40 protein-coding genes are annotated in these 46,752 nt (G+C 64.8%); 13 read left to right on the top strand and 27 right to left on the bottom strand.

What is annotated here, in order from left to right; genetic code table 11:
• The 6 genes from AC6LKD_RS21830 to flhD all read right to left on the bottom strand — a co-directional run.
• On the bottom strand, positions 1–789 hold a 789-nt coding region (locus AC6LKD_RS21830; protein ID WP_498117427.1), incomplete at its 3' end, for an Hpt domain-containing protein.
• A 29-nt stretch (positions 790–818) separates the two neighbouring features.
• On the bottom strand, positions 819–1,199 hold the full coding sequence (locus AC6LKD_RS21825; RefSeq protein WP_013393373.1) for a response regulator: 381 nt from the start codon (positions 1,197–1,199) through the stop codon (positions 819–821).
• 2 nt (positions 1,200–1,201) lie between these two features.
• On the bottom strand, positions 1,202–2,194 hold the full coding sequence (motB, locus tag AC6LKD_RS21820) for a flagellar motor protein MotB (RefSeq protein ID WP_013393372.1): 993 nt from the start codon (positions 2,192–2,194) through the stop codon (positions 1,202–1,204).
• An 11-nt stretch (positions 2,195–2,205) separates the two neighbouring features.
• Positions 2,206–3,081 carry a flagellar motor stator protein MotA gene (gene motA / locus AC6LKD_RS21815; RefSeq protein WP_013393371.1) on the bottom strand — a complete coding sequence of 292 codons (876 nt, stop codon included), beginning with the start codon at positions 3,079–3,081 and terminating at the stop codon, positions 2,206–2,208.
• Positions 3,082–3,199: 118 nt separating this feature from the next.
• Positions 3,200–3,781: a flagellar transcriptional regulator FlhC gene (flhC, locus tag AC6LKD_RS21810; RefSeq protein ID WP_013393370.1), complete on the bottom strand. Its 582-nt coding sequence runs from the start codon at positions 3,779–3,781 to the stop codon at positions 3,200–3,202.
• 32 nt (positions 3,782–3,813) lie between these two features.
• The gene (flhD, locus tag AC6LKD_RS21805) at positions 3,814–4,137 is read right to left on the bottom strand and encodes a flagellar transcriptional regulator FlhD (RefSeq protein WP_013393369.1); all 324 of its coding nucleotides are present in this window, start codon (positions 4,135–4,137) and stop codon (positions 3,814–3,816) included.
• A gap of 427 nt (positions 4,138–4,564) precedes the next feature.
• On the opposite strand from flhD, the gene AC6LKD_RS21800 reads away from it, so the two are divergent.
• Together AC6LKD_RS21800 and AC6LKD_RS21795 are read left to right on the top strand one after the other, a co-directional pair.
• A complete protein-coding gene (locus tag AC6LKD_RS21800) occupies positions 4,565–5,320 on the top strand; it encodes an RNA polymerase sigma factor FliA (RefSeq protein ID WP_498117425.1) in 756 nt (251 codons plus the stop codon).
• Positions 5,321–5,735: 415 nt separating this feature from the next.
• Complete coding sequence (locus AC6LKD_RS21795) at positions 5,736–6,932, top strand: FliC/FljB family flagellin (protein ID WP_313388164.1); 1,197 nt, start codon at positions 5,736–5,738, stop codon at positions 6,930–6,932.
• A 223-nt stretch (positions 6,933–7,155) separates the two neighbouring features.
• On the opposite strand, the gene AC6LKD_RS21790 is transcribed toward AC6LKD_RS21795, so the two are convergent.
• From AC6LKD_RS21790 to AC6LKD_RS21755, 8 genes are read right to left on the bottom strand one after another with little or no spacing between them, the layout of a single operon-like run.
• A complete protein-coding gene (locus AC6LKD_RS21790) occupies positions 7,156–8,703 on the bottom strand; it encodes an alpha/beta fold hydrolase (protein WP_498117424.1) in 1,548 nt (515 codons plus the stop codon).
• A gap of 18 nt (positions 8,704–8,721) precedes the next feature.
• Positions 8,722–9,222, bottom strand: a complete 501-nt coding sequence (locus tag AC6LKD_RS21785) for an acyltransferase (RefSeq protein WP_492275653.1) — start codon at positions 9,220–9,222, stop codon at positions 8,722–8,724.
• Positions 9,219–10,127, bottom strand: coding sequence for an NAD-dependent epimerase/dehydratase family protein (locus AC6LKD_RS21780; RefSeq protein WP_492275652.1), 909 nt, complete (start codon positions 10,125–10,127; stop codon positions 9,219–9,221). The genes AC6LKD_RS21785 and AC6LKD_RS21780 overlap by 4 nt, the downstream gene beginning before the upstream one ends.
• A complete protein-coding gene (locus AC6LKD_RS21775) occupies positions 10,124–10,693 on the bottom strand; it encodes a dTDP-4-dehydrorhamnose 3,5-epimerase family protein (RefSeq protein ID WP_498117422.1) in 570 nt (189 codons plus the stop codon). The genes AC6LKD_RS21780 and AC6LKD_RS21775 overlap by 4 nt, the downstream gene beginning before the upstream one ends.
• 1 nt (position 10,694) lies before the next feature.
• On the bottom strand, positions 10,695–12,011 hold the full coding sequence (rfbH, locus tag AC6LKD_RS21770) for a lipopolysaccharide biosynthesis protein RfbH (RefSeq protein ID WP_498117421.1): 1,317 nt from the start codon (positions 12,009–12,011) through the stop codon (positions 10,695–10,697).
• 47 nt (positions 12,012–12,058) lie between these two features.
• Positions 12,059–13,120, bottom strand: coding sequence for a CDP-glucose 4,6-dehydratase (gene rfbG, locus AC6LKD_RS21765; protein ID WP_498117420.1), 1,062 nt, complete (start codon positions 13,118–13,120; stop codon positions 12,059–12,061).
• Positions 13,117–13,887, bottom strand: coding sequence for a glucose-1-phosphate cytidylyltransferase (rfbF, locus tag AC6LKD_RS21760; protein ID WP_492275648.1), 771 nt, complete (start codon positions 13,885–13,887; stop codon positions 13,117–13,119). Before rfbF ends, rfbG begins: the two co-directional genes overlap by 4 nt.
• The gene (locus tag AC6LKD_RS21755) at positions 13,884–17,318 is read right to left on the bottom strand and encodes an O-linked N-acetylglucosamine transferase family protein (RefSeq protein WP_498117419.1); all 3,435 of its coding nucleotides are present in this window, start codon (positions 17,316–17,318) and stop codon (positions 13,884–13,886) included. The genes rfbF and AC6LKD_RS21755 overlap by 4 nt, the downstream gene beginning before the upstream one ends.
• A 286-nt stretch (positions 17,319–17,604) precedes the next feature.
• On the opposite strand from AC6LKD_RS21755, the gene AC6LKD_RS21750 reads away from it, so the two are divergent.
• The 4 genes from AC6LKD_RS21750 to AC6LKD_RS21735 all read left to right on the top strand — a co-directional run bounded on the left by AC6LKD_RS21750 (position 17,605) and on the right by AC6LKD_RS21735 (position 19,751).
• Positions 17,605–18,459: a hypothetical protein gene (locus tag AC6LKD_RS21750; RefSeq protein ID WP_492275646.1), complete on the top strand. Its 855-nt coding sequence runs from the start codon at positions 17,605–17,607 to the stop codon at positions 18,457–18,459.
• A gap of 320 nt (positions 18,460–18,779) precedes the next feature.
• Positions 18,780–19,139, top strand: coding sequence for a type II toxin-antitoxin system RelE/ParE family toxin (locus AC6LKD_RS21745; RefSeq protein ID WP_492275645.1), 360 nt, complete (start codon positions 18,780–18,782; stop codon positions 19,137–19,139).
• Positions 19,136–19,456: a helix-turn-helix domain-containing protein gene (locus tag AC6LKD_RS21740; RefSeq protein ID WP_492275644.1), complete on the top strand. Its 321-nt coding sequence runs from the start codon at positions 19,136–19,138 to the stop codon at positions 19,454–19,456. The genes AC6LKD_RS21745 and AC6LKD_RS21740 overlap by 4 nt, the downstream gene beginning before the upstream one ends.
• A 100-nt stretch (positions 19,457–19,556) precedes the next feature.
• Positions 19,557–19,751, top strand: coding sequence for a YjfB family protein (locus AC6LKD_RS21735; protein ID WP_492275643.1), 195 nt, complete (start codon positions 19,557–19,559; stop codon positions 19,749–19,751).
• A 94-nt stretch (positions 19,752–19,845) separates the two neighbouring features.
• Here the strand turns inward: AC6LKD_RS21735 and lpdA are convergent, their stop codons facing one another.
• Genes lpdA through aceE form a run of 3 tightly spaced genes read right to left on the bottom strand, consistent with a single transcriptional unit; the run spans position 19,846 to position 26,019 of the window.
• On the bottom strand, positions 19,846–21,633 hold the full coding sequence (lpdA, locus tag AC6LKD_RS21730) for a dihydrolipoyl dehydrogenase (RefSeq protein WP_492275642.1): 1,788 nt from the start codon (positions 21,631–21,633) through the stop codon (positions 19,846–19,848).
• Positions 21,634–21,645: 12 nt separating this feature from the next.
• Positions 21,646–23,298 (bottom strand): dihydrolipoyllysine-residue acetyltransferase, encoded by a 1,653-nt coding sequence (gene aceF / locus AC6LKD_RS21725; RefSeq protein ID WP_498117418.1) that lies wholly within the window; start codon positions 23,296–23,298, stop codon positions 21,646–21,648.
• 12 nt (positions 23,299–23,310) lie between these two features.
• Positions 23,311–26,019, bottom strand: coding sequence for a pyruvate dehydrogenase (acetyl-transferring), homodimeric type (gene aceE / locus AC6LKD_RS21720; protein ID WP_207472510.1), 2,709 nt, complete (start codon positions 26,017–26,019; stop codon positions 23,311–23,313).
• A gap of 350 nt (positions 26,020–26,369) precedes the next feature.
• Here aceE and AC6LKD_RS21715 point away from each other — a divergent pair, with 350 nt between their 5' ends.
• From AC6LKD_RS21715 to AC6LKD_RS21700, 4 genes are all read left to right on the top strand, one after another.
• On the top strand, positions 26,370–28,124 hold the full coding sequence (locus AC6LKD_RS21715) for a PAS domain-containing sensor histidine kinase (RefSeq protein WP_013393358.1): 1,755 nt from the start codon (positions 26,370–26,372) through the stop codon (positions 28,122–28,124).
• Positions 28,121–28,747: a response regulator transcription factor gene (locus AC6LKD_RS21710; RefSeq protein ID WP_013393357.1), complete on the top strand. Its 627-nt coding sequence runs from the start codon at positions 28,121–28,123 to the stop codon at positions 28,745–28,747. The genes AC6LKD_RS21715 and AC6LKD_RS21710 overlap by 4 nt, the downstream gene beginning before the upstream one ends.
• Positions 28,744–29,595: a bifunctional methylenetetrahydrofolate dehydrogenase/methenyltetrahydrofolate cyclohydrolase FolD gene (folD, locus tag AC6LKD_RS21705; RefSeq protein ID WP_118933566.1), complete on the top strand. Its 852-nt coding sequence runs from the start codon at positions 28,744–28,746 to the stop codon at positions 29,593–29,595. The genes AC6LKD_RS21710 and folD overlap by 4 nt, the downstream gene beginning before the upstream one ends.
• Before the next feature lie 172 nt (positions 29,596–29,767).
• Positions 29,768–31,834 carry a M3 family metallopeptidase gene (locus AC6LKD_RS21700; RefSeq protein ID WP_498117417.1) on the top strand — a complete coding sequence of 689 codons (2,067 nt, stop codon included), beginning with the start codon at positions 29,768–29,770 and terminating at the stop codon, positions 31,832–31,834.
• 53 nt (positions 31,835–31,887) lie between these two features.
• Here the strand turns inward: AC6LKD_RS21700 and AC6LKD_RS21695 are convergent, their stop codons facing one another.
• Positions 31,888–32,643 carry a class I SAM-dependent methyltransferase gene (locus AC6LKD_RS21695; RefSeq protein ID WP_498117415.1) on the bottom strand — a complete coding sequence of 252 codons (756 nt, stop codon included), beginning with the start codon at positions 32,641–32,643 and terminating at the stop codon, positions 31,888–31,890.
• Positions 32,644–32,890: 247 nt separating this feature from the next.
• Between AC6LKD_RS21695 and AC6LKD_RS21690 the strand changes: the two genes are divergently transcribed.
• Positions 32,891–33,505 carry an SCO family protein gene (locus AC6LKD_RS21690; RefSeq protein WP_013393353.1) on the top strand — a complete coding sequence of 205 codons (615 nt, stop codon included), beginning with the start codon at positions 32,891–32,893 and terminating at the stop codon, positions 33,503–33,505.
• Positions 33,506–33,638: 133 nt separating this feature from the next.
• Positions 33,639–33,890 carry a GlsB/YeaQ/YmgE family stress response membrane protein gene (locus AC6LKD_RS21685; RefSeq protein WP_013393352.1) on the top strand — a complete coding sequence of 84 codons (252 nt, stop codon included), beginning with the start codon at positions 33,639–33,641 and terminating at the stop codon, positions 33,888–33,890.
• A 70-nt stretch (positions 33,891–33,960) separates the two neighbouring features.
• Here AC6LKD_RS21685 and adeC read toward each other — a convergent pair whose 3' ends face one another.
• Genes adeC through AC6LKD_RS21670 form a run of 3 tightly spaced genes read right to left on the bottom strand, consistent with a single transcriptional unit; the run spans position 33,961 to position 39,804 of the window.
• Positions 33,961–35,427 carry an AdeC/AdeK/OprM family multidrug efflux complex outer membrane factor gene (adeC, locus tag AC6LKD_RS21680; protein ID WP_013393351.1) on the bottom strand — a complete coding sequence of 489 codons (1,467 nt, stop codon included), beginning with the start codon at positions 35,425–35,427 and terminating at the stop codon, positions 33,961–33,963.
• Positions 35,424–38,606 (bottom strand): efflux RND transporter permease subunit, encoded by a 3,183-nt coding sequence (locus AC6LKD_RS21675; RefSeq protein ID WP_492275635.1) that lies wholly within the window; start codon positions 38,604–38,606, stop codon positions 35,424–35,426. Before AC6LKD_RS21675 ends, adeC begins: the two co-directional genes overlap by 4 nt.
• A gap of 13 nt (positions 38,607–38,619) precedes the next feature.
• A complete protein-coding gene (locus AC6LKD_RS21670) occupies positions 38,620–39,804 on the bottom strand; it encodes an efflux RND transporter periplasmic adaptor subunit (protein WP_498117428.1) in 1,185 nt (394 codons plus the stop codon).
• Positions 39,805–40,076: 272 nt separating this feature from the next.
• Here AC6LKD_RS21670 and AC6LKD_RS21665 point away from each other — a divergent pair, with 272 nt between their 5' ends.
• Positions 40,077–40,982, top strand: coding sequence for a LysR family transcriptional regulator (locus AC6LKD_RS21665; protein WP_041655497.1), 906 nt, complete (start codon positions 40,077–40,079; stop codon positions 40,980–40,982).
• 67 nt (positions 40,983–41,049) lie between these two features.
• Here the strand turns inward: AC6LKD_RS21665 and AC6LKD_RS21660 are convergent, their stop codons facing one another.
• From AC6LKD_RS21660 to AC6LKD_RS21635, 6 genes are all read right to left on the bottom strand, one after another.
• Positions 41,050–41,781, bottom strand: a complete 732-nt coding sequence (locus AC6LKD_RS21660) for a pseudouridine synthase (protein ID WP_013393347.1) — start codon at positions 41,779–41,781, stop codon at positions 41,050–41,052.
• 37 nt (positions 41,782–41,818) lie between these two features.
• Entirely contained in the window at positions 41,819–43,318 is a 1,500-nt protein-coding gene (locus AC6LKD_RS21655; RefSeq protein ID WP_498117414.1) for a M81 family metallopeptidase, read from the bottom strand.
• 42 nt (positions 43,319–43,360) lie between these two features.
• Entirely contained in the window at positions 43,361–43,987 is a 627-nt protein-coding gene (locus tag AC6LKD_RS21650; RefSeq protein WP_498117413.1) for an ANTAR domain-containing response regulator, read from the bottom strand.
• A gap of 2 nt (positions 43,988–43,989) precedes the next feature.
• The gene (locus tag AC6LKD_RS21645) at positions 43,990–45,153 is read right to left on the bottom strand and encodes a transporter substrate-binding domain-containing protein (RefSeq protein WP_013393344.1); all 1,164 of its coding nucleotides are present in this window, start codon (positions 45,151–45,153) and stop codon (positions 43,990–43,992) included.
• A 61-nt stretch (positions 45,154–45,214) separates the two neighbouring features.
• Positions 45,215–45,931: an ABC transporter ATP-binding protein gene (locus AC6LKD_RS21640; protein ID WP_492275633.1), complete on the bottom strand. Its 717-nt coding sequence runs from the start codon at positions 45,929–45,931 to the stop codon at positions 45,215–45,217.
• Positions 45,928–46,752: ATP-binding cassette domain-containing protein (locus tag AC6LKD_RS21635; protein WP_498117412.1), on the bottom strand; the 825-nt coding region annotated here is incomplete at its 5' end. The genes AC6LKD_RS21635 and AC6LKD_RS21640, both read right to left, overlap by 4 nt.

Below are 46,752 nucleotides of genomic sequence, written 5' to 3'. Positions count from 1 at the left end.
AGCGGGAGCTGCGGCAGCCTGGGTCGCGCCCGCCGGAGCGGCTTCGCGGCTGATTTCCAGCTGGTCGCCGTCAACAATGAAGCAGCAGACGGCCTCGATATCGTCCGGCGTGCAGGTGCTGTCCATCCACACGGTCAGGGCGCCGTCGGCGCGTTCGCTGGCCTTGACGCTGCCCAGGTTGCCCATTTCCTCGAGCAGGGAAGCAGCGTCCTTGTCCGAAACCTTGGTGATTCGCACACGCAGAGGCAGGCTGCCGGCTTCCGCAGCCGGCGCTTGCGCTGCCGGCTGGGGGGCTGGCGCCGGAGCGGCGGCCACCGGTGCGGGGGCCGGAGCCGGAGCTGCCGCCGCTGCGGGGACCGCGGCCGGTGCAGAGGCCGCAGCGGGATCCTTATGCTCCAGCGCAAGCTGCCTCAGTACAGCGCAGATACGCTCAAACACGGCTTCATCGGGCTCTTCGGAGGCCCGATAGGCATCCAGTTGGCTTTTGAGCACGTCTTTCGTTTCCAAGAAAATATCGATCATGTCCGTGCGCAGCGCCATTTCGCCGCGACGGATCGCGTCCAGAAGGTTTTCCAGCAAATGGGTCGTGCCCGCCAGCTGCGTAAAACAGCCGAACGTCGCCGCCCCGCCCTTGATCGAGTGGGCCGCGCGGAAAATCGCGTTGAGCTGCTCGATGTCGGGCGCGCCCACATCGAGCTCGAGCAGCAGCTGCTCCATCTGCGCAAGCAGCTCGTCAGCCTCGTCGAAAAAGGTCTCGTAAAACTGACTGAGGTCCAAACCAGAACTCATGACCCGTACGCCTTCAAAAATGAACCTGCTTACGCGCCGGCCTGCTCGTCGAGCAGTTCAGACGCCAATTCCACCAGCACATCCGGGTCGACCGGCTTGGAAAGCCAGCCACAGACCCCCAGATCCCGGGCGGCCATCTTGCTGTCCACATCGTCCTCGGTGGTCAATACCAGCACCGGCACATCCAGGTACTGGTCTTCCTGGCGCAAACCCTGAATCAACTCCAGGCCGCCCATGACCGGCATGTTCCAGTCGCTGACCACCAGGTCGACCGGGTGGCGCTTGGCCATTTCCAGGGCCTCCTGGCCGTTGCCGGCCGTCAAGACCTGCCATCCCGCGCCCGTCAACGTCGCCTGGACGATCATCCGCATCGTCGCCGAATCGTCCGCCACAAGAATCGTTGCCGCCATTGCTATCGAACCCCTTCCGCGGGCGGGTTGCTCTCCGCCTCGCCTGGTTTGGTTGCCGTCGTGGCCTGGGCCGCGGCTTGCGCCGCCTCCACTGCCGTTCCCACCTCGCGGGCATCCTTGGCGCTGACGTCCGCGGCTGCGGCGTTCTCGTTTTCGATGCGCCGCTGGGTGCTCTGGTTGAGCACCACTAGGCTGATACGTCTATTAACGGCCGCATACGGGTCATCTTTAACCAGGCTCATGCTGGACGACAGCCCCTGGATGCGCAGGACCTTGCTTTCGTTCATGCCGCCGGCCACCAATTCCTGGCGCGACGCATTGGCGCGGTCGGCCGACAGCTCCCAGTTGCTGTAGGCCCGCTCCCCGCGCGCATACTGAGATGCGTCGGTGTGGCCGGAAATGCTGACCTTGTTGGGCAATTCGTTCAGGACCGGACCCAGTTCTCGCAGGATGTCGCGCATATAGGGCTGCACATCCGCGCGGCCAGTGGCGAACATCGGACGGTTCTGGTTGTCGATGATCTGGATGCGCAGGCCTTCGGTCGTCAAGTCGATCAGCAGCTGCGGCCTGAAGCTCTTCAGGACCGGGCTGGTCTCGATGACGTTCTCGAGCCGCTTTTTCAGGTTTTCCAGGCGATGCTGCTCGCGGCGCTCGGCGTCGCCCATGGGCTGGGCCTCGACACGGTTGCCCTGCGCGCGGCGCACATCGCCTTCGCTGCGCAGGGGGTCGCTACCGCCGCCCGGCACCGCGCTGGTCTCGGCCGAGCTACTGGGGCCGCCCGCGATGGCGACGCGCAGCGGCATGCGGAAGTACTCGGCGATGCCCTTGAGCTCTTCGCGCGGCACAATGCTGATCAGCCACATCACCAGGAAGAACGCCATCATCGCCGTGATGAAATCGGCGTAGGCGATCTTCCAGCTACCGCCGTGGTGCCCGCCGCCATGCCCGCCCTTCTTGCGGCGGATCACCACGCGGTGATTGTTTACCGTGCTCATGGCCCGCTCCGTCAGGCCTTGCCGGTGGCGGTGGACTTGGCTTGCCGGACGTGTTCTTCCAGTTCACCGAAGGTCGGGCGCACGGCCGAGAATAGCACCTTGCGGCCGAATTCCACCGCCAGTTGCGGCGGATAGCCGTTCATGCTGGCCAGCAGCGTGGTCTTGATGCATTCCAGCACCTTGGTCGCTTCGTCGCTGCGGCGGTCGATGCGCGAGGCCAGCGGGCCCACGAAGCCGTAAGCCAGCAGAATACCCAGGAAGGTGCCCACCATGGCCTTGGAGATCAGGTCGCCCAGAATCGCCGGAGGCTGGTCCACGGCGGCCAGCGCCTTGATCACGCCCAGCACTGCCGCCACGATGCCGAAGGCCGGCAGGCCGTCGGCCATCTGTTGTAAGGCGCGCACGGGGACTTCGCGCTCGTGGCGGTAGGTCTCGATTTCCTCGTCCATGAGCGTCTCGATTTCGAAGGAGCTCATGTTGCCGCTGATCATGATGCGCAGGTAGTCCGTGATGAACTCCATGAGCTTGGCGTCTTTGGCGATGCGGGGATATTCGCTGAAGATCGGACTGGATTCCGGGTCTTCGATATGCGATTCGATGGCCATGAGCCCCTCGCGGCGCGCCTTGTTCAGCAGTACGTACAGAAGCGCCATCAGCTCCATGTAGACGTCCTTGCCATAGCGCGAGCTTTTCAGCGAGTCGGGTAGCGCGGCCTTGACCAGCATCAGCGACTTTTTGCTGTTGCTGGCGAGGAAAGCCCCGAAAGCCGCCCCGAAGATCAGCGTGAGTTCAAACGGCTGGTACAGCGCGCCCAAATGGCCGCCCAGCGCTATGAAGCTGCCGACGACCGACACGGCCACCACGAGAAAACCGATAACAATCAACACATCAGGCCCCTGCCAACGAAGTCTAAAACCGGCGTCAATGATCCCCTGTTCCCCTCGACCCAAAAAGGCGGGTTACGGGGGGTTTTCCAGGGCTTTTGATGTATTTGGATGCCGCCGGTCAGAGCCGGGCGGTATTCGCAACAGGCGCGGGGCGGGTGCCGGCGCGCGCCTTGGCCGCGGCGCGCGTCTTGCCAGCGCGGGGGGGCGGCCGGCAGATCGCGCACACGAAATCCGACTGGGGATCGTGGGCGTGGGCAATGAAATGCCCACCGCATTGGCGGCAGGCGGACATTTGCAGCATGCCGCTATCGAAAAAGCGCACCAGCATCCAGGCGCGCGTGAAGCTCAGGACGGGCTCTGCGCCTTCAGCGGCATCCGTGCCGGCGTTTTCGAGATAGAGACGATAGGCGTCGATGGTGGCGCGTATGCCCTTGCTGCTGGTGCGCGCATTCAGGAACGAATACACGTTGTAGAAGAGCGAGGAATGGATGTTCGGCAGCCAGGTCATGAACCAGTCAACCGAAAAGGGCAGCATGCCCTTGGGTGGCGAGCAGCCGCGGATTTCGCGGTACAGGCGCGCCAGGCGGTCATGGCTGAGGCTGGTTTCAGCCTCCAGCACCTGCAGCCGGGCTCCCAAAGTGATCATGGAGCTGGCAAGCAGAATGTCATCCGCTTCCTGCGAAACGCTCTTGGTGGCCATTACACGTGTTTCCGGAGGGAATGATCAGGCCGTCAGGCCAATTCTTCGACAGGCTGCTTGGCCAGCAGGATGGTTGCATGCGCTTGCTGCAGCGCACCACCCAGAACGTCATGGGTCAGGGCGGACAGCAGGCTGTAGTCATCGAAGCGGAAGCGGCACAGCAGCGAGCTGGAGCTTGCGAGCTTGACCAACTGCGCCGGCGAAAGGCGCATGAGGATGTCAGCAACCTCGTTGCTGAATCCCAGGCGGAACATCGACGCCGCGTAGTCGTCGCGCAGCATGCGCTGCGCCAGTAACAAATAAGACAGATTCACTTCGCGAATGTCTGTCAGCAATGAATTTTCGACTTGTTGCACGCCCAACTCCCTATTCCCTATCCCGCCGATGGGGGCTCATGTAAGCAAAAGCACCGGAATCCCGTTGCCTTCACGTCCGATACACCTTGCATTGATGCGAAATGTATCATTTGTTCGCAATTTAAGTAAAATTTACCACAGCTGATGTCATTTTCTATGACTTATATGACAAAACTTTGTTGATGTTGCGCAACTTACCTTTTCCGATACACCTTGACATATAAGTTTCGGACAAATTTACGTCAATTTGCCAAATAAGCATTCAAAACATTGCGTACTTTGAGGAATGAAACGGTGTTGTTTGCCGACAATGGCACCTTGCAGATCATTAAATCCACCTAGCTTTAGCTCAGCCGCGCGTTTGTCGACAATGTCGCAAATTGACAACAGCTTACGCGCCACGATGGACCCGCCCGACATTCCCGCAATGCCTCACGCAGATGACAGCCTGGTCGAATATGCCCCGCTAGTGCGGAAGCTGGCCCTGCAATTGCTCGCCCGGCTACCCGCCAGCGTAGAACTCGACGACCTGATACAAGCCGGCATGATTGGCCTGCTCGACGCCGTGCGCCGTTATCAGGAAACGGCTGACGCCCAGTTCGAGACCTATGCCACCACCCGCATCCGCGGCGCGATGCTGGACGAACTGCGCGGCCAGGACTGGCTGCCCCGTAGCGTCCGCGCCAAGGCGCGCAAGATCGAACAGGCCATCCAGCAGCTCGAACAGCGTTTGATGCGCGCGCCAAGCGAAGCCGAAATCGCGCAACAACTCGAGATGCCGCTGGGCGACTACCAATCGCTGCTGCACGACGCCCAGGGCGTTCAGATCGTGCACTACGAGGACTTCGCCACCGAACCCGACTCGGCCAGCGGCCAATCCGACTGGGCTGCCACCCTGAACCACGGCGCGGCGGGCGGCAATCCGCTGGATTCGCTCCTGGCAGGCGACTTCCGGCAGGCGCTGGTCCACGCCATCGACACCCTCCCCGAGCGTGAAAAACTGCTGTTGTCGCTTTGCTACGAACAGGGGCTGAACCTGAAGGAAATTGGCGCGATCCTCAATGTGACCGAGGCGCGGGTATGCCAGTTGCGGTCGCAGGCGACCGCGCGGATCCGGGTGAAGCTGAAGGAACAGGCTTGGCAGGAACTGCCCCAGGATGGGCAGATCGCCCAGGTGATCTAGGATCTGAATCAGCACCCCGCAGGAACGAGCCCAGGAGGGCAAAGGCTGTCGGCAACACGGACGCGTATCGCGTCCGTTTTCATTGCTGCCGTCTGGTCACCAGCGCTACCGGCACATCCGCTCCGGGCTTCTTTCCTGTAAGAGGTTGCCACGGCGCCCATCTCTACACAGAGACAACACGGCTTGTGTAGCGCCTGCCCGATACAGTGCGTCACGGCACCGGACACGCCCTCCTCCGGTGAATCCAAGAAAAATGTCGACTTTCGCGAAATAGCGCTAAAGATTGATTTTGGACTGCCGTAATCCTGGCAACGGAGAGATTCCTAGACACAAAGTCGACGAACTTTCCCGTTAACACCAGTGGGCGGCGTCGCTGCCCGGTTTGAAGAAGCCTTTCTCTCTTGGGAGCACCAACATGGCTGCCGTTATCAATACCAACTACCTCTCGATGGTTGCTCAAAACAACCTGAACAAGTCGCAATCGGCACTGGGCAGCGCCATCGAGCGCCTGTCCTCCGGCCTGCGCATCAACAGCGCCAAGGACGACGCCGCTGGCCAAGCCATCGCCAACCGCTTCACCGCGAACATCAAGGGCCTGACCCAAGCCGCCCGCAACGCCAACGACGGCATCTCGATCGCTCAAACGACCGAAGGCGCGCTGAACGAAATCAACAACAACCTGCAGCGCGTGCGTCAGCTGTCGGTTCAAGCCACCAGCGGCACGAACTCGCCGACCGACCTGGACTCGATCCAAGCTGAAATCAAGCAGCGCCTGGACGAAATCGACCGCGTGTCGGCCCAAACCCAGTTCAACGGCGTGAACGTCCTGGCCAAGGACAACAAGCTGACGATCCAAGTTGGCGCCAACGACGGCGAAACCATCACGATCGACCTGAAGGAAGTCACCGCCAAGACCCTGGGTCTGGACGGCTTCAACGTCTCCGGCCCGCGTGGCACTCTGACCAATCTGAGCGGTACGGAATACAAGGCCGCTTACGGCTCGACCACCTCCGTCACCAGCAACACCGTTGCCGAAGGTACCTCCGGTGATCTGGCCGGTCGTCTGGGTGTCGCCAACTCGAGCGTTTCCGTTGGCACGCAAGCTCAAGCTGACGACAATGGCAACTGGTTCGTCAAGGTCGACATCACTGCCGCTGACGCTACCGAATCCGGCAACCTGAAGGCCAAGGGCTTCGACGTCGCTTCGGGCGCTTCCGGCAGCTACTACATCGCCGTGAACCCGAAGGATGCCGACACCACGACGGCCCCGACCACTACCGCCAAGTTCACGCTGAAGACCGATTCGATCCCGCTGACCAGCCTGAACAAGGGCGCAACGGCCAACCCGCTGGCCGGTCTGGACAAGGCTCTGCAGAACATCGACTCGCAGCGCAGCTCGCTGGGTGCGATTCAGAACCGCTTCGAATCGACCGTTGCCAACCTGAACAACACGATCAACAACCTGTCCGCCGCTCGTTCGCGCATCGAAGATGCCGACTACGCCACGGAAGTGTCGAACATGACCAAGGCTCAGATCCTGCAACAGGCTGGCACCTCGGTTCTGGCCCAGGCCAACCAAGTGCCGCAAACGGTTCTGTCGCTGCTGCGTTAATTCCAGCGGACAGTCCTGCGGGGCAGCAGGGGAAGGCAAGTTGCTTCCCTTGTTCGCACCGAAGCAGTACCAAAAACCAGCCTCCGGGCTGGTTTTTTTATGGCGGGCGGCCCTCTTCCCTCGTGACGCAGAGACAAAAAAATGGGCGGAATCCAATTCCGCCCATTCTCGTTTCTTGCTTCATTCAGCGCCGCATCGCGCAGAGCTGGGTCTATCTCATCCTTCAGGCCACAACCGTTTCTGCAGACCGCACCAGCGCCGCCACGGCGGCCGGATTGTCATTGATGAGATCGTGGCCGCCTTTCACCCGCTCGATGCGGCAACCCAGGCCGCGCAGTTGCGCCAGATCCGCCTCGTCCAGGCAGCACGGCACGGGCGGCATCTTGCGTTGCGGCAGCGTCGGCACGTCGCCGCTCACCACCAGCACCGGCACGGCGATGCCATCCAACAAATGCCAGTACTCGCGTTCCACGGCAGCCGTGGGCGTCACGCCATAAATCTCCAGCGCGAAGCTGCGCAGATAGCGGTCATCGGGCCGAGAGGCGATCGCGCCGCGCAGGAATGCATGGTTATGCCAGAGTTTTGCTGCGCTGAATGGCGTGTCCAACAGCACGACGGAAGTGCACCGCGACGAGCGGCGCGCAATGGCCAATGCGACGCTGCCACCAAAAGAGGCACCCAGCACGCCGAATCCTCCGGGAACCGCGGCAAGCAGCGCAGGCAATAGTTCGTCGGCAAAGCCGTCCACGGACATATCCGCCGGCGCCGTGCTGCCGCCGCAACCCGGCAGGTCGACAAACAGCAGGTTCATGTCCGAAAGATGCTTTTCAATGCCTTGCACGGTCGCGATATTGCCCAGCGAACCGTGCAACACCACCCAGGTCGGACGACCTTCGCGCCAGTCGGATGAGCGGCGGGCGCGCAACAACCCTGACCTGCCTTGCAGCATTTCAAAAGGCGCCGTGACGCCCTTGCGCAATCCCGCAAGCCAGGCGTCGTGGCCCTGCGCCAACGCGTCGAGCGCTTCGGGCGTGCCGCGCATGATGTCGCGCGCATGGCGCTCGATGAGGTCCTTGGGCCAATCCCACCAGCGCAGCGCCATCAGGCGGTCCGCGACCTCCTGGTCAAATCGGCGGCGGCGGAACTGCGCGGGATTGCCTGCCCAGATTTCATACGCACCAACGTCGCGCGTCACTATCGAGCCCGCGCCGATGACCGCGCCCGTGCCTATCGTCACGCCCGCCATGATCTTGCTGCCGGCGCCGATCCAGACGTCATGGCCGATCGATACCCCGCCCTTCGTGGTGGAGTAATCGGTGATCTGGCGGGTGGAGGAAAACAAGGTTCCGAAATGGGGGGCCGAGAACGGATAGATCGTATAGGTATCCTGGCGATGATATGCACCCAGGATGATTTCAACCTCGTGCCCGATCGTGCAGAAATTGCCGATGGACAAGCGCGCGGGCTCGTGTGGCTGATTGTGCGGAAACACCGACGGCGTGCCGTAGCTATAGTCTCCGATGCTGTAGAGCTCCGGGTCGGAGAGGCGCAGCGCGGTAAAGGCCAGGCCCTGCACGCCGTGCTCCAGCGTCATCTTCAGATGACGCGCCCCCTGATGTCCGGGACGGGCGCCGAGGATCTGCCCATTGATGTGGGCCGCTTCCGCGCGCTTGCCTTCCCGCCAATGGCGCACGGCCAATTCGAACGCTTCGTTCAAACCTATTTTTTGTCCGCCGGCGGCACCTTGGCCGCCCTTTGTCGACGATGTCATTGCCAAACTCCTAAACTCTTACTTCCCAGCGGATTCGCGATAGCGCATCACCGCTGCGGGACTGCCGCCGATCACCGCATACTCAGGCCATTCGCCACGCAAGACCGTGCCGGCCGCCACGACACAGCCGCGCCGCAGGATGCAGCCATCCAGCAATACGCAGTTGGCGCCGATCCAGCAATCGTCCTCGATGACTATGCCGCCCTTGCTGGGCATGAAACGCTGCTCGATGATCGTCTGGTCGCGGCTGCGGTATTCGTGGTTGGTGGGCGCCAGGGTCGTATTGGCGGCAATCAGCGTGCCGCGGCCGATACGGATGCCATTGCCCGAATAGATCACCACACCCGAATTCAGATAGACCTGGTCGTCGATATGCACGTCGCCGTCGCCGCCCGCGAATTTGATCTTCACGAAGCTGTCTATTGTGACGTGATCGCCGATCACCACGGCATTGCCGCGCACCGAGCGTTCGATATCGGCCAATGGGGAGATTTTTGCCAGCGTTGAAATCCGGTTCATGCCTTGCACTCCGTCAGATGCGCCAGCGTCCGGGTCAGAAAGGCGGCCATCGCGGCGCGTTCGTCGCCTTCGCGCGGAACCAATGTCCGGGAACGATAGCGATACGCAGGTGCCTGTATCTCCTGGGCTTCTCCCGTCTGCACCACCACCGACCTGCCCAGGCAGGCGCTGGCCTGAGCCGCGGCCAGCTCCGCAAGGTCGCGGATACGCCAGTCCTCGCCCGCCAAGTGCGTCAGGCCTGATCCCGGCCCTTGCAGGCGCTCGGCCACGACCTCGGCGACATGCGCGGCATCCAGATAATTACGTACGGCCCGTCCCTGGCCGTGCAGGACGATCCGGCCGTCCCGCGCCGCCTGCCGGCAAAAATCAAACGGCGCCAGCGTCCAGCGGTCGAAGCCGTCCCAGGAGGCAGGCGCGCCGTACAGATTGGCGGGCCGCAGGATATCGACCGAAGCGTTCATGCTGCCAGCCGCCATTTCGAATAGCTGTTCAGCCTGTAGATGCGTCAAACCGTAATCGTTGGCCGGTGTGGGTGGAGCGGACTCGTCCAAGTCGCCCTCCGGCCGGCCGTATACGTGAAACGTCGAGATGTATGCCAGACGGCGGATGCCTGCCCGTTCGCAGGCCTGCAACAAGGCGCGGGTGCCGGCAACATTGACCACGTAGGCGGCCTGCGGGTCTGCCCGGCAAGCCACCTCATGCATCGCGGCAGCGTGCACGCAAGCGTCGATGCCGGCGGGCAGGTCCAGGCCCGCTACGCCACGCGGATCGGCCAGATCCAGCCGCAGGTCATTGGCGCTGGCCCGGCCGGCCGTGATCACCGACATGCCCAGAGCGCGCAGGCGCGCGGCAATGACCCCGCCCGCATAGCCGCTTGCGCCCGTGACCAGTACGCACAGGCTCATGCCGATTCACCGTGGATAAAAGGCGACTCGAAGTCCTGGAACCGCGGCAGCGCGGCGTCGCGGGGCGACATGATGGGCACGCCTACATCGGCCGCGCCCGCCCACCAATCGATGCCCGCGCTGTCCGCGTGTACGCCCGCGTCACGCTCGGGATCATGGACAGTAGTCGTGTAGTACAGCAGCGCGGTGCCATCGCTGTGCGCGGCAAAGCCATGGGCCACACCGCGAGGCACGTATAGGGCCTGCGGCACCGTGCCATCCAGCATCAGCGACAGCGATTGCCCGTAAGTCGGAGAGCCCCGGCGCAAGTCCAGCAGGCCGTCGCGCGCGCGCCCCGTCAGGCAGGAAACCAGTTTGGCGTGGTCGGACGGCGGCAGCTGAAAATGCAGGCCGCGCAGCACCCCGCGGTGCGAAACCGAGACGTAGGATTCGACGAATCCGGTCTCCAGCCCCAGCGCCGCCAGCGACGGCGCATGCAGCAGTTTGCGGAACTCGCCGCGCGCGTCCGGGAAGCATGGCAGGGTCAGCAGATAGCAGCCCGGGATCGCCAGGGCTTCGACTCGCATGTCAGAAACCCTGGCCGAAGAACAGTTCGATCCGGCTTGCCGCGTATTCCAGCATCTCGCGTGTGAGCGCGGGCTGAACGCCAATCCAGAAGGTGTTCTGCATGATGATTTCGGTGTTGGTGAGATCTCCCGATACGCGGTAGTTCTGGCCGACCATGGAAGGTTGACGCGTCAGGTTGCCGGCGAACAGCAGGCGCGTTCCGACCTTGTCCTGATCCAGGTAGGTCAGGAGGTCGACGCGGCGCGCATCGGCCTCGGGCCGCAAGGTAATCGGGAAACCGAACCACGACGGGTCCGATCCGGGGGTCGCTTCAGGCAGGATCAGGAATTCCTCGCACGACGCCAGCCGTTCCTTCAGGAAACGGAAGTTCTCCTTGCGCCGGGCCACGAACTCCTCCACCCGATCCAGTTGCGCCAGGCCGCAGGCGGCCTGCATGTCCGTGATCTTCAGGTTGTAGCCGATGTGCGAGTAGGTGTACTTGTGGTCGTAGCCTTCGGGCAGGCTGCCAAGCTTCTGGCAGAAGCGGCGGCCGCAGGTATTGTCCTTGCCCGGCGCACAGTAGCAGTCACGCCCCCAGTCGCGGAACGACTCGGCGATCAGCTTCAGATGCGGATCGTTGGTGAAGACTGCCCCTCCCTCACCCATCGTGATGTGATGCGCGGGATAGAAGCTGAGCGTGCCGATATCGCCGAACGTGCCGACCATGCGGCCGTTATAGGTCGAACCCAGGGCGTCGCAACAGTCCTCGATCAGCCACAGGCCATACTTCTTGCACAAGGCCGTGACCGCGTCCAGGTTGTACGGATTGCCCAGCGTATGGGCGAGCATGATGGCCTTGGTGCGCGGCGTGATCGCGGCCTCCAGGCGGCTAGCGTCCACGTTGTACGTGCCCAGCTCGACATCGACGAATACCGGAACCGCGCCAAATTGCAGGATGGGGTTCACAGTCGTGGGGAAGCCCGCCGCCACGCCTATTACCTCGTCGCCGCGGCGGATCGCGCGTTCGCCCAGCTTGGGCGAGGTCAGCGTCGAAAATGCCACCAGGTTGGCGGACGAACCGGAATTGACCGTGATCAGGTGTTTAACACCGAGGTACTGTGCCAGGCGCTGTTCAAATGCTTCGTTGAAGCGCCCGGTCGTCAGCCAGCCGTCCAGGGAGGCGTCGACCATCGCCTTGAGCTCGGCTGCGCCGATCAGCTTTCCGGACGGCGGCACCGCTGTCTTGCCCGGCTCATAGGGCGTGCGCTCTCGTTCCTGGGACTCGTGATACTGATCGACCAACTGAGCGATCTGCGCACGGATTTCATTAGGGTTCATTGCTTATCTCTAAAACCGTTGTGTTCTTGAAGCGGCGGCCAGCCAGTTCAGACCGGCCCAAACGCCGCAATTTGGGCGTCGCACAGGACACGGGCGTTGGCCCCTTCCTGGTACGCGCGATACCAGCGCATCGTCTCGGCCACGCTCGCGGCCAGCGACCAGCGCGCCTGCACGCCCAGCACCGCCCGGGAACGCGCCGTATCCAGTGCCAGCAGGCCCGCTTCATGCGGACCGTTGCTGGACTGGCCATACGTCACGCCGCCTCGGCCATAGGCCTCGCGCGCCAGCTCGACCACTTCGCGCACTGTTGCCGTGTCTTGCGACGGCGGGCCGAAGTTGTACGGACCGGCCAGTTCCGACCGCGTCCACAGAGCCTCTGCCAGGCGCATGTAGCCCGCCAGCGGCTCCAGCACGTGCTGCCAGGGCCGCACCGAATCCGGACTGCGTATTTCCAACACCCCGCCGCCTTGCCAGGCGCGCACGGCATCGGGCAGCAGCCGGTCTTCGGACCAGTCCCCTCCCCCGATCACATTGCCCGCCCGCGCCGTGGCCAGCGCCACGCCCTGCTGGCGCAGGAAGGCGTCGCGGTAGCACGCGGCCACCAGCTCGGCCGCCGCCTTGCTGGCGCTGTAGGGATCATGTCCCCCCAAAGCATCCGTCTCGCGGTAGGGATACGGCCATTCTTCGTTGCGATAGACCTTGTCGGTGGTAATACACAGCGCCACGCGAACTTCCGACAGTCCGCGCAACGCGTCCAGCAGGTTCGCCGTGCCCATGACGTTGGTGTCGAAGGTCTGCAAGGGCTCGCGGTAGCTAGCCCGCACCAGCGGCTGCGCCGCCAGGTGCAGCACGATCTCGGGCCGGGCTTGGCGCACAATGGCAGCCAAGGCCTGGGCGTCCCGGATATCGCAGAAATGGCTCTGGACCACGCCGCCGATCGCTGCCGATTCGAACAGGCTGGGCCGGTCCGCGGCGGGCGGCAACGCCACGCCTACGACCTCCGCCCCGAGCTTGTGCAGCCAAAGGGCCAGCCAGCCGCCCTTGAAGCCGGTGTGTCCGGTGAGCAGGACGCGTTTGCCGTGCCAGAAGGCGCCGGACGCTACGTTCACCACATTCTCCACGGGGCCTTGCCCGCCTCCCACAGGGACTCGAGCATGCGTTTTTCGCGCAGCGTGTCCATCGGCTGCCAGAAGCCCGCGTGCTTGAATGCCATCAGGTCGCCGCCCTTGGCCAGCGATTCCAGGGGTTCCATTTCCCAGGAGATATGGTCGGCCTCGATCAGGGGCAGAACCTTGGGCGACAGCACGAAGAAGCCGCCGTTGATCAAACCGCCATCGCCGCGCGGCTTTTCCGTGAACCCGGCGACCAGGTCATCTTCCATCTTCAGCGCGCCATAACGGCCAGGCGGCTGGACCGCCGTCACCGTCGCCAGCTTGCCATGCTTGTGATGGAAGGCGATCAGCGCAGATATGTCCACATCCGCCACGCCGTCGCCATAGGTGAAGCAGAACGCCTCCTCTTCCTTGACGTAGCTGGCGACGCGTTTCAGGCGGCCGCCGGTCATGGTGTCGTCGCCGGTATCCACCAGCGTCACGCGCCACGGCTCCGCATGGCGTTGATGCACTTCCATCTGATTCTTGGCCATGTCGAACGTCACGTCCGACATGTGCAGGAAGTAATTGGCGAAGTATTCCTTGATGACGTAACCCTTGTAGCCGCAGCAAATGATGAAATCATTCACGCCGTGGGCGGAGTACATCTTCATGATGTGCCACAGTATCGGGCGACCGCCGATCTCGACCATCGGCTTGGGCTTGACGTGGGTTTCTTCGGAAATGCGGGTACCCAGCCCCCCCGCGAGAATGACGGCCTTCATACGGATCCTTCACACCACTTTTTGAACATGTCGCGATAGGCTTGCTCGACCTTGCGGGCGAAGCCGGTTTCATCCATCAAGGCGCTGGCCTGCATTTCCTGGCGCAAGCCGGCGCGTATGCGCGCCAGCTCGGGGATGTCGCTGGCCATTGCCACCACTTTTTCCACGTACTCGGCTTCCGTCTGCGCGATCCATTCGCGCCGCCCCAGGCCCGACAGCGTCGAAGCCCCGATCCGGCCGACGCCCAGGGGGCCGGCCAAGGTCACGTACGGCAGGCCCATGTAGAGGCTCTCGAACAGGGTCGTGCCCGAATTGTGCGGAAAGCAGTCCAGCGTGATGTCCGCGCCGCGCAGCACGTCCCAGGGCGGCGAATGGAACCCGATTTCCAGCCGGTCCGGGTCGATACCGTGCCGGCCGAAGGCCTGAAGCAGGTCGCTACGCATCCGCTCAGAGAAATAGCTGTTGCTGTCGACCACCAGGCACGAACCCGGCACCCGGCGCAAGATCTCCGCCCAGGCGCGCACGACCCGGTAGTTGAAGCGGATCGCTCGGGACAGCGTGACAAAGCGGACGTGGCCATTGCTCAACGCCGGCAGATCGGAAACCTCGCCCATGCCCACCTTCGGCCGGTACGCGAAGTTCGTCTTGTCCAGGCGCCACGGCTTTTCGACGAACAGATGGTCGGTTCCAGGTGGCGCCATCTCGTCATCCATCAGGATGTAGTCGATGGCGGACAGGCCGGTCGTGCAGCCGAAACCCAGCCAGGTCACCTGCACGGGCGCCGGCCTGCGCGCGAAAGTGGCCAAGCGGTTATGCGAAGTGTGGCCGGCCAGGTCCACCAGCACATCGATCTGGTCATCGCGTATGCGCTGCGCCAGCGCGTCATGCGACAGGCCATTGGTCCTCAACCAGTGATCGGCATAGTCCTTGAACTGTGCGGTGCCTTCGTCTTCCTGGTCCAGTTGGGCATACGCGTAGACTTCGAACGCCGACTTGTCGTGCTGGGCCATCAAAGGCGCCAGGAACAGGCGCACCGGGTGGTTGCGGAAATCCGGCGAGACATAGCCGATGCGCAATTTCCGGTCCGGATTCCGCATATTCCCATGGGGTTTCCAAAATGCCCGGTGCGGCGCGCATAGACGCTCGTCGTACGAACGGTAGATTTCGAAAATCTCTTCCGGGGTTCGATCCGGAAAATAGTTCATACCGAAAAAGTATGCGTTCTGCACGGTTGGGCTGTCGGGCTGGGCGGCCAGCACGCGCAGATACTGCTCTTCCGCGCCAGCGAAATCCCCCATGTCCGCCAGGGCCACACCCAGGTTTCCGCACGCTTCGATACTGTCCGGATTGAGCTCAAGGATGCGTCGGAACGTGGCAACGGCCTCATGGAACCGGGCGGCGCTGCGATAGCAATTCGCCAGTACGTTCAGGGCCTGGGGATGATCCGGGACCAGCTCCAGCGCGCGGCGGCAGGCGGCGTCCAGTTCCACCGGACGTCGCAATGCGCGCAGGGACATGGCCATTGCGACATAGCAATCCGCATCTTCGCCTCCTGCCCGCAGCGCGCCCAGGAAGGCGCCCAGCGATTCGTCCGCCTTGCCGGTTTCGCGCAACACCGTACCGAGCACTTCCCAGGCCGAGCCGTAATCCGGCGCGCGCTTGACCAGGTCGCGGGCCCGCGCCTCGAAATCGCCATCGCGCCTGGCGTTCAACTGCGTCGCCAAATCGTGCGCTTCCTTGAGCACCGACTTGCTGACCGCCTGGGCGCGGCCCGCCGTCGGCAGGCCGCCTGCCCGGCGCTGTTCAAAATTGCGCCGCGCCAGCGCGTCGATATAGAGACTCCAATATGGCCCCCGACCATCGGATTCGCGCAGCGCGTCTTCCAGATACGCGCACCAACTCTGCGCATCCGACACGATCAGGCCGAAATGCTTCAAATGGTCCAACAGGCCGTCGACGGCGGCCTTGAAGACGCCGGGCTCATCCTGCTGCGTCGGCGCCAGGAAGTCGCCGGCCGAACTGAACATCATGGGCATGGCTTCAATCTGCACCTGCTCGCGCAAGTCCTGCGCCGCAGCGCCGTCCGCCAGGCGCCTCAATGCCGGGATGTCGTTCGAGGCGAACTGCGCGGCCACCGTTTCATGCCACAAGTTGAACAGCGGCGCACTGCCGTCAACCGCCGCCAGCACGCCAGGGACGAGCCGCAAGGCGCCAGCCTGGTCGTAGGGCGTCTTGTCCACGCTGTAGCGACCGATGCCATTGTCGAACAAGGATTGCAGCGCTCGGCCCACGGCCTCTTCGGCCGGCATCGCCGTCGCCAGCTTCTTTTCCGCCACGTGTTGAACCAGCGCAGCGCCGGATACGGAAGCCGGCCAGACATGTCCAAGCACGTCCGCAATGGCTTCCTGCACGCGGTCATCCGTGCTGAGCGTCTGCCTGGCGTGCGTAACGAAATGGGCCTGCTTTGGATCGCGCAAGCCGGCGGCAATGCGGCGGAAACTTCCTGCCCAGCGCAGCTTGGCCAGGCGCGTCATGTCAGGACGAGGTAGCACTTCCTGCCCACGTTCGTGGTGCGTCAGCAGTGCGCGGCGATAGGCCCTGCCGACCGAGAAGTCCAGGTATTGCTGGCGCAGCACGGGCGGCTTGCCGAACCCGAGCAGGCTCTGGGTCAGCGACACGTTGGTGCCGTAGTTCGGCGCCATTTCGTGGCGCGGTTCGACATCGCCCACGCAGATCATGCCGAACTGCGCCGCCATGTCGGCGAATTCGGCGTAATAGTATGGCTGGCGTCCGAGCATGCTCAAACCCGCCGGCCCCTGTTCATCGAGCGCCTGGGCGAAACGGGTAGCGGCTTCGTGCAGGGCTCCTGCCAAGGGGTTGGCGGCGGAAACGCCGTCGGTAAACATGCCCAGCGCCGCGCGCGCCGCCGCCACCTGCTCTTCGGGGCTGCCTGCCGACTGCGCATGCATCAACACGGCTTCGCGCACGATCTCGGTTGCCTTGGCGCCGGGATAGGCGTCGAAACTGATGTGGCCGACGCCCTCGAACGCCAGGTTCAGGCGACAGATGCGCAGCAAGTCGCTGGCGCCATCCCGATCGAGCGTGCTGAAGACGTCGTGGGCGATGATGTAGTCAAACTCGCCGAATTCCTGGGTGATCTCGGCGAACGGCAGCGCATGCAGAGTCAGATTGTCCAGTCCGATAGACGCCGCAGCGCGGCGGCCGGCTTCGATTCGGCGCGCGTCGGGATCCACGCCGACCACCTGCGCCTGGGGGTAGGCAGCCGCAAAGGGCATGAGATTGCTGCCCGCGCCGCAACCGAGTTCCAGCACACGCGCCCGTTCCAGCGGCACGGTTTCCATTCCGTAGAGGAAAGCCGCAGCCCGCAGTTGGCCGGGCGAACATAGATAGCTGATGGCCGGATCGGTCACGGGAGGAGCCAAGTCTATGGCGAATGAGTCTTCAGGGACTCGGTCAGGCGCGTTCAATCCGTACTCCACGGGCAAGGTAATAGCGGGGGAGCATAGCAGCGGGTCTAAGGGCGGAAATGGGCGAAATGACGGGCTTTTTCGCCGGTTCTTGCGTAATGGCCGGGCAGCCGCTGCCCACTTACGCAACAAGACTGACGGCCTTTTGCATGCTTGTTCTTTTTTTTGCCTGGCCAGCCTCGCGGGCATAATTGGCGCCGCAGAGTTTGTATCATTTTTTTTCAGAATCATGACCGCCACGCCTCCAGATCCGCTCGCTACTCAGCATGACAGCTCCCCGGATCCACACGCTCAGGCGCCGGTGGACCCGACGTTCCAGTTACGTGAAGAAAACCGCGCCCTGCGCGAATTGCTGGCCGCCCAGGCAGAGGCCGCCCTCCCTTCTCGCAAGCCCGGACTGGTCCGGCGGCTCGGCTGGTCGCTGATTTCGGCCCCCGGCGCAGCGCTGATGGGTTGGCGCAGACTGCTGAGACGCGAAAGTTCGCGGCCGATCAGCGGGAAGCGGCTAGGCTGTGCCACCCTGACTGTGCTCTACACGCTTGCCATTTACGGCGCATTGGTGCTGCTGGTCGTGTCATGGACTTCGCCGAATACTCCGCGCTCGGGTTCGACCGCGGCCGGCCCGGTACGAATGCCACTAGCGCCGTTGCCCGCCCTGGAGGCCGCACCCGAGCCGGTTCCCTCGAATCCCGTGCCGGCCACGCTCGAACAAGCGCCCGCCCCATCGGAAACAGCGCCGGCAACTGCGCCGCCGGATTCCGCGACCGTAGCGGTCGTTGCCCCGGAGCACGCCCCCGGTCAATCTCAACCGGCCGCTCCCGCTGACCAGGAACACGCCACCGCGCCACGCCCTGTCGAGCAAACAGCGGAAGCACCAGCCTCCGCCCCCCTGTCCACTTTGCGAATCACCGAGATTCCCGCGCAGGATCCGCTGGCCTGGGTCGGCGAATTGAAGGGCGAATTGGCGCGTTGCGCAACGCTGGGCTTTTTCGAACGTCCGGATTGCGCCTGGGCGGCACGCAAGCAATACTGCGAGCCGCATCGGGCTTGGGGCACGATCAAGGAATGCCCGCACCGGCCTTGAGGCCGCAGGCTTCATTTCAAGGCTGGGCGATTTGATGGCTATCCGGAACGAAGATGGAGCGCCATCGCATTGACGCCCTCGACCGCTGGCGGGCCTGTGCCGACCTGCACCCGCGTGCTGAAACGATCCCTCTATACAACCGCGCCAGTCCTCGCAGGCCTATCCTGCCTGCTGCCCAACCCCGTCCGCGCAGCCATGGCAAAGCCCCTACCGATATTCGTCGCGCATCCACCACGACCTGACGCGGCGCGCCCACCCGGAATGCGCCGCCCGTAGCAAAGCTCTGAGGACTTGAGACATATATCCGAACGGATATAATCATGGAAAGAAAGCTGCTGTACTGGGAAGGATCCGCCAAGAAGGACTTCAAGAAATTTCCCATCGACGTCCAGAAGGATATGGGTGTCGCCCTGTTCGTCGTCCAGCTGGGTGGCATGCCGGTCACGGCCAAACCATGGAAGGGATTGGGCCCGCGAGTGTACGAGCTGGTCGATGACTACCTTGGCGATACCTTCCGGGCGGTCTATACCGTGCGAGTGGTTGACGCCGTCCACGTACTGCACGCTTTCCAGAAGAAGTCCAAGTCCGGCATCGCCACGCCACAGCCGGATATCACGCTTATCCAGAAGCGCTTGAAGGCAGTACTGGCCCGGTACGAATCCGGCGGGAGCAAGCCATGACACGTAAAGAACATTCTCCAGGCACCAACAACGTCTTGCTGGACCTGGGTTTCGAAGATGCCGCGGAACTGTCGGCCAAGGCGGCGTTGGCGCTCAAGCTCAATGAATTGATCGATCAGCGGGGGATCAGCCAGATCGAAGCCGCTGCGCTTACGGGCATGACCCAGCCCAAGGTTTCGCAGATTCGTCGCTACAAGCTGCAGAACATCTCGCTGGAGCGTTTGATGCGGGCCTTGGTGTCGCTGGATCAGCATGTAGAGATCGTGGTCGAACCCGCGCGGCGCACGCATGCGCCGGGGATTACGGTCGCTGCGTGAGCGCGGGCGTTTTCGGTCACGAAACTCGTGCATTACAGCGCCGTCCACGCGATAATCCGGTGTCGGTTTGAGCCGTCTTCCACACACTAGGACATCCAGCATGGACGCATCGATCAGCAGTACCGTCAATACCGCCCTGGCCATGCAGGACGCGAACCTCATGCAGGAAGTGCAGACCCGCGTGCTGAAAAAGGCCCTCAATGCCCAGGCGGACACGGCCCTGACGTTGATGCAGTCGCTACCCGTGCTGGCCGTGGACGCGACGCTGGGTTCGCGCATCGACACGCACGCCTGAACGTCCCGCGCCGTACGCGCACAAAAAAAGCGCCGGTCCCCTATCCAGGGCCGGCGCTTTTGCATTGCGCGGGCGGCATGGCCGCCCTTGCGCCTTACTTCTTCTTCATCGGCGGCAAGTCGGTGCAGACGCCTTCGGCGACTTCCGCGGCCATGCCCACCGATTCACCCAGGGTCGGGTGCGGGTGGATGGTCTTGGCGATGTCGACGACGTCCGCGCCCATTTCCACGGCCAGGGCCAGTTCGCTGATCAGGTCGCCGGCGTGGGTGCCGACGATGCTGCCGCCCAGGATGCGATGCGTTTCCGCGTCGAAGATGAGCTTGGTGAAGCCTTCGTCACGGCCATTGGCGATGGCGCGGCCGGAGGCGGCCCAGGGGAACACGCCCTTCTCGATCTTGATGCCCTGCTTCTTGGCTTCGTCCTCGGTCAGCCCGACCCAGGCCACTTCCGGATCGGTGTAGGCCACCGACGGGATGACGCGGGCGTCGAAGAAGGACTTCTGGCCTGCGGCGGCTTCGGCGGCAACGTGGCCTTCATGCACCGCCTTGTGGGCCAGCATGGGCTGGCCGACGATGTCGCCGATGGCGTAGATGTGCGGCACGTTGGTGCGCATCTGGCGATCGACCTCGATAAAACCGCGGTCGGTCACGGCGATGCCCGCCTTGTCGGCGCCGATCTTCTTGCCGTTGGGGCTGCGGCCCACGGCCTGCAGCACCAGATCGTAGCGTTGCGGCTCCTTGGGAGCGCCTTCGCCTTCGAAGCTGACGTAGATGCCGTCCTTCTTGGCTTCCGCGCCCACGGTCTTGGTCTTCAACATGATGTTGTCGAAGCGGTAGGCGTTCTTCTTCTGCCATACCTTGACCAGGTCGCGGTCGGCGCCCTGCATCAGGCCGTCCAGCATTTCCACCACGTCCAGGCGCGCGCCCAGGGTGGAGTACACCGTGCCCATTTCCAGGCCGATGATGCCGCCGCCGACGATGAGCATCTTCTTGGGCACTTCACGCAGCAGCAAGGCGCCGGTAGAGTCGACGATGCGGTCGTCCTGGGGCAGGAACGGCAGCTTCACCGACTGGCTGCCGGCGGCGATGATGGCTTGCTTGAAGCGCAGGGTCTGGGTCTTGCCGTCGGCGGCCTTGACGGTCAGGTGGTTAGGGTCGGCAAATTCGCCCACGCCATGCACCACGGTGACCTTGCGCGCCTTGGCCATACCGGCCAAGCCGCCGGTCAGCTTGGCGACCACGCTGTCCTTGTAGCCGCGCAGCTTGTCCAGGTCGATCTTGGGCTCGCCGAAGCTGATGCCGTGGGCAGCCAGTTCGCGGGCTTCGTCGATGATGGCAGCGTTGTGCAGCAGCGCCTTGGACGGAATGCAGCCCACGTTCAGGCAGACGCCGCCCAGGGTGTCGTAGCGCTCCACCAGGACCACGGACAGGCCCAGGTCGGCGGCGCGGAAGGCGGCGGAGTAGCCGCCGGGGCCGGCGCCCAGCACCAGCATGTCGTACTCGCCGTCGGCCGAGCCCTTGAAGCTGGCCGCGGCGGGCGCGGCAGCAGGCGCGGCGGCCGGAGTCGCAGCGGCCTGCTTGGGCGCCTCGGCAGCCTTCGGGGCTTCCTTGGCGGTGGGCGCGGCGGCTGCGGCGGCACCCGCAGCAGCTTCCACTTCCAGCACGACCGTGCCTTCGGCAACCTTGTCGCCGACCTTCACGTTGATGGACTTCACCACGCCGCCCTGCGACGCGGGGATTTCCATCGAGGCCTTGTCGGACTCGACGGTGATCAGGCTCTGCTCGGGCTTGATCGTGTCGCCCACGGCGACCAGCACTTCGATGACTTCCACTTCCTTGAAGTCGCCGATGTCCGGCACTTTGATTTGAACGGTATTGCTCATAGGGCTCCCCGTTTACAGCGCGATGCGGCGGAAGTCGGCCAGCAAGGCGCCCAGATAGGCGTTGAAGCGCGCGGCGGAGGCGCCGTCGATGACGCGGTGGTCGTACGACAGCGACAGCGGCACGATCAGGCGCGGCACGAACTGCTTGCCGTCCCACACGGGCTTGTGCGCGGACCGCGACACGCCCAGGATCGCCACTTCAGGAGCGTTGATGATGGGGGTGAACGAGGTGCCGCCGATGCCGCCCAGGGACGAGATCGAGAAGCAGCCGCCCTGCATTTCGGAGGGCGAGATCTTGCCATCGCGCGCCTTCTTGGACAGGTCGGTCATTTCCTGGGCGATCTGCAGAATGCCCTTCTTGTCGGCATCGCGGATCACCGGCACCACCAGCCCGTTGGGCGTGTCGGCGGCAAAGCCGATGTGGTAGTACTGCTTGAGCACCAGGTTGTCGCCGTCCAGCGAGGCGTTGAACTCGGGGAATTTCTTCAGGGCCGCGACCACGGCCTTGATCAGGAAGGCCAGCATCGTGACCTTGATGCCCGACTTCTCGTTTTCCTTGTTCAGCGTGACGCGCAGGGCTTCCAGGTCGGTGATGTCCGCTTCGTCGTTGTTGGTGACGTGCGGGATCATGACCCAGTTGCGGTGCAGGTTCGCGCCGGAGATCTTCTTGATGCGCGACAGCGGCTTGGCTTCGATCGGGCCGAACTTGGTGAAGTCGACCTTGGGCCACGGCAGCAAGCCCAGCGCGGCGCCATCGGCCGAACCGCCCGCGGATGCCGTCGGGCCGGCGGCCAGCGCCTGCTTGACGAAGCCGCGCACGTCGTCGGCGGTGATGCGGTCCTTGGGACCGGAGCCCTTGACCTTGCTCAGGTTCACACCCAGTTCGCGCGCGAACTTGCGCACCGAGGGCGATGCGTGCGGCAATTGACCGGGCTTGAGGTTGGCGTCTTCGAGCGCGGCGGCGGGAGCCGGACGCTGCGCGGCAGACGCCGGCGCAACCTCGGCCTTGGCCGCGGGCGCGGCGGCAGCTTCGGCCTTGGCGGCCGGAGCCGGCGCGGCGGCAGCGGCGGCGGGCGCAGCGCCCTCCACCACGACCACGACCGAGCCCTTGGCGACCTTGTCACCGACCTTGACCTTCACTTCCTTGACCACGCCGCCTTGCGAGGCGGGGATTTCCATCGAGGCCTTGTCGGACTCGACGGTGATCAGGCTTTGCTCGGCCTTGATGGTGTCGCCCACCGCGACCATGATTTCGATGACTTCGACTTCCTTGAAGTCGCCGATGTCAGGCACTTCGATGTTGACCGGACCGCTGGCGGCAGCCGGAGCAGCCGGCGCGGCGGCGGCCGGCTGCGGAGCAGCCTTGGCTTCGGCCTTGGGAGCCTCTGCCTTGGCCGGCGCAGCCGCGGGGGCCGCAGCCTCGCCCGCCGCTTCCACTTCCAGCACGACCGTGCCTTCGGCAACCTTTTCGCCCACCTTCACGCTGATCGACTTCACCACGCCGCCTTGCGACGCGGGGATTTCCATCGAGGCCTTGTCGGATTCGACGGTAATCAGGCTTTGTTCGGCCTTGATCGTGTCGCCCACCGCCACCAGCACTTCAATGACTTCCACTTCCTTGAAGTCGCCAATGTCGGGAACCTTGATTTGCACGATGTTGCTCATGTCTCTTTACCCTCAGGCGTATTGCGGGTTGGCTTTGTTCGGATTGATGCCGTACTTCTTGATGGCTTCGGCCACCTTGGCGACCGGCACCTTGCCTTCGTCGGCCAGCGCGCGCAGCGCGGCAACCACGACGAAGTGGCGGTCCACTTCGAAGTGCTCGCGCAGCTTCGAGCGGAAATCCGAGCGGCCGAAACCGTCGGTGCCCAGCACCTTGTATTCGCGGCCCTTGGGCACGAACGGACGGATCTGGTCGGCGAAGAGCTTCATGTAGTCGGTCGACGCGATGATCGGGCCTTCGGTCTTGGCCAGCTGTTCCGTGACGTAAGCCACCTGCGGCTTCTTCTCGTCGGGGTGCAGCATGTTGTGGCGTTCGGCGTCCAGGCCGTTGCGGCGCAGTTCCGTGAAGCTGGTGACGCTCCACAGGTCCGAGGCCACGCCCCAGTCGGCTTCCAGCAGTTCCTGCGCGGCCATGACTTCGCGCAGGATCGTGCCCGAGCCCATCAGCTGCACGCGGTTCTTGCCCTTGCCGTGCGACTTGAGCTTGTACATGCCCTTGATGATGCCTTCCTCGTCGCCCTGGGTCAGACCGGGCTGCGGGTAGTTTTCGTTCATCACCGTCAGGTAGTAGTAGACGTTTTCCTGGTCTTCCACCATGCGCTTCAAGCCATGCTGGATGATCACGGCCAGTTCATGGCCGAAGGTCGGGTCGTACGAGACGCAGTTCGGGATGGTCGACGCCAGGATGTGGCTGTGGCCGTCTTCGTGCTGCAGGCCTTCGCCGTTGAGCGTGGTGCGCCCGGCGGTGCCGCCCAGCAGGAAGCCGCGCGCCTGCATGTCGCCGGCGGCCCAGGCCAGATCGCCGATGCGCTGGAACCCGAACATCGAGTAATAGATGAAGAACGGGATCATGATGCGGTTGTTCGAGGAGTACGACGTGGCCGCCGCAATCCAGGAGCTCATCGCGCCCGCTTCGTTGATGCCTTCCTGCAGGAGCTGGCCGTCGGCCGCTTCCTTGTAGTACATGACCTGGTCCTTGTCGACCGGGGTGTACTTCTGGCCTTCCGGCGCGTAAATGCCGATCTGGCGGAACAGGCCTTCCATGCCGAAGGTGCGCGATTCGTCGGCCAGGATCGGCACGACGCGCGGACCCAGTTCCTTGTCGCGCAGCACCTGGTTCAGGATGCGCACGAAGGCTTGGGTGGTGGAGATTTCACGGCCTTCGGCGGTGGGCTCCAGCACGGCCTTGAAGGCGTCCAGCGCCGGGGCCTTGAGGTGTTCGTCGGCCTTGGCGCGGCGGCGCGGCAGGTAGCCGCCCAGCGCGGCGCGGCGCTCGTGCAGGTACTTCATTTCGGGCGAGTCTTCGGCCGGCTTGAAGTACGGCAGGTCTTCCAGCTTGTCGTCCGGGATCGGGATGCCGAAACGGTCGCGGAATTCGCGGATCGAGTCCAGCTCCAGCTTCTTCTGCTGGTGGGTCGGGTTCTTGGCCTGGCCGACGTGGCCCATGCCGTAGCCCTTGATGGTCTTGGCCAGGATGACGGTGGGCTGGCCCTCGTGGGTGGCGGCGGCGTTGAACGCGGCGTACACCTTGTGGGGGTCATGGCCGCCACGGTTCAGGCGCCAGATGTCTTCGTCGCTCATGCGCGACACGGCTTCCAGCAGCTTGGGGTGCTTGCCGAAGAAGTGTTCGCGCACGAACTTGCCGTCGTTGGCCTTGTACGCCTGGTACTCGCCGTCGACCGTGTCTTCCATGATCTGGCGCAGGATGCCTTCCTTGTCGTGCGCCAGCAGCGGATCCCAGTAGCCGCCCCAGATCAGCTTGATCACGTTCCAGCCCGAGCCGCGGAAGTCGCCTTCGAGTTCCTGGATGATCTTGCCGTTGCCGCGCACCGGACCGTCCAGGCGCTGCAGGTTGCAGTTGATGACGAAAATCAGGTTGTCCAGCTTTTCGCGCGCGGCCAGGGCGATGGCGCCCAGCGATTCGGGTTCGTCCATTTCGCCGTCGCCGCAGAACACCCAGACCTTGCGATTGCTGGTGTCGGCGATGCCGCGGGCGTGCAGGTACTTCAGGAAACGGGCCTGGTAGATGGCCATCAGCGGGCCCAGGCCCATCGATACGGTCGGGAACTGCCAGAAGTCCGGCATCAGCTTCGGATGCGGGTACGAGGACAGGCCCTTGCCGTCCACTTCCTGGCGGAAGTGGTTCAGCTGGTCTTCGGTCAGGCGGCCTTCGAGGTAGGCGCGGCCGTACATGCCAGGCGAGGTGTGGCCCTGGAAGTACACCAGGTCGCCGCCGTGGTTTTCGTCTTCGGCGTGCCAGAAATGGTTCTGGCCGCAGCCGATCATGGTGGCCAGCGAGGCGAAGGAGGCGATGTGGCCGCCCAGGTCGCCGCCGTCCGGCGGGTTGTGCTTGTTGGCCTTGACCACCATGGCCATGGCGTTCCAGCGCACGTACGAGCGGATGCGCGATTCCAGTTCCAGGTTGCCCGGGTGGGCCGGCTCCAGGCCGGGAGGAATCGTGTTGACGTAGGCGGTGTTGGGCGAGAACGGGATATGCGCCCCGGAACGGCGGGCTTCGTCGATCAGGCGTTCGAGCAGATAGTGGGCGCGCTGCGGTCCTTCACGATCAAGGACTGCCGCCAGGGCTTCGAGCCACTCCTGGGTTTCAAGGGTGTCTTCGTCGTTGGCAGCCTGCACGGCGCCAGCCTGGGCGAAAGAGGACATCGTGTGTCTCCTATTGGGTTTGTTCGTGACCGCACCCGCTTATTTATCTACTCGCGGACCTTGCATGGTAGCCGGGATCATCCGGGCTACCATGCAAGGCATGGGTCGGGGTGTTCTAGAGACCTGCTACTGGGTCGGTTCCCTATCAGCGGGCATTCTAAGAAAGAAGGTTAACCGGTCGCAAGAAAAATTTCATGTTGCGGTACGGCATTTCATAATGCGGAAAATTTAAAGCCAGCTGAACGGTTTGGCGTCATCCTTTTACGCAGGTACTCCAAAAGGACGAGTCGAATCCCGGCAAATCCCTGCCAACACGCACTAAAATGCGCGGTCTATCCGGCCCGAATTCCATGTCCAGCGCGCCCAAGTCCAATATTCCTACGCCGTTCCACGATCACGCCCGCACTCGCCGACGCGGGGTGTACTGGGTCACGCCAGCAATGGTGCTGATCCTCTATATCTGTGTGATGGCGGTGTTTTTCTGGCTGCAGCGCATCCATGACGACAGCGTCATGTTTGTCACCATCGACCAGGAAATGCGCCAGCAGCGCCTGATCTGGGTGGTGCTGGCCCTGTCCTGTGTGATTGTCATCAGCCTGCTGATGCTGTGGCGCTATACGCGCTTCCGTTCGGCGGCCGAGGCCGCCCTGATCGCCGAAACCGGATTCCGCCGCGCCATGGAGAACTCCATGTCCACCGGCATGCGCGTGCTCGACATGGAGGGCCGCATCGCCTACGTGAATCCGGCGTTCTGCCGCATGATCGGCTGGAACGAGGCTGACCTGATCGGCCGCAGCCCACCCTTCCCTTATTGGGTGCCGGGTCGCCACGAGCAGCACCAGCACACCCTGGACGTGCTGATGTCCGGCAAGACCCCCAGCAGCGGCCTCGAAGTCGAGGCGCAGCGCCGCGACGGCTCGCGCTTCACGGCGCGCATGTACGTGTCGCCCCTGCTGGACCCCAATGGCAACCAGATCGGCTGGATGACCTCCATGACCGATATCACCGAACCCAAGCGCATCCGCGAGGCCCTGACGGCCGCGCACGAGCGTTTCATGACGGTGCTGGAAGGCCTGGACGACGCGATTTCGGTCACCGCCGACACCCACGACGGCCTGGAGTTGCTGTTCGCCAACCGCACCTACCGCCGCGTGTTCGGCGCCCAGACCGGCGGCCACGACGAGCTGCTGGCCGGACGCCGCGGCCGCTTCACCGACGAATCCGTGGAGGTCTTCGCGCCCTCGGTGCAGCGCTGGTTCGAAGTGCACCACCGCATGCTGGCCTGGACCGACGGCCGCCGCGTGCGCATGCAGGTGGCGCGCGACATCACTGAACGCCGCGTCCATGAAGAGGCCTCGCGCGTGCAGCAGGAGAAGATCCAGCTCACCAGCCGCCTGACCACCATGGGCGAAATGGCCTCGTCGCTGGCGCACGAACTGAACCAGCCGCTGACCGCCATCGCCAACTACAGCATGGGCGCCGTCGCCCTGGTCAAGGCCGGCCACACCAGCCCCAACATGCTGCTGCCGGCCTTGGAAAAGGCTGCCTCGCAGGCCGAGCGCGCGGGCAAGATCATCAGCCGCATCCGCGAGTTCGTGAAGCGCAGCGAGCCCCGCCGCCAGCGCGTCGCGATCAGCCGGATTGTCGACAATGCCATCGGCTTCGCCGAGATCGACGCCCGCAAGCGCCGCATCCGCATCGACCGCTTCGTGCCGTCGAACGCGCCGGACGTGCTGGCCGATCCCATCCTGATCGAGCAGGTGTTGCTGAACCTGCTGAAGAACGGGCTGGAGGCCATGGAAAAGAGTGAATCCGACGAGCTCAAGGTCGCCGTGATCCTGCATGAACAGCACATCGAGGTCGCGGTGGTCGACCGCGGCCACGGTCTGGCCGAACCCGAGCGCCTGTTCGAACCCTTCTTCAGCACCAAGACCCAGGGCCTGGGCATGGGGCTGAATATCTGCCGTACCATTATTGAATCGCACCATGGTCGCCTGTGGGCGGATCCCAATCCCGCCGGCGGCACCATTTTCCGCTTTACCCTGCCCTGCGCTGCACCCCAGTCGCAGGCCCAGAACGATCAGTCCGAGGAGTTGCACGCATGAACACGCCCCACCTGTCGAGCACGGTTTTCATTGTTGACGACGACGAAGCGGTCCGCGATTCGCTGCGCTGGCTATTGGAGGCCAATGGCTACCGCGTTCGCGCCTACGCCAGCGGCGAATCCTTCCTTGAAGACTACGACGCCAGCCAGATCGGCGTGCTGATCGCCGACGTGCGCATGCCCGGCATGAGCGGCCTGGAACTGCAGGAACAGCTGCTCGCCCGCAATGCCCCGCTGCCCATCGTGTTCATCACCGGCCACGGCGACGTGCCGATGGCCGTGTCCACCATGAAGAAAGGCGCGGTCGACTTCCTGGAAAAGCCGTTCAATGAATCCGATTTGCGCGAGATCGTGGCGCGCATGCTGGAGCAGGCCACGCAGCGCGTGAGCAAGCACCAGGCCCAGAAAGACCACGAAGCCATGCTGGCGCGCCTGACCGCGCGCGAGCAGCAGGTGCTGGAGCGCATCGTCGCGGGCCGCTTGAACAAGCAGATCGCCGACGACCTGGGCATCAGCATCAAGACCGTAGAGGCGCACCGCGCCAACATCATGGAAAAACTTGAAGTGACCACCGTAGCTGATTTGATGAAAGTGGCCTTGGCCAAACCCGAGGCGACGGCATGACGGCAAGGATTATCGACGGCGCGGCCCTGTCGGCGCGCATTCGCGAAGAAGCGGCCCAACGCGTTGCGGCCCTGGCCGCCAAGGGCACCCGCCCCGGCTTGGCCGTGGTGCTGGTGGGTGAAGACCCCGCCTCCCAGGTGTACGTCCGCAACAAGGTCGCCGCCTGCGAAAAGGCCGGCCTGCATTCCGTCAAGGAACAGTACCCCGCGGACATGACCGAGGCCGAACTGCTGGCCCGCATCGCCATCCTGAACCAGGACCCGACCATCCACGGCATCCTGGTGCAGTTGCCGCTGCCCAAGCACATGGACTCGCACAAGGTCATCGAGGCCATCGCGGCCGAGAAGGACGTGGACGGTTTCCACATCAGCAATGCCGGCCTGCTCATGACCGGCCAGCCCCTGTTCCGCCCCTGCACGCCCTATGGCGTGATGAAGATGCTGGAATCGGAAGGCGTGACGCTGCGCGGCGCCGAAGCCGTGATCGTGGGCGCCAGCAATATCGTCGGCAAGCCCATGGCGATGCTGCTGCTGCAAGCCGGCGCCACCATCACCATCTGCAATTCCAAGACGCGCGACCTGGCGGCCCAGACCCGCCGCGCCGACGTGCTGGTGGTCGCCACCGGCAAGCCCGGCATGATCGATGGCTCGATGATCAAGCCTGGCGCCGTCGTCATCGACGTGGGCATCAACCGCGGCGCCGACGGCAAGCTGTGCGGCGACGTGGACTTCGCCTCGGCCAAGGAAGTGGCCGGCGCGATCACGCCCGTCCCCGGCGGCGTGGGTCCCATGACCATCGCCATGCTGCTGGTCAACACCATCGAAGCCGCGGAACGCGCCGCCGGCTGAACCAGGATGGACGCAGCGCCGGGGAATCAGGTTCCGCGGCGCTGCCTGATCGGTCAGGCGCGCCAGGCAGCGACGTTTTTTGCACCTGCACCGCCCTGGCCGCACCCCTCCCGCTTGCATTCCCCGGAATCGCCCTTATCTGATTCCTGTACTCATTCCTGCCGCTACCGCCATGTCCCAGAATCCCCTGCTCGCCCCTGTTTCCGACCTCGTCGACTATGCGGCCGTCAAGCCCGGACACATCGTGCCCGCGGTCGAGGAACTGCTGGGCATCGCCCGCCAGGCCGTGGACCGCGCCGCCGACCCCGCGCTGGCGCCTACCTGGGACGCCGTGGTGGAACCGCTGGATACCGCCTCGGAACGCCTGTGGCGCGCCTGGTCGGTGGCCGGCCACCTGAATGCCGTGGTCAACACGCCGGAATTGCGCGAAGCCTATAACGCCGCCCTGCCCCTGGTGACCGAATTCTCGACCTGGGTCGGCCTGCACGAAGGCCTGTACAAGCAGTACCAGCGCCTGGCCGCCGCCCCCGATTTCGCGTCGTGGACGCCGGTGCGCCGCCGCATCGTGGAAATGGCCCTGCGCGACTTCCGCCTGAGCGGCGTGGAACTGCAAGGCGCCGACCGCGAACGCTACGCCGCCATTTCCGACCGCGAGGCCCAGGCTTCGCAGAAGTTCTCCGAAAACGTGCTGGACTCGATCGACGCCTGGGCGCTGCTGGTCGACGATGAAGCCCGCCTGGCCGGCATTCCGGCCGACGTGCGGGCCGCCGCCCGCGCCGCCGCCGAGGAAGACGGCAAGCCGGGCTGGAAGCTCACGTTGAAGATGCCGTGCTACCTGCCCGTCATGCAGTACGCCCAGGACCGCACGCTGCGCGAGGCGCTGTACCGCGGCTACGGCACCGTGGCGTCGGAACACGGCGACGGCAAGTTCGACAATTCGCCCCTGATCGAGGAACTGCTGGCCCTGCGCGCCGAAGAAGCCGGCCTGCTCGGCCTGGGCACCTTCGCCGCGCTGCGCCTGCAGACCCGCATGGCCCGCGATGCCCAGGAAGTCACCGTATTCCTGCGCGACCTGGCCGCGCGCGCCAAGCCTTACGCCCAGCGCGACCTGGCGGAACTGAAGGCCTACGCCACCGGCGAACTGGGCCTGGACGACCTGCAGCCCTGGGACGTGGCCTACGCCTCCGAGCGCCTGCGCGAATCGCGCTACGCCTATTCCGAAGACGAGGTGAAGCAATACTTCACCGAACCGCGCGTACTGACCGGCCTGTTCGAGGTCATCGAAACCTTGTTCGACGTGCGCCTGGCGGAAACGCCGGTGTCGTCCTGGCACGGCGACGTGCGCGGCGTGCGCGTGGAAAACCCCAAGGGCGAACTCATCGGCTATCTGTACCTGGACCTGTACGCCCGCGCCGGCAAGCAGAGCGGCGCCTGGGTCGACAGCGAACGCACGCGCCGCGTCGTGGCTGGCAAGGTGCAGACGCCCATCGCCTACCTGACCTGCAATTTCTCGCGCCCCAACGGCGACAAGGCAGCCGTCCTGACGCACGATGACGTCATCACGCTGTTCCATGAAACCGGCCATGCGCTGCACGCTCTGCTGTCCGAGGTGGACGAACCCGGCGCGGCGGCCTTCGCCAGCGTGGAATGGGACGCCATCGAACTGCCCTCGCAGTTCATGGAGAACTTCTGCTGGGAATGGGCAGTGGTGCAGAAGCTGTCCGCCCACGTCGACACGGGCGAGCCCCTGCCGCGCGCGCTCTACGACCGTCTGGTCGCCGCCCGCAACTACCAGAGCGGCATGCAGACCGTGCGCCAGATCGAGTTCGCGCTGTTCGACATGCTGATGCACGACCGCGCCCAGGGCGCCTCGATTGCCGAAGTGCTGGCCCTGCTGCAGGAAGTGCGCCAGGAAGTCGCCGTGCTGTTCCCTCCCGCCTGGCACCGCCTGCCGCATGCCTTCTCGCACCTGTTCGCGGGCGGCTACGGCGCGGGCTACTACAGCTACAAGTGGGCGGAGGTGCTGTCGGCCGACGCCTACGAAGCCTTCGAGGAAGCGGCGGCGCGCCAGGCTGGCAACGCCCTGGGTACGCTGGATCCCGAAACCGGCGCGCGCTTCCGCCGCGAAGTGCTGGCCGTGGGCGGCTCGCGCCCGGCGGCTGAATCCTTTGCCGCCTTCCGCGGACGCGCCCCGCGCATCGACGCCCTGCTGCGCCACAGCGGCATGACGCCCGCCTGAGCGGCGCGCCCCGTGCGCAAGCCGACGGCCCGCCCTGGCGGGCCGTTTTCTTTCTATCCGCCAACGGCGTCGGCAACCGGCCGGCGCGCCGACATCACCAGCCAGCGGCCATGCACGGACTGGTCGGAGCCGGCCTGCTGCCAGTAGCGGCGGCTTTCCTCGTCTTGCGCCTGCCTGAGCCGGCGCCCGTAGTACAGCCGCGACGGCACCGCCAGCACATGCTCCACCAAGCGCTTGGGCTTGTGCTCGTCCACGTCGTGCAACGTGATGTCCGTAAAGCCGTAGTGCTTGAGCAGCAGGTGCAGCTGCGGAAAGCTCCAGGGGAAGTAGGTGATGTAATCCTCGCCGCGCTGCCGTCCCACCATGGGCCGGAACCCGGAATGGAAGCCGCGCAGCAGGAACTGCAGGCGCGAACGGAAGTACCAGGTATTGGGCGTGGTGATGATCAGCGTGCCGCCCGGCCGCAGCGCGCGGTGGAAGCTCTGCATCAGCACGCCGGGATTGGTCAGCAGATGGATCGCTTCGCAGCAGACCACGGCGTCATAGGCAGTGGCCACCGTCAGCGGCGTTTCCAGGTCGTGCTCGCTTAGCTGGCGATAGCCGCCGCCGCCCTGCGGAAACTCCCACAGTCCCACGCCGTCGATATCGACCTGCCGGCCGCTGGCGGCGGGCAGCATGTCGCCCAGCCAGCCCAGTCCGCAGGGCGCGTCCAGCACCGAGTCCGCCAGGCGGCTGCGCAGGAGGTCGAGCACGACGGGGTAGTACGGGTAGTAGGGATAGCCCAAGGAATTCCTGACCGGCATGTCCATGTGTGGCGCCTCTGGATGCTGAAATCTGACACGGCCCTGAATGTAGCGGGAGCCAGGCGCCGGATCAGGCGATTTCGCCACTTCCCAACAATAAACAGACAAAGCTTTACAAGTGGGTCAGGCGGTCGCGGGGCCATGCCTTGCGCCAGGACAAGGCGGCCCCAAGTCCTCGCCCTCGCCACGCTCCGCCCCGCCCGCTCCTTGCGGGTAGAATCAAAAGGTTTACCCCCTACCGGCCCTTGGACTCATGCGACACCTCATTTCCGGCCGCGCCCTGCGCAGCCTGCTGCTGACCCTGTGCGTGTTTCTCGCTGCCTGCGGCGACAGGAACGTCGACTGGACCCTGTACAACGTCAAGGGACACCTGCCCGACCTGAAGTTCTCGCTGCCCGGCGCGGGCGGCAAGACGATCAGCAGCGACGACCTGAAGGGCAAGACGGTGCTGCTGTTCTTCGGCTACGCCAGTTGCCCGGACGTCTGCCCCACCACCATGGCGCAGTTGACGGCCGTGCTGCAGAACCTGGGCGACAAGGCCCGCGATGTGCGCATCCTGTTCGTCAGCGTGGACCCGCACCGCGACACGCCGGACATCCTGCAGGCCTACGTCAACGCCTTCAACAACAACGCCATCGGCGTGACCGGCGATGAAAAGCAGATCGCGGACCTGGCGCGGCGCTACCGCGTGGCCTACCAGATCGAGAAGCCGCGTCCGGGCGACGACGCCGATATGTACGAAGTCACGCACAGCCGCGGCGTGTATATATTCGACAAGGACGGCAAGGCGCGACTGCTGGCTTCGGACACCGATAGCATCGAGGCTATGACCAAGGACGTACGCCAGTTGATCGATCTGACGTCCTGAACGTCCAGGGGGGCCGCGCGCGGCGGAATGTTGCCCGCGCGCGCCATACACCAGTTGTTACAGCCGCTGCGCGCGGGGCGTGAGTATCATCTAGCCACACTGCCCCCTTTTACTTCCAGCAAGGAGTACGCGCATGAGCATCATCATCATGATCATCGTCGGGTTCGTCGTGGGCCTGATCGCCCGCGCCATCATGCCCGGAGACCAGAACATGGGGATCATCATGACCACCATCCTGGGTATCGTCGGCTCGGTCGTCGCCGGCTTCCTGGGCCAGTCCCTGGGCTGGTACGCCCCGGGCGAACCGGCAGGCTGGATCGGGTCGGTCGTCGGCGCGATCGTCGTGCTGTTCGTGGTGGGCCTGATCGCCAAGAAGCGCGCCTGACGCCCTGCTGGATCAGGAATGCAAACGGGCCGATCTTTCGATCGGCCCGTTTTTTATTGCCCGCCCGCCCTTACTGCTGAGCCTGGGCGGTCACGGTGCGTTCGGTCCAGCCGCCGCCCAGCACCTTGTACAAGGTGACCAGGTTGGACAGCCTGGCCCGGCGCGTATCGACCAGGGCCTGCTGCGCGGTGTACAGCGAACGCTGCGAATCCAGCACGCTCAGATAGTCGTCGATGCCTTGGCGGAAGCGCTGGTCCGACGCGTCGTAGGCGCGCTGGTTGGCGGCCACCAGGAGCTGCTGCGCCTGGATCTGCTCGTCCAGCGTGCCGCGCCCGGCCAGGGCGTCCGCCACTTCACGGAAACCTGTCTGGATCGACTTCTCGTACTGCGCGACCTGGATGTTCTTCTGCACCTTGGCCAGATCCAGGCCGGCGAGCAGCGAGCCGCCAGCGAAGATCGGCACGGTGATCTGGGGCACGAAGCTCCAGGCGCCCGAACCGCCTTCGAACAGGCCGCCCAGGCTGGCGCTGGCGGTGCCGGCCGAGCCCGTCAGGCTGATGGTCGGGAAGAACGCCGCGCGCGCCGCGCCGATGTTGGCGTTGGCGCCCTTCAACTGGTGCTCGGCCGCGCGGATGTCCGGGCGGCGGGCCAGCAAGTCCGACGGCAGGCCAGCGGGCAGCGTGGTCGGCAGCATGCCGTCGTCCAGCCTGACCGCGTTGTCCAGCGCCGCCGTCATCTCGGGCGACAGCGGCTGGCCCACCAGCAGGACCAGCGCATTGCGGTCCTGCGCGGCCTGGCGCGTGTACTGCGACAGGTTGCGCTCGGCGGTGCGCAGCGACACTTCCGCCTGGCTCAGGTCCAGCGACGTCGACAGGCCCTGGTCGTAGCTCTGCTGCGTGAGCTTGAAGGAATCCTGCTGGCTCTTGAGCGTCTCGCGCGTCAGGCTCAGCAGTTCCTGGTCGGCGCGCAGGGTCAGGTAGGCGTTGGCCACTTCGGCGATCAGCGTCAGCTGGGTCGCCGTGCGGGTTTCATCCAGCGCCAGATAGGATTCCAGCGCCTTGTCGCTCAGGCTGCGGATACGCCCGAACAGGTCCAGTTCCCAGGCCGACATAGCGGCGCCGACCTGGTAGCTGTGGCTGGTGGTGGCGCGGCCGCTCGGGCTCAGGTCGGCCGGCGAACGCTGGGCCGATTCCTGGCCGGCAATGCCGACGCTGGGCATCAGGTCGGCGCGCTGGATGCGGTACTGGGCCCGCGCCGCTTCGACGTTCAAGGCCGCCACGCGCAGGTCGCGGTTGTTCGCCAGCGACTGTTCGATCAGCTGTTGCAGCAGCGGATCCGAACCGAAGAAATCGCGCCAGCCGATGTCGGCGGTCAGCAGGCCGCCCGCGTCGGCGGGCTGGGCCGCCTGGTAGGACGGACCCGTGGGATAGGCCGTGTCGACCGGCGCATCCGGCCGTTCGTAGGTGGGGGCCAGCGAGCAGCCCGCCAGGGCCGCCGCCAGGGAAACAGACAGCAAGGTTCTCATCGGGAATGTCATTGCGGTTGGCCCTCCGTCGAGACGCCCTGCGTGCCATGGGCACTGGTGTCGTGCTCGTCGACGTTTTCGCTCATGCGCTTGACCTTGAAGACGCGCAGCATGATTACGAAGAAGGCCGGAACGAAGAAGATGGCCAGGAAGGTGCCGGTCAGCATGCCGCCGATCACGCCCGTGCCGATGGCGTTCTGGCTGCCCGAACCCGCGCCCGACGAGATCGCCAGCGGCGTCACGCCCAGGATGAACGCCAGGGACGTCATCAGGATGGGACGCAGGCGCTGCCGCGCGGCGTGGATGGCCGACTCCGTCAGGCTGGCGCCCTGCTCGTAGTGCTCCTTGGCGAACTCCACGATCAGGATGGCGTTCTTGGCCGCCAGGCCGATGGTAGTCAAGAGGCCCACCTGGAAGTACACGTCGTTGGACAGGCCCCGCATCATGGTGGCGAGCAAGGCCCCGATGATGCCCAGCGGCACCACCAGCATCACCGCCGACGGGATCGTCCAGCTTTCGTACAGCGCCGCCAGGCACAGGAACACCACGATCAGCGAAATGGCGTACAGCGCGGGCGCCTGGGCGCCGGACAGGCGCTCTTCGAACGACAGGCCGGTCCATTCAAAGCCCACACCCACCGGCAGCTTGGACGCCAGGTTCTCCATTTCCGCCATCGCCGCGCCCGAGCTGTAGCCCGGCGCCGCCTGGCCCTGGATGTTGTACGACGGCACGCCGTTGTAGCGGTTCAGCTTTTGCGGACCGTAGCTCCAGGTGGCCTTGGCGAACGCCGAGAACGGCACCATGTCGCCCGCCTTGTTGCGCACGTACCATTTGTTCAGGTCTTCCGGCAGCATGCGCGAGGAAGCCTCGCCTTGCGCGAACACCTTCTTCACGCGGCCGCGGTCGATGAAGTCGTTGACGTAGGACGAGCCCCAGGCCGTGGCCAGCGTGCTGTTGATGTCCGAGACCGCCACGCCCAGGGCGCGCGCCTTCTCGCGGTCGATGTCCAGCTGGTACTGCGGCGCGTCTTCGATGCCGTTGGGGCGCACGCCCTGCAGGACCGGGCTCTTGGCGGCTTCGCCCAGCAGCTGGTTGCGCGCGGCAAGCAGCTTCTCGTGGCCCACGCCGGCGCGGTCCATCAGTTGGAAGTCGAAGCCGGTGACGTTGCCCAGTTCCATCACGGACGGCGGCGGCACCACGAACAATTGCCCGCGGCGCTCCGTCTTGCGGAAGTGCGCGTTGGCGCGCTGCGCCACGGCGCCGGCCTTGAGGCGGGCGTCGCCGCGTTCTTCCCAGTCGCGCAGCTTGATGAACAGGATGGACGCGTTCTGGCCGCGGCCGCCGAAGTTGAAGCCGTTGACCGCGAACACCGAGGTGACGGCGTCCTTTTCCTCGGTCAGCAAGTACTTGGTGGCGTCGTCGATGACGGCCTTGGTGGCTTCCGCCGTGGCGCCGGCGGGCGTCTGGATCTGGGCGAACAGAATGCCCTGGTCCTCATCCGGCAGGAAGGCGGTCGGGATGCGGGTGAACATCCAGCCCATGGCAAGAACCAGCGCCAGATAGATCACCATCAGGCGCTTGCTGCGGTTCAGGCCGCGCGCGACGGTATTGGCGTAGCCGTTGCTGCTGCGCTCGAAGCTGCGGTTGAACCAGCCGAAAAAGCCCTTCTTGGCGCCATGATGGCCCTTGGGGATGGGCTTGAGCAGGGTCGCGCACAAGGCCGGCGTGAACACGATGGCCACGATCACGGACAGCACCATGGAGGACACGATGGTGATCGAGAACTGGCGATAGATCACGCCCGTGGACCCGCCGAAGAAGGCCATGGGAATGAACACGGCCGCCAGCACCATGGCGATGCCGATCAGGGCGCCGGTGATCTGCGACATGGACTTGCGGGTCGCCTGCTTGGGCGACAAGCCTTCTTCTGCCATCACCCGCTCGACGTTTTCCACCACCACGATGGCGTCGTCGACCAAGAGGCCGATGGCCAGCACCATGCCGAACATGGTCAGGGTGTTGATGGAATAGCCGAACGCCGCCAGCACGCCGAACGTGCCCAGCAACACCACCGGCACGGCCAGCGTGGGAATGATGGTGGCGCGGAAGTTCTGCAGGAACAGGTACATCACCAGGAAGACCAGGATGATGGCCTCGATCAGCGTCTTGAACACTTCGTGGATCGACAGGCTGACGAACGGCGTGGTGTCGTACGGATAGACGACGTCCATGCCCGGCGGGAAGTACGGCTTCAAGTTGTTGATGGTGTCGCGCACCGCCTGCGCCGTGTCCAGCGCGTTGGCGCCCGGCGCCAGTTTGACCGCCAGGCCCGAGGCCGGCTTGCCGTTGTAGAAGCTGTCGATGGCGTAGGTCTGCCCGCCCAGCTCGATGGTGGACACGTCGCCCAATCGCACTTGCGAACCGTCGGCATTGACCTTGAGCAGGATGCGGCCGAAGTCTTCGGCCTTTTCCAGGCGCGACGGCCCGATGATGGTGGCGTTCAGCTGCTGGCCGCGCACGGACGGCAGGCCGCCCAGCTGGCCGGACGACACCTGCACGTTCTGTTCCTTGATCGCCGTCACCACGTCGACCGTGGTCAGGCCGTAGTTGACGAGCTTGGCCGGATCCAGCCAGATGCGCATCGCATATTGCGAGCCGAACAGCTGGAAGTCGCCCACGCCCTGCGTGCGGCTGATGGGGTCCTGGACGTAGGAGGCGACGTAGTCGGCCAGGTCGTCCTTGGTCATCGAGCCGTCGGTGGACACGAAGCCCGCCACGATCAGGAAGTTCTTGGTGGCCTTGGTGACACGGATGCCCTGCTGCTGCACTTCCTGCGGCAAGAGCGGCTGGGCCAGCGCAAGCTTGTTCTGCACCTGGACCTGCGCGGTATCAGGGTTGGTGCCCTGGGAGAAAGTCAGGGTGATGGACATGCTGCCGTCGGAGTTGCTTTCCGACGAGATGTACTGCAGACCGTCCAGGCCGTTCATCTGCTGCTCGATCACCTGCACCACGGTGTCCTGCACGGTCTGCGCGGACGCGCCCGGGTAGGTCACCGCGATGCCGATGGCCGGCGGCGCGATGTTGGGATACTGGGAGACCGGCAGCTTCAGGATGGACAGCGCGCCGGCCATCATCAGCACGATCGCGATCACCCATGCGAAGACCGGTCTATCGATAAAAAACTTTGCCATGCAAGGCTCCTGACTACTGCTGCTTGGCCGCCGCGGCGGCTGCTTGCGGCTGCTGCGCCGGCTGTGCGGCGGCGCTGGCTTCGGTGGCGATCACTTCAGCCCCCGGGCGCACCATCTGCAAGCCTTCCACGATGACCTTTTCGCCGGCGGCCAGGCCGTCGGTGACCAACCACTTGTCGCCGATGGCGCGGTCGGTCTTCAGTTCACGCAATTCGACCTGGTTCTTGGCGTTGACCACCAGCGCCGTCGGAATGCCGCGCTGGTTGCGCGTCACGCCACGTTGCGGCACCAGCAGGCCGTCGGCGGCCACGCCGTCGGCCAGGCGGGCGCGCACGAACATGCCCGGCAGCAGGCGGCGGTCCGGGTTGGCGAACACCGCGCGCAAGGTCACCGAGCCCGTGCCCTGGTCCACCGTGACTTCCGAGAACTGCAGCTTGCCCGGCTGGCTGTACTGCGACCCGTCTTCCAGGGTCAGCGTCACCAGCGCGGCCTGCTCGCCATGGGCCTTCTTCAACTGGCCGCTGGCCAGCGCGTTCTGCAGGCGCAGCAGTTGGACAGTGGATTGGGTCACGTCGACGTAGATGGGATCGATCTGTTGCACCGCAGCCAAAGCCGTGGTCTGGTTGGCCGTCACCAGCGCGCCTTCGGTCACCGCGGAACGGCCGATGATGCCGTCGATGGGCGACAGCACCTTGGTGTAGACCAGGTTGATGCGCGCCGTGTCCAGCGCCGCCTTGGCCGACAGCACGTCGGCAGCCGCCTGGTCGCGCGCGGCGACGGCGTTGTCGTAGGTTTGCTGGCTGACCGCGCGGGTGGCGACCAGCGGTTTGTAACGCTCGGCCAGCAGCGCAGCGGTCTTCTGCTGCGCCTGGGCGCGCGCCAGGGCGGCCTTCTGGCTGTCCAGGCTGGCCTGGTAGAGGGCGGGATCGATCTGGTAGAGCTGCTGGCCCGCCTTGACCTCGCCGCCTTCCGTAAAGAGGCGCTTCTGGACGATGCCGTTGACCTGGGGACGCACTTCGGCCACACGGAATGGCGAGGTGCGGCCGGGCAGTTCGGTGGTCAGCGAAACGGGCTGCGTGGCGAGCGTCACGACCGTTACCTGGGGTTTGCCCGCCTGGGGAGCGTCTTGCTTCTTGCCGCAAGCGGCCAGCGTGAGAGCCGATGCCGTCAGCGTGACGACCGCCGCGCTGCGCCACATAGCGCTTTTCTTATCCATAGATTGCATTCCCGATTTCAACAAAAAAAAAGCCCGCCCCGGATCGCGTATGAGCGTTCCGTGCGCATCGATGGGGTGGATTTGCCTCGAACACGCAGGCTGGGCTTTGTCGCATTGCTGCATTGCAGAACTCGCATTCTGAGTTATCCCGCCCGAGAAACAAAGGGGCATGTTGAGAAAACATCATTCCATTTATGGGACAATAGCCATACCCTTGAATATGACAAAATTCGGCCATGAAACGCTTGCAAGGCATGGAACTTTTCGTCGAAGTCGCTAAAACGCGCAGTTTCAGCCGCGCGGCGGTGATATTGGGCATTCCAAAGTCGACCTTGTCCCGCCAGGTGGCCGAACTGGAGCGGTCCGTCGGCTTGCGGCTGCTCAGCCGCACCACCCGCAAGGTCGAGCTGACCGACGCCGGGCGTCTGTACTTCGAACGCTGCCAGCGCATCGTGGCCGAGGCGCAGATCGCCCACGAAGAACTGCAGAAGCTGGTCGACACGCCGGCAGGGCCGCTGCGGGTGAACATGCCCGCGGATTTCGGCACGGACTTCCTGGCTGAATCATTCATGGAATTTTCCCGCCGCTACCCCGACGTCACGTTTTTCCTTGATCTGGCCAATCCGGACCACGCGCAGCGCGTGTTCCAGACCTGCGATATTTCGATCGAAATCGGCGAACTGCCCGACTCGTCACAGATTGCAAGACTGCTGGGCATGCTGCCGGCCCATCTGTACGCCTCGCGCGAATACCTGGAAAAGCACGGCGAACCGCTGCATCCCAGCGACTTGACCCGGCATGAATGCATAGAGTTCCGCGCCAAGGGCGCCGGACAAGTCACGCCCTGGCCTTTGACCGACGGCCGCCAACACATCGAGTTCACGCCGGGCAACCGCTTTTCCGTCAACGGGGTCGCCATGGCGCGGCGTCTCGCCATCCTGGGCGCAGGCATCGTGGTGCTGGTGGGCGGCCAACAGGCGGAACAGCAGTCCGGCCAGTTGCAACGCGTGCTGCCCGACTGGCAATTGGGTCCGCTCCCGGTCTATGCCGTGACAGAGACGCGGCTGCTGCCCGCCAAGACCAGGATCTTCATCGAATTCCTGATGGAGCGCCTGGGCGACATGGGGCAGGCGAAGAATACTCCCGCTTTCATGAAATAAAGGGGAGTCGGAAACAGACTGAAAAATCTAGGACTGGCCGACAACACCTGTCGACCAGATCGGCTAATCAGAAGCGCTCGTCCTCGCGCAGATAGCGCCACTGCCCCAGCGGCAGGTCGCCTAGCGACACCCGCCCGATGCGCACACGCTTCAGGCCTATCACCTTCAGGCCGACCAGCTCGCACATGCGGCGGATCTGGCGCTTCTTGCCTTCGCGCAGCACGAAACGCAGCTGGTCGCTGTTCTGCCAACGCACCTGGGCCGGCTTGAGCGCTTTGCCATCCAGGGACAGGCCGTGGTTCAGCAGCGCCAGCCCGTTGTCGGACAGATTTCCCTGCACCCGCACCAGGTATTCCTTGTCCACGCTGGAGTCTTCGCCGATCAGGTGCTTGGCGATGCGGCCGTCCTGCGTCAGCACCAGCAGGCCTTGCGAGTCGATGTCCAGGCGGCCGGCCACGGCCAGCCCGTCCAGGTGCGCCCGCTCGAAACGCTGCGGCGCGCGGTCGCCGGCGTAGCGGGAGCGGGAGTCGATCAGGGCCACGGCGGGCGTGTAGCCTTTTTCGGCCTGGCCCGACACGTAGCCCACGGGCTTGTTGATCAGGATAGTGACGCGCGAGGTCTGGCGCGCCTGCGCGGCGCGCTCCAGGGTGATGACCTGGTCAGGGTAGGCCCGGGCGCCCAGTTCGGACACCACCACGCCGTCGACCCGCACCCAGCCGCGCTCGATATAGGTGTCGGCCTCACGGCGCGAACACAGGCCACGCTCGGACATGAGCTTGGAGATACGTACTTTTTCCATGGCCGGTATTGTATGCGGACGCCATGCGGCCCCTGCCTCAGGCCGCGGGATCGTAATCCGAAGGCGCCATGGGCTCCAGCGGATGGAGCGGCCGGCTGCGCCGCTGGTAAGGAAACAGCGCGAAATCCGAGCTGGTGACGCCCGGGCTGGCGCATTCCACCAGCGCCTGGGAGATGGGTTCGAATACCGGCCGGCAATACATGCGCGACTTCACCAGCACAAAGCGGGCCTGGCGCGGCTCCAGCCCCATGCTCTCGAACACGCCCAGGTCCCAGGGTTCGTGGGTTCTCTCGGTGATCACCAATTGCGCAGCGCCGATATCCAGCACCGCGCTGCGGCCCATGCATGCCGTCTGCCCCGTGTAGGTCGGGCCGGTAATGACATATTCGCCATCGGTCACGGCCCGGACCACCCCGCGCAGCAGCACGGGCGCCGCCGGGCGGCCAATGGCGGGAATCGGCCGCTTGTTGCCCACTGGCAGCTCGACTTCGCTGCCCTCTCCCGCCGCGGCCAGCGCCTGGACGGCTTCGGGATCGCAGTACAGCCCCGCGATAATGCCTGTCAGGCCCGCGGCGATTGCCGCCATCAGCACCTCCATGGTGTCACAGGTGCCCCCGGACATGCAGTTGTCGCCATGGTCCAGCAGGAGCACGGGCTTATCGGCGCCACGGGCCAGTTCCGCCGCGCGAGCCAGTGACTCGCCCAGGGGCTCGCTGTCGTAGAAGTAACCGTCGCGCTCGGCCCAGATGGTCTCCGCCATCTCGCTTGCGACCCGTTCCGCCTGCTCTTGCCCTCCCGAGCCCACCACGACCACGCTCAGGCACGGATTGGGAATGTCGGCCAGGGCGAAGCCCGCCAGCACGGAGACGCCCAGCGCCCCGTCCGCTTCCGCCCGCCGGGCGGCCTGCACCGCATTGCGCATGGCTCCCTGGGCAGTGGCGCTGCGCAGCGTATGCGTCATCAGCGGCAACCGCCGCCACGCCATGACCGGGCGCGGGCCGCCGTTGAGCCAGTCATACAGGATGCGGCCGGCGTGCTCGCCGGTCTCGTACATGTCCACGTGCGGATAGGTCTTGAAGCTGACGATCACGTCGGCGTTGGCCATCATCTTGGCTGTGACGTTGCCGTGCAGGTCCAGCGCCACCGCGATGGGCACATCCGGCGTGCGTCGCCGCAGGCGTTCCAGCAGGTCGCCTTCCCCATCGTCGGTGGTCTCGGCCACCATCGCGCCGTGCAGATCAAGCAGGATGGCGCCACAGCCCTGCGCGCCGGCCACGATCGCGTCACATAGCTGGCTATAGGCCTCCGCCGACACCCGGCCGCTGGGATAAGCGGTGGCGGATACCGGCGTGACCACGGTCGCGCCGTTGGCCTCGGCGATGTCGATGAAAGCCGACATGGCCGTGCGCTTGCCCTTGTTTTCCGTGTAGGCCTGGGCGCCGAAAGCGGGACCGTCATTGCCGAACGCGGACAGCGGCGTGGGCACCGGCGAGAACGTATTGGTCTCGTGGTTCAGGCGGGCGATCATGACCTTCATTGTCCGGCTCCTCGGCATGCGCATTCAGTGCGTTCAGTTGTTCTAGGGCGGTCCTGGGCGCAAGGCCCCCAGGCCGAGTTTTTCCATGGCCTCGCTGGCCTCGATGATCATCGCGGCCACTTCCGCCACGCTCACGCGCAGGCCCGTCGCCCGGGTCCGCATGTGCTCATAGGCCGCGCGCTCGTCCAGGCGCTGGTGGTCCATCAGCACGCGGATCGCCTTTTCGACGACGCGCCGCGCCTTGATCGTGTTTTCCAGCTTGTTGATCTTGGACTGCTGGCGGCCCTGGAACTGCTTGGCCGAGCGCGCCAGCACCAGCGTGCTGAGCACGCCCGCCGAGCGGAACGGCCGTGTCAGCACGCCATGCGCGTTGGTCTTGAGCAGCTGCTTCAAAGTGGTCGGGGTTTCGTACTCGGACAAGGCGATCAGCGTGGCCTCGACCTCGCTGGCGGTCCAGGCAGCGCTGTTGCGGCCGCACTGCGACACCTGGAAGAAGATGACGTCCACCCCGGCGGGCGGCCCATCCGGAAACGGCCAGTGCAAATGGATGCGGCAACCGATGCGCTTGAGTTGCTCGACCAGCAGGTCGCGGTCCTCGCCCGGCGGATACACCACGGCGACAGCCACACTGCGCAGGTCCTCATAGAGGCGGCGTAGGCTATGGTCCATGGCTATTTCAACCAAAACTCGTCCAGCCCGAATGCGGTGAGGTACGGGTCTGGCTTCACCGGTTCGTCGCTTTCCCAGACGATGTCGAAGCGCCCGTCCTCCCGGCACACGCCGATGCGCGGCGTCAGCACGCTGTGATTGTTCTCCGCCAGCACGGACATCTGCCCGTCTGGCGCGTCGAACTGCACCTGGTGCACCGCCTGCACCAGCTTGCGGGTGTCCATGCTGCCCACGCGCTGCAAGGCGCGCGCAAACAGGTGCATCTGGCTATAGCAGGTCTCTGCATAGACGCTGGCGGGATGGTCGCCGAAGCGCTCGCGCCAGCGTGCCAGGAAATGCGCGTTGGCCGGCGTGTCCACCGTGTTGAAGTAAGTCGCCGCGGTGATATGGCCAACGCAGCGCTGCGGCCCGATCTCCGCCACCTCCGATTCCGCCATCGTCAGGCTGGCGATGGGAATATGCGAAGCTGCCGTGCCCTCTGCCTGGCAGGCCTCGTGGTAGCGCTGGTAGAAGCGCTGCGCATCGGCGCCGATCAGCGTGGAAAACACCACGTCGGGCTGGATGCGGCGGATGTCCGCGACCACGTCGTTGATTTCGCTGTCATCGCAGCCCAACGGCAGATAGGTTTCGTCCAGGATCTCGCCGCCGTGTTCCTCGACGGTTTCGCGCATGATGCGGTTGGTCTCGCGCGGATAGATGTAGTCCGCGCCCACCAGGAAGATGCGCGAACCGCAGTTCTGGATCAGGTAGGCCGCCAACTGCATGCTGCCCTGGTTGGGCGCCGCGCCGGTGTAGATGACGTTGGGCGAGTATTCGAAGCCTTCGTACACCGAGCCGTACCACAGCAGGGAATTGCTGCGCTCCACCACCGGCAGCATGGCCTTGCGGCAGTGCGACGTGCACCCGCCGAAGATGACGCTGACTTCATCGTCCAGCAGCAGGCGCGCCGCCAGGCGGCGGTATTCCTCGGCGTCGCTGCGCGGGTCGTAGGCCACTGGCGCCAACGGCCGGCCCAGCACGCCGCCCAGTTCGTTGATTTCTTCCACCGCCAGCACCGTGCCGAAGAAATGCTGCGATTCCGTGGTGCCGGTGACGCCGCTGCGCGAATACAGCACGCCGATGCGCCAGCCCGGCCGCTCCGCGTCCTTGTCCTGGGGCGTAGTCATGATGGAATCCTTGTACGGATACTGCGCGCGTGCGTCATGGTGAATTCGGGCCGGATGGCGTTCATACTTTGAGATGAGCAATGATATTGCCCGCCGCCTCGGACGCGCCAGCCTCGCCTTCGTCGACGATGCTGCCCTGCTTGAGCACCAGGTAGCGGTCGGCCACGTCCAGGGCGAATGCCACGTTCTGCTCCACGATGAACATCGTCGTGCCGTGCCGTTCACGCTCCCAGTTCAGCGCGCGACCCAGGCGCTCGATCACCGAGGGCTGCAGCCCTTCCGTGATCTCGTCCAGCAGCAAGAGCGCGGGCCGCTGCATCAGCCCGCGCGCCACCAGCAGCATTTTCTGCTCTCCGCCCGACAGGGTGCCGGCGTGCTGGCGCAAGCGGGTCGTGAATACCGGAAACAGCTCGGCGATCTCGGCAAAGCGTTCATCGAAGAGCTGCTCGCGCGGCAGGCCCAGGCGCAGGTTGTCGCGGATGCTAAGGTCGGGAAACAGCGGCTGCTCCTGGGCCGCGTAGGCCACGCCGCAACGCGCCACTTCGTGCGGCCGCAGCCGGGTCGCGTCCACCCCGCCCACGCTGACGCGGCCCCGCTGCTTGGGCAAATAGCCCATGACCGTCTTGAGCAAGGTGCTCTTGCCCATGCCGTTCTTCCCCAGCAGGGCCACGCACGTGCCGCGCTCGACCGCAAGCGACACGTCGTGCAGCACCATGGCCCTTTTGTAGCCGCTGGACACCTCTTCCAGGCGCAACGCCGGCGCCGCGATGGTCGTCATTGCCCTGCTCCTTGCGCGGCCTGCGCGCTGCCGGCGTAGATGGTGCGCACCAGTTCGGATTCCACGACCTCGCGGAATCCGCCGTCCATGACGATGCGGCCCTGGTGCAGGACCACGATGCGTGTCGCGATTTCCTTGACGAAATCCAGGTCGTGCTCCACCAGCAGGCAGCACAGGCCGTAACGGTGCGCCAGCGACGACAGCACGTGGCCTATCTGCAGGCGCTCGGCCTTGCTCAGCCCGGCAGTGGGTTCATCCAGCAGCACGATGCCCGGCTCCAGCGCCAGCACCATCGCCAGTTCCAGCGCCTGCTGCTGCCCGTGCGACAGGTCGCGCGCCACGCTGTCCAGGCACTGGTCCAGGCCCGTCACGCGCAGCGTTTCCAACGCATAGGGTGGTAGCTCCAGCGTGGGCGCGCGGCGCCACCACGACGGCACCTCGCGCAGCGTGGTGGCGATGCGCAGGCTTTCGGCCACGGTCAGCGTGTCGAACACATTGGCGTTCTGGAACTTGCGGCCCAGCCCATGGCGCACGCATTGCTCCGGGCCATCGCGGCGCACCTCGTGGCCATAGAGTTCCAGCCTGCCCTGGGACCGTTCGGCGCCGTCCGCGATGCAGCGCATCAGCGTGGTCTTGCCGGCGCCGTTGGGGCCGATCAGCCCGACCAGTTCGCCACCGCTGGCTTGCAAGTCTATGCCTTCCAGCACCTTCAGGCTGCCGAAGTGCTTGGACACGCCCGCCAGGCTCAAGGCGCGGGCCGAGCCGCCCGCTTGCCGGGGCGGCACGGCCCGTTCGCCCAGTACGGGCGCGGCCCCCTTCGC

The organism is Achromobacter sp. D7-1, from assembly GCF_059760445.1.
The sequence above is the reverse complement of the archived record's forward strand: the minus strand, read 5'-3'. Positions and strand labels throughout refer to the sequence as shown.

What these genes read in the sequence shown, in the direction of transcription:
- AC6LKD_RS21825 (WP_013393373.1), bottom strand. Translation starts at nt 1,199, where the DNA reads ATGGCGGCAACGATTCTTGTGGCGGACGATTCGGCGACGATGCGGATG.
- motB (WP_013393372.1), bottom strand. Translation starts at nt 2,194, where the DNA reads ATGAGCACGGTAAACAATCACCGCGTGGTGATCCGCCGCAAGAAGGGC.
- flhC (WP_013393370.1), bottom strand. Translation starts at nt 3,781, where the DNA reads ATGGCCACCAAGAGCGTTTCGCAGGAAGCGGATGACATTCTGCTTGCC.
- AC6LKD_RS21800 (WP_498117425.1), top strand. Translation starts at nt 4,565, where the DNA reads ATGCCTCACGCAGATGACAGCCTGGTCGAATATGCCCCGCTAGTGCGG.
- AC6LKD_RS21795 (WP_313388164.1), top strand. Translation starts at nt 5,736, where the DNA reads ATGGCTGCCGTTATCAATACCAACTACCTCTCGATGGTTGCTCAAAAC.
- AC6LKD_RS21790 (WP_498117424.1), bottom strand. Translation starts at nt 8,703, where the DNA reads ATGACATCGTCGACAAAGGGCGGCCAAGGTGCCGCCGGCGGACAAAAA.
- AC6LKD_RS21785 (WP_492275653.1), bottom strand. Translation starts at nt 9,222, where the DNA reads ATGAACCGGATTTCAACGCTGGCAAAAATCTCCCCATTGGCCGATATC.
- AC6LKD_RS21780 (WP_492275652.1), bottom strand. Translation starts at nt 10,127, where the DNA reads ATGAGCCTGTGCGTACTGGTCACGGGCGCAAGCGGCTATGCGGGCGGG.
- AC6LKD_RS21775 (WP_498117422.1), bottom strand. Translation starts at nt 10,693, where the DNA reads ATGCGAGTCGAAGCCCTGGCGATCCCGGGCTGCTATCTGCTGACCCTG.
- rfbH (WP_498117421.1), bottom strand. Translation starts at nt 12,011, where the DNA reads ATGAACCCTAATGAAATCCGTGCGCAGATCGCTCAGTTGGTCGATCAG.
- rfbF (WP_492275648.1), bottom strand. Translation starts at nt 13,887, where the DNA reads ATGAAGGCCGTCATTCTCGCGGGGGGGCTGGGTACCCGCATTTCCGAA.
- AC6LKD_RS21750 (WP_492275646.1), top strand. Translation starts at nt 17,605, where the DNA reads ATGACCGCCACGCCTCCAGATCCGCTCGCTACTCAGCATGACAGCTCC.
- AC6LKD_RS21745 (WP_492275645.1), top strand. Translation starts at nt 18,780, where the DNA reads ATGGAAAGAAAGCTGCTGTACTGGGAAGGATCCGCCAAGAAGGACTTC.
- AC6LKD_RS21740 (WP_492275644.1), top strand. Translation starts at nt 19,136, where the DNA reads ATGACACGTAAAGAACATTCTCCAGGCACCAACAACGTCTTGCTGGAC.
- AC6LKD_RS21735 (WP_492275643.1), top strand. Translation starts at nt 19,557, where the DNA reads ATGGACGCATCGATCAGCAGTACCGTCAATACCGCCCTGGCCATGCAG.
- lpdA (WP_492275642.1), bottom strand. Translation starts at nt 21,633, where the DNA reads ATGAGCAATACCGTTCAAATCAAAGTGCCGGACATCGGCGACTTCAAG.
- aceF (WP_498117418.1), bottom strand. Translation starts at nt 23,298, where the DNA reads ATGAGCAACATCGTGCAAATCAAGGTTCCCGACATTGGCGACTTCAAG.
- aceE (WP_207472510.1), bottom strand. Translation starts at nt 26,019, where the DNA reads ATGTCCTCTTTCGCCCAGGCTGGCGCCGTGCAGGCTGCCAACGACGAA.
- AC6LKD_RS21715 (WP_013393358.1), top strand. Translation starts at nt 26,370, where the DNA reads ATGTCCAGCGCGCCCAAGTCCAATATTCCTACGCCGTTCCACGATCAC.
- AC6LKD_RS21710 (WP_013393357.1), top strand. Translation starts at nt 28,121, where the DNA reads ATGAACACGCCCCACCTGTCGAGCACGGTTTTCATTGTTGACGACGAC.
- folD (WP_118933566.1), top strand. Translation starts at nt 28,744, where the DNA reads ATGACGGCAAGGATTATCGACGGCGCGGCCCTGTCGGCGCGCATTCGC.
- AC6LKD_RS21700 (WP_498117417.1), top strand. Translation starts at nt 29,768, where the DNA reads ATGTCCCAGAATCCCCTGCTCGCCCCTGTTTCCGACCTCGTCGACTAT.
- AC6LKD_RS21695 (WP_498117415.1), bottom strand. Translation starts at nt 32,643, where the DNA reads ATGGACATGCCGGTCAGGAATTCCTTGGGCTATCCCTACTACCCGTAC.
- AC6LKD_RS21690 (WP_013393353.1), top strand. Translation starts at nt 32,891, where the DNA reads ATGCGACACCTCATTTCCGGCCGCGCCCTGCGCAGCCTGCTGCTGACC.
- AC6LKD_RS21685 (WP_013393352.1), top strand. Translation starts at nt 33,639, where the DNA reads ATGAGCATCATCATCATGATCATCGTCGGGTTCGTCGTGGGCCTGATC.
- adeC (WP_013393351.1), bottom strand. Translation starts at nt 35,427, where the DNA reads ATGACATTCCCGATGAGAACCTTGCTGTCTGTTTCCCTGGCGGCGGCC.
- AC6LKD_RS21675 (WP_492275635.1), bottom strand. Translation starts at nt 38,606, where the DNA reads ATGGCAAAGTTTTTTATCGATAGACCGGTCTTCGCATGGGTGATCGCG.
- AC6LKD_RS21670 (WP_498117428.1), bottom strand. Translation starts at nt 39,804, where the DNA reads ATGTGGCGCAGCGCGGCGGTCGTCACGCTGACGGCATCGGCTCTCACG.
- AC6LKD_RS21665 (WP_041655497.1), top strand. Translation starts at nt 40,077, where the DNA reads ATGGAACTTTTCGTCGAAGTCGCTAAAACGCGCAGTTTCAGCCGCGCG.
- AC6LKD_RS21660 (WP_013393347.1), bottom strand. Translation starts at nt 41,781, where the DNA reads ATGGAAAAAGTACGTATCTCCAAGCTCATGTCCGAGCGTGGCCTGTGT.
- AC6LKD_RS21655 (WP_498117414.1), bottom strand. Translation starts at nt 43,318, where the DNA reads ATGAAGGTCATGATCGCCCGCCTGAACCACGAGACCAATACGTTCTCG.
- AC6LKD_RS21650 (WP_498117413.1), bottom strand. Translation starts at nt 43,987, where the DNA reads ATGGACCATAGCCTACGCCGCCTCTATGAGGACCTGCGCAGTGTGGCT.
- AC6LKD_RS21645 (WP_013393344.1), bottom strand. Translation starts at nt 45,153, where the DNA reads ATGACTACGCCCCAGGACAAGGACGCGGAGCGGCCGGGCTGGCGCATC.
- AC6LKD_RS21640 (WP_492275633.1), bottom strand. Translation starts at nt 45,931, where the DNA reads ATGACGACCATCGCGGCGCCGGCGTTGCGCCTGGAAGAGGTGTCCAGC.